44 protein-coding genes and 1 tRNA gene (2 of these 45 only partly in view) are annotated in these 57,671 nt (G+C 75.3%); 28 read left to right on the forward strand and 17 right to left on the reverse strand.

Annotated features, from left to right (window positions below):
- Both malQ and RM572_RS02420 read right to left on the reverse strand, forming a co-directional pair.
- On the reverse strand, positions 1–1,122 hold the 5' portion of the coding sequence (malQ, locus tag RM572_RS02415; protein WP_311671572.1) for a 4-alpha-glucanotransferase. Its footprint begins 1,071 nt before the window's first position; the window shows 1,122 of its 2,193 coding nt (coding positions 1–1,122); its start codon is at positions 1,120–1,122; the stop codon falls past the left edge of the window.
- Positions 1,122–1,382, reverse strand: a complete 261-nt coding sequence (locus RM572_RS02420) for a hypothetical protein (RefSeq protein ID WP_311671819.1) — start codon at positions 1,380–1,382, stop codon at positions 1,122–1,124. Before RM572_RS02420 ends, malQ begins: the two co-directional genes overlap by 1 nt.
- Before the next feature lie 481 nt (positions 1,383–1,863).
- Here RM572_RS02420 and RM572_RS02425 point away from each other — a divergent pair, with 481 nt between their 5' ends.
- Positions 1,864–5,130, forward strand: coding sequence for a beta-N-acetylglucosaminidase domain-containing protein (locus RM572_RS02425; RefSeq protein ID WP_311671573.1), 3,267 nt, complete (start codon positions 1,864–1,866; stop codon positions 5,128–5,130).
- A 59-nt stretch (positions 5,131–5,189) separates the two neighbouring features.
- Here the strand turns inward: RM572_RS02425 and RM572_RS02430 are convergent, their stop codons facing one another.
- Positions 5,190–5,729: an HNH endonuclease gene (locus RM572_RS02430; protein WP_027763668.1), complete on the reverse strand. Its 540-nt coding sequence runs from the start codon at positions 5,727–5,729 to the stop codon at positions 5,190–5,192.
- 307 nt (positions 5,730–6,036) lie between these two features.
- Between RM572_RS02430 and RM572_RS02435 the strand changes: the two genes are divergently transcribed.
- The 9 genes from RM572_RS02435 (at position 6,037) to RM572_RS02475 (ending at position 19,942) form a co-directional block, all read left to right on the forward strand.
- Positions 6,037–7,017: a mechanosensitive ion channel family protein gene (locus RM572_RS02435; RefSeq protein ID WP_311671574.1), complete on the forward strand. Its 981-nt coding sequence runs from the start codon at positions 6,037–6,039 to the stop codon at positions 7,015–7,017.
- Between the two features lie 180 nt (positions 7,018–7,197).
- On the forward strand, positions 7,198–8,481 hold the full coding sequence (locus RM572_RS02440) for a 6-phospho-beta-glucosidase (RefSeq protein WP_311671575.1): 1,284 nt from the start codon (positions 7,198–7,200) through the stop codon (positions 8,479–8,481).
- Positions 8,472–9,464, forward strand: a complete 993-nt coding sequence (locus RM572_RS02445; protein WP_311671576.1) for an N-acetylglucosamine kinase — start codon at positions 8,472–8,474, stop codon at positions 9,462–9,464. The genes RM572_RS02440 and RM572_RS02445 overlap by 10 nt, the downstream gene beginning before the upstream one ends.
- Positions 9,465–9,942: 478 nt before the next feature.
- Entirely contained in the window at positions 9,943–11,436 is a 1,494-nt protein-coding gene (locus tag RM572_RS02450; RefSeq protein ID WP_311671577.1) for a hypothetical protein, read from the forward strand.
- The gene (locus RM572_RS02455) at positions 11,433–12,446 is read left to right on the forward strand and encodes a glutamate ABC transporter substrate-binding protein (protein WP_311671578.1); all 1,014 of its coding nucleotides are present in this window, start codon (positions 11,433–11,435) and stop codon (positions 12,444–12,446) included. The genes RM572_RS02450 and RM572_RS02455 overlap by 4 nt, the downstream gene beginning before the upstream one ends.
- A 90-nt stretch (positions 12,447–12,536) precedes the next feature.
- Positions 12,537–13,880, forward strand: coding sequence for a hypothetical protein (locus RM572_RS02460; protein WP_311671579.1), 1,344 nt, complete (start codon positions 12,537–12,539; stop codon positions 13,878–13,880).
- Between the two features lie 41 nt (positions 13,881–13,921).
- Positions 13,922–16,801, forward strand: coding sequence for a serine/threonine-protein kinase (locus RM572_RS02465; protein WP_311671820.1), 2,880 nt, complete (start codon positions 13,922–13,924; stop codon positions 16,799–16,801).
- 2 nt (positions 16,802–16,803) lie between these two features.
- A complete protein-coding gene (locus RM572_RS02470; RefSeq protein WP_311671580.1) occupies positions 16,804–18,342 on the forward strand; it encodes a protein phosphatase 2C domain-containing protein in 1,539 nt (512 codons plus the stop codon).
- Positions 18,343–18,532: 190 nt separating this feature from the next.
- Complete coding sequence (locus tag RM572_RS02475) at positions 18,533–19,942, forward strand: FHA domain-containing protein (protein ID WP_311671581.1); 1,410 nt, start codon at positions 18,533–18,535, stop codon at positions 19,940–19,942.
- Between the two features lie 76 nt (positions 19,943–20,018).
- Here RM572_RS02475 and RM572_RS02480 read toward each other — a convergent pair whose 3' ends face one another.
- Complete coding sequence (locus tag RM572_RS02480; RefSeq protein WP_311671582.1) at positions 20,019–21,509, reverse strand: PucR family transcriptional regulator; 1,491 nt, start codon at positions 21,507–21,509, stop codon at positions 20,019–20,021.
- Positions 21,510–21,669: 160 nt separating this feature from the next.
- On the opposite strand from RM572_RS02480, the gene RM572_RS02485 reads away from it, so the two are divergent.
- From RM572_RS02485 to RM572_RS02510, 6 genes are all read left to right on the forward strand, one after another.
- Complete coding sequence (locus tag RM572_RS02485) at positions 21,670–23,190, forward strand: sodium:solute symporter (protein ID WP_311671583.1); 1,521 nt, start codon at positions 21,670–21,672, stop codon at positions 23,188–23,190.
- Between the two features lie 68 nt (positions 23,191–23,258).
- Positions 23,259–24,908, forward strand: a complete 1,650-nt coding sequence (locus tag RM572_RS02490; RefSeq protein WP_311671584.1) for a thiamine pyrophosphate-binding protein — start codon at positions 23,259–23,261, stop codon at positions 24,906–24,908.
- Between the two features lie 30 nt (positions 24,909–24,938).
- On the forward strand, positions 24,939–25,343 hold the full coding sequence (locus tag RM572_RS02495; RefSeq protein ID WP_027763679.1) for a globin: 405 nt from the start codon (positions 24,939–24,941) through the stop codon (positions 25,341–25,343).
- A 76-nt stretch (positions 25,344–25,419) separates the two neighbouring features.
- The gene (locus RM572_RS02500) at positions 25,420–28,812 is read left to right on the forward strand and encodes an ABC transporter permease (protein WP_311671585.1); all 3,393 of its coding nucleotides are present in this window, start codon (positions 25,420–25,422) and stop codon (positions 28,810–28,812) included.
- Between the two features lie 4 nt (positions 28,813–28,816).
- Complete coding sequence (locus RM572_RS02505) at positions 28,817–31,636, forward strand: FtsX-like permease family protein (protein ID WP_311671586.1); 2,820 nt, start codon at positions 28,817–28,819, stop codon at positions 31,634–31,636.
- A complete protein-coding gene (locus RM572_RS02510; RefSeq protein ID WP_311671587.1) occupies positions 31,633–32,643 on the forward strand; it encodes an ATP-binding cassette domain-containing protein in 1,011 nt (336 codons plus the stop codon). Before RM572_RS02505 ends, RM572_RS02510 begins: the two co-directional genes overlap by 4 nt.
- A 19-nt stretch (positions 32,644–32,662) precedes the next feature.
- Here RM572_RS02510 and RM572_RS02515 read toward each other — a convergent pair whose 3' ends face one another.
- The 7 genes from RM572_RS02515 to RM572_RS02545 all read right to left on the reverse strand — a co-directional run bounded on the left by RM572_RS02515 (position 32,663) and on the right by RM572_RS02545 (position 42,094).
- Positions 32,663–33,340 carry a hypothetical protein gene (locus RM572_RS02515; protein ID WP_311671588.1) on the reverse strand — a complete coding sequence of 226 codons (678 nt, stop codon included), beginning with the start codon at positions 33,338–33,340 and terminating at the stop codon, positions 32,663–32,665.
- Positions 33,303–33,737: an acyl-CoA thioesterase gene (locus RM572_RS02520; protein WP_311671589.1), complete on the reverse strand. Its 435-nt coding sequence runs from the start codon at positions 33,735–33,737 to the stop codon at positions 33,303–33,305. The genes RM572_RS02515 and RM572_RS02520 overlap by 38 nt, the downstream gene beginning before the upstream one ends.
- Before the next feature lie 30 nt (positions 33,738–33,767).
- A complete protein-coding gene (gene ettA / locus RM572_RS02525) occupies positions 33,768–35,432 on the reverse strand; it encodes an energy-dependent translational throttle protein EttA (protein WP_136184119.1) in 1,665 nt (554 codons plus the stop codon).
- Between the two features lie 246 nt (positions 35,433–35,678).
- A complete protein-coding gene (locus tag RM572_RS02530) occupies positions 35,679–37,094 on the reverse strand; it encodes a Cys-Gln thioester bond-forming surface protein (RefSeq protein ID WP_311671590.1) in 1,416 nt (471 codons plus the stop codon).
- Between the two features lie 190 nt (positions 37,095–37,284).
- On the reverse strand, positions 37,285–37,737 hold the full coding sequence (locus RM572_RS02535; protein ID WP_394813494.1) for a single-stranded DNA-binding protein: 453 nt from the start codon (positions 37,735–37,737) through the stop codon (positions 37,285–37,287).
- A 193-nt stretch (positions 37,738–37,930) separates the two neighbouring features.
- Positions 37,931–40,378, reverse strand: a complete 2,448-nt coding sequence (locus RM572_RS02540; RefSeq protein WP_311671591.1) for a GTPase — start codon at positions 40,376–40,378, stop codon at positions 37,931–37,933.
- A gap of 27 nt (positions 40,379–40,405) precedes the next feature.
- Positions 40,406–42,094 (reverse strand): dynamin family protein, encoded by a 1,689-nt coding sequence (locus RM572_RS02545; RefSeq protein ID WP_311671821.1) that lies wholly within the window; start codon positions 42,092–42,094, stop codon positions 40,406–40,408.
- Between the two features lie 330 nt (positions 42,095–42,424).
- Here RM572_RS02545 and RM572_RS02550 point away from each other — a divergent pair.
- Positions 42,425–42,497: transfer RNA gene (locus tag RM572_RS02550), tRNA-Arg, on the forward strand.
- Between the two features lie 309 nt (positions 42,498–42,806).
- Here RM572_RS02550 and RM572_RS02555 read toward each other — a convergent pair.
- The gene (locus RM572_RS02555; protein ID WP_311671592.1) at positions 42,807–43,427 is read right to left on the reverse strand and encodes a dihydrofolate reductase family protein; all 621 of its coding nucleotides are present in this window, start codon (positions 43,425–43,427) and stop codon (positions 42,807–42,809) included.
- Between the two features lie 398 nt (positions 43,428–43,825).
- Between RM572_RS02555 and RM572_RS02560 the strand changes: the two genes are divergently transcribed.
- Positions 43,826–44,452: an LAETG motif-containing sortase-dependent surface protein gene (locus tag RM572_RS02560; protein WP_027763688.1), complete on the forward strand. Its 627-nt coding sequence runs from the start codon at positions 43,826–43,828 to the stop codon at positions 44,450–44,452.
- A gap of 95 nt (positions 44,453–44,547) precedes the next feature.
- Here the strand turns inward: RM572_RS02560 and RM572_RS02565 are convergent, their stop codons facing one another.
- Together RM572_RS02565 and RM572_RS02570 are read right to left on the reverse strand one after the other, a co-directional pair.
- Complete coding sequence (locus tag RM572_RS02565) at positions 44,548–45,162, reverse strand: glyoxalase (protein ID WP_311671593.1); 615 nt, start codon at positions 45,160–45,162, stop codon at positions 44,548–44,550.
- Positions 45,163–45,261: 99 nt separating this feature from the next.
- Complete coding sequence (locus tag RM572_RS02570; protein ID WP_311671594.1) at positions 45,262–45,843, reverse strand: GNAT family N-acetyltransferase; 582 nt, start codon at positions 45,841–45,843, stop codon at positions 45,262–45,264.
- 132 nt (positions 45,844–45,975) lie between these two features.
- Between RM572_RS02570 and RM572_RS02575 the strand changes: the two genes are divergently transcribed.
- From RM572_RS02575 to RM572_RS02590, 4 genes are all read left to right on the forward strand, one after another.
- On the forward strand, positions 45,976–46,386 hold the full coding sequence (locus RM572_RS02575; RefSeq protein ID WP_311671595.1) for a hypothetical protein: 411 nt from the start codon (positions 45,976–45,978) through the stop codon (positions 46,384–46,386).
- Positions 46,383–46,928, forward strand: a complete 546-nt coding sequence (locus tag RM572_RS02580) for a thiol-disulfide oxidoreductase DCC family protein (RefSeq protein ID WP_311671596.1) — start codon at positions 46,383–46,385, stop codon at positions 46,926–46,928. Before RM572_RS02575 ends, RM572_RS02580 begins: the two co-directional genes overlap by 4 nt.
- 137 nt (positions 46,929–47,065) lie before the next feature.
- Complete coding sequence (locus RM572_RS02585) at positions 47,066–47,746, forward strand: TetR/AcrR family transcriptional regulator (RefSeq protein ID WP_037789922.1); 681 nt, start codon at positions 47,066–47,068, stop codon at positions 47,744–47,746.
- A gap of 94 nt (positions 47,747–47,840) precedes the next feature.
- Complete coding sequence (locus tag RM572_RS02590) at positions 47,841–48,398, forward strand: Uma2 family endonuclease (RefSeq protein WP_311671597.1); 558 nt, start codon at positions 47,841–47,843, stop codon at positions 48,396–48,398.
- Positions 48,399–48,444: 46 nt separating this feature from the next.
- On the opposite strand, the gene RM572_RS02595 is transcribed toward RM572_RS02590, so the two are convergent.
- Positions 48,445–49,464, reverse strand: a complete 1,020-nt coding sequence (locus tag RM572_RS02595) for a hypothetical protein (protein ID WP_311671598.1) — start codon at positions 49,462–49,464, stop codon at positions 48,445–48,447.
- Positions 49,465–49,582: 118 nt separating this feature from the next.
- Between RM572_RS02595 and RM572_RS02600 the strand changes: the two genes are divergently transcribed.
- From RM572_RS02600 to RM572_RS02610, 3 genes are read left to right on the forward strand one after another with little or no spacing between them, the layout of a single operon-like run.
- Positions 49,583–50,395, forward strand: a complete 813-nt coding sequence (locus RM572_RS02600) for an SDR family NAD(P)-dependent oxidoreductase (protein ID WP_311671599.1) — start codon at positions 49,583–49,585, stop codon at positions 50,393–50,395.
- On the forward strand, positions 50,392–51,699 hold the full coding sequence (locus RM572_RS02605) for a glycosyltransferase (protein ID WP_311671600.1): 1,308 nt from the start codon (positions 50,392–50,394) through the stop codon (positions 51,697–51,699). Before RM572_RS02600 ends, RM572_RS02605 begins: the two co-directional genes overlap by 4 nt.
- Entirely contained in the window at positions 51,693–52,574 is an 882-nt protein-coding gene (locus RM572_RS02610) for a DMT family transporter (protein WP_311671601.1), read from the forward strand. The genes RM572_RS02605 and RM572_RS02610 overlap by 7 nt, the downstream gene beginning before the upstream one ends.
- A gap of 64 nt (positions 52,575–52,638) precedes the next feature.
- Here the strand turns inward: RM572_RS02610 and RM572_RS02615 are convergent, their stop codons facing one another.
- Positions 52,639–53,973 carry a 3-deoxy-7-phosphoheptulonate synthase gene (locus RM572_RS02615; protein WP_311671602.1) on the reverse strand — a complete coding sequence of 445 codons (1,335 nt, stop codon included), beginning with the start codon at positions 53,971–53,973 and terminating at the stop codon, positions 52,639–52,641.
- Between the two features lie 290 nt (positions 53,974–54,263).
- Between RM572_RS02615 and RM572_RS02620 the strand changes: the two genes are divergently transcribed.
- Positions 54,264–54,701, forward strand: coding sequence for a cold-shock protein (locus tag RM572_RS02620; protein ID WP_027763693.1), 438 nt, complete (start codon positions 54,264–54,266; stop codon positions 54,699–54,701).
- 15 nt (positions 54,702–54,716) lie between these two features.
- Here RM572_RS02620 and RM572_RS02625 read toward each other — a convergent pair whose 3' ends face one another.
- The gene (locus RM572_RS02625) at positions 54,717–55,508 is read right to left on the reverse strand and encodes a helix-turn-helix transcriptional regulator (protein WP_311671603.1); all 792 of its coding nucleotides are present in this window, start codon (positions 55,506–55,508) and stop codon (positions 54,717–54,719) included.
- A 770-nt stretch (positions 55,509–56,278) separates the two neighbouring features.
- Here RM572_RS02625 and RM572_RS02630 point away from each other — a divergent pair.
- Both RM572_RS02630 and RM572_RS02635 read left to right on the forward strand, forming a co-directional pair.
- Positions 56,279–57,139, forward strand: a complete 861-nt coding sequence (locus tag RM572_RS02630; RefSeq protein WP_311671604.1) for a 1,4-dihydroxy-6-naphthoate synthase — start codon at positions 56,279–56,281, stop codon at positions 57,137–57,139.
- Between the two features lie 104 nt (positions 57,140–57,243).
- Positions 57,244–57,671 carry the 5' end (the start) of an NAD(P)/FAD-dependent oxidoreductase gene (locus tag RM572_RS02635; RefSeq protein ID WP_311671605.1) on the forward strand. 793 nt of this gene lie beyond the right edge of the window, so 428 of the gene's 1,221 nt are visible here — the first part of the coding sequence; its start codon is at positions 57,244–57,246; its stop codon lies beyond the right edge, outside the window.

A 57,671-nucleotide genomic window follows, 5' to 3' on the forward strand; every position in this document is an offset into this window, starting at 1 on the left:
GCCGACGGCCATCCCGGCGTCGCGTGCGGCGCGCTGGGCGTCGGCGAGCTGGGTGTCGGTGAGCCAGGCGAGCCAGCGGTGGAGGTCGACACGGTCGCGGTGCTCGGCGCGGGCCTGCGCGGTGCGCGCGGAACGCGGGTCGTCGAGGCCGGAGGGCCAGGCGCGCCAGTCGGGGCCGTGCAGTTCGGCGAGCGCGCACCAGGTGGCGTGGTCCTCCAGCGCGCGGCCCTGCGCGGCGAGGAAGTCGTCGTAGGCGGCGCGGCGGCCGGGCCCGAGCGGCACCTGCCGCATCAGGCGGAGGGCTTCCAGCTTGAGGTCCCAGGAGGCGTCGCGGTCGAGGAACGCGCCCTTGTCGAGGACGGCTTCGCGGAGGGCGGCGGCGCGGGCGAGGAGGGTGCCGGCGCGGTCCCGGGCGGGGCCGTCGAGCTGGGTGAACTCGGGCACGGCCTCCACGCGCAGGTGCACCGGGTCGGGGAAGCGGCGGGAGGAGGGCCGGTACGGGGAGGGGTCGGTGGGCGCGCCGGGGACGGCGGCGTGCAGGGGGCCGAGCTGGAGGAAGCCGGCGCCGAGGGTGCGTCCGGCCCAGGAGGCGAGGTCGGCGAGGTCGCCGAGGTCTCCGATGCCCCAGGAGCGGGCGGAGAGCAGTGCGGGGAGGAGGGTGAGCAGGCCGACGTGGCGTCCTCCGGCGCCGGGAGCGCCGGAGCAGCCGGCGGGAGCCGGGACCCGGTCCGGCACGACGAGAAGGGTGGCGTGGGCCGCCCGCCCGTCCGGGGCCTGGGCGCGCAGGGTGTGGACGCCGAGGGGGAGGACGGTACCGCGCCCCCAGTCCAGCGACCGCCCGGTGTCGGTGTCGACGCGTAACGCCGTGCCGTCGGGCAGGTCGGGGAGGCTGCCGCCTCCGGACGGGGTGCGCAGCACCACGGTGGGCGGGAGCAGGCGGCGTGCTTCCTGCTCGTGGAGCGCGAGGGCCTCGCGTACGGCTCGGGGCGTGGTGGCGTCGACGCCGAGTGCCGCCAGTACGGCGACGACGGTGTCCTCGGACACGTCGACCACGGTGCCCGGCGCGGGCTCGTAGGAGGTGGCGACGCCGTGCGCCGCCGCGAGCCGCGCGAGGCGCTCCATCAGATGTCCGTGGACTCCGTGCCGAAGCCGGTGCCGGTGGGCTCGCTGGTGAGCGGCAGTTCGGCGGCGATGGGGGGCTCGCTGGTCAGCGGTGCGACGTCGGCGAGCGGCGGTTCACTGGTGAGCGGCGCCTCGGGGTAGCCGCTGGAGCACGAGCCGTCCAGGCCGGAGTCGATGTCGGACACGCCGGCCGGTTCTACCGACTCGTGCACCTGTTTGGGAATCAGGACGGTCATCAGGGCTTCAGCGGACGCGGCCACGGTGGGCCTCCCGTTCATGGACGTCGATGGTCAAGTGCGCGCCTACCCAGCCTGCGGGAGGACAGACGCGTTCCGCGAAGGAACGTGTCCCACCTCACGTGGCTCGCTCCGCCGATTTGCCGGTGGGACACCCGACGGAGCGAAGGGGTATCGGACATTCTGGGCATCGCACTCCACATTTTACGCCATACCACCGGGATGTGATCATCCGGCGACGGTGCGTCACCGGGTGTGGCGTCCGTACTGCTCGGCCCGGCCCCGGCTGACCGGGACCCGGCAGTGCGGCGCCAGGGGTGCGGGACGGGGAGGAGACCGCGCGGCTACGGACCGCTACCTTGGGTGCGGCACCACGGAACGCGGCGCCGCGTACACGCGTCGGCGCCGGAACGCCGTCAGGGAGGGAGCCGCCGTGCCGTCACCGGACCGTGACGCCCGCCGCGAGGCGAGGCCGCACGTCCCCGCGTCCCGCCGTCCTCGCCGCATGGCCCGCAGCGCGGGCGCGGCGGCGCTGGTGGCGGGGGTGGTGTCGGGACTGCTCGGTGGCGGCCCGGCGACCGTGCACGCGGCTCCGGGCGGCCCCGGCGACGGAACGAACAGCCGCGGCGAGGACCGTACGCGGGAGGGCGGGGCGCCGCAGGTGTGGCCGCGCCCGCAGCAGATCACGGCCGACCGGGAGGCGTTCGCCCCGCTGGGCGCCGAGGTGACGCTGGTCGCCGACGAGGACGCGGACCCGTACGCGCTCCGCGTGGTGCGGGAGACGCTGCGCCGTGCGGGCGCGCGGACCGTGCACGAGAGCGCGCCCGGCGAGGGGCCCGCGCCGCGCGGCACGGCGGTCCGGGTGGGGACGGTCGCCGCCGGCGAGGCGCTGCGGTCGCTGAAGGCGCGGGAGCGGGGCGACCTGCCGGCCGGCGGCTACCGTCTCGCCGCGGGCCGCGTCGACGGCCGGGACACGGTGGCCCTGTCGGGCGTGGGCGGGGCGGGGCTCTTCCACGCCGCGCAGACGCTGCGGCAGCTGGTCACCGAACGGGACGGCGCGACCGGCGTGCCGGGCGTAGTGATCCGCGACTGGCCGACCGCCGGGGTCCGCGGCGTCACGGAGGGCTTCTACGGCGAGCCCTGGAGCCACGCCGAACGTCTGGAACAGCTGGACTTCCTCGGCCGCACCAAGCAGAACCGCTACCTGTACGCGCCCGGCGGCGACCCGTTCCGGCAGTCCGCCCGCTGGCGCGACCCCTACCCGGCCGCGCAGCGCGCCGCGTTCCGCGAGCTGGCGCGGCGCGCGGAGGAGAACCACGTGGTGCTGGGCTGGGCGGTGGCGCCCGGCCAGGGCCTGTGCTTCTCCTCCGGGGGCGACCGCCGCGCGCTGCTGCGCAAGGTGGACGCCATGCGGGCGCTGGGCGTCCGCGCCTTCCAGCTGCAGTTCGACGACGTGTCCTACGAGGAGTGGCACTGCGAGGAGGACGCCGACACCTACGGGACCGGCCCCGAGGCGGCGGCCCGGGCGCAGGCCGAGGTGGCCGGCGCGGTGGCCGCGCATCTCGCACAGCGGCGGAAGGAGGGCGACCGCGACCTGGAGCCGCTGTCCGTGCTGCCGACCGAGTTCTACCAGGAGGGCCGCACCGCGTACCGGACGGCGCTGGCCCGCGCGCTGGACGACTCCGTGCAGGTGGCGTGGACGGGCGTGGGCGTCGTACCACGCACCATCACCGGCGGCGAGCTCGCGGGCGTCCGGAAGGCGTACCCGCAGCAGCCGGTGGTCACGATGGACAACTACCCCGTCAACGACTACGCGCCCGAACGGTTGTTCCTCGGCCCGTACCGGGGGCGGCAGCCGGCCGTGGCCTCCGGCTCGTCGGCACTGCTGGCCAACGCCATGGAACAGCCCGTCGCCTCCCGCATCCCCCTCTTCACGGTGGCGGACTTCGCCTGGAACCCGCGCGACTACGCCCCCGGCGCCTCCTGGGAGGCGGCGGTCGGCACCCTGGCCGGCGAGGAGCCGGGCGCCCGTGCCGCCGTGCGCGCGCTGGCCGGGAACGACGCGTCGTCGATGCTGGGCGGTGAGGAGTCGGCGTACCTGGCGCCGCTCCTCGACGCCTTCTGGAAGGCGCACGCCGCCGACGACCGTGCCGGGCTGAGGACCGCGGCGGACCGGCTGCGGGAGGCGTTCCGCACCATGCGGCGCGCCCCGGAGCAGGTGCCCCGCCCGCTGGCGCGGGACGCCGAGCCGTGGCTCGACCAGCTCGCGCTGCTGGGCCGGGCCGGCGACGCGGCGGTGCGGCTGCTGTCGGCGCAGGCGCGCGGGGACGGCGCGGCGGCCTGGGAGGCGCAGCTGGAGGTGCAGCGACTGCGCGGCGAGGCGAAGGCCGCGCAGGTGGTCGTGGGCGAGGGCGTGCTTCCCGCGTTCCTGGACCGTGCGCTGAAGACCGCCGGGGACTGGACCGGCGTGCGCGCCGACGGCGGAGCGGAGCGGAGGGCCGACGGCGGGCCGCCCGGCCGGAGGGGCGCTTCGGTGGCGAAGGCGGTGGACGGCGACCCGGGCACCGCCTACCGGGCCCGCACGACGCCCACGACTCACCTGCCGCCGACCCTGCCGGAGGAGCGGAGCCCGTCCGGATCGGCGGACGCGGCCGGGCAGGCCCTCACCGTGGAGCTTGACCGGCCCCGGCCGCTGACGGCGGTGACGGTGCTGACCGGGCCCGGCTCCGGTACCCGCGCGGAGGTCGAGGTCCGCGGGCCGGGCGAGGGCTGGCGGCGGATCGGGCGGCTGTCCGGCAGCGGCTGGACGCAGTCCGACGCGTCAGGCATCACCGCGGACGCCGTACGGCTGCGCTGGGAGGACGGCACCCGCGCCCCGGTCGTGCACGAGATCACCCCCTGGTACGCCGACACCCCCGGCACCTCGCTGGAGCTGTCCCGGCAGGACGTGTACGCGGCCACCGGCGGCGAGGGGGCACAGGTCACCGCGCGGCTCACCGGCCGCCGCCCGCAGGACGTCCGCGGCGAACTGGAGGTGGACGCGCCCGACGGCTTCACCGTCCGCGCGCCGGACGAGGTCACCGTGCAGCGCGGCGGCTCGACCCGGGTGCCGCTGGAGGTCGTGGCGGGGAAGGACGTACGGCCGGGCGTGTACCGGGTCGGCGTGGCGTTCGGGGAGCAGCGCCGCACGCTGACCGTGCGGGCGTTCCCGGCGACGGGCGGGCCCGATCTCGCGCGCGGCGCGGCGGCGGTCTCCTCCGGGGACGAGACGCCCGACTTCCCGGCGTCCGCCGTCACGGACGGCGAGGCGGAGACCCGCTGGTCCTCGCCGGCCGAGGACGACGCGTGGGTGCGGATCGAGCTGGACCGGCCCGCCCGGGTCGGCGAGGTGGTGCTGCACTGGCAGGAGGCGTACGGCGAGCGGTACCGGATCGAGGTGTCACCGGACGGCCGTGACTGGCGCACGGCGGCGTCCGTGAGCGACGGCCGCGGCGGCCGGGAGAGCGTGCGGATGGACGCCCCGGAGGACACGCGGTTCGTCCGGGTGCGGGGCGAGGAGCGCGGGACGCGCTTCGGCTACTCGCTGTGGTCGGTCGAGGCGTACGCCGTCCGCGAGGACGACCGGGACGGCGGGGACGGCGGGGACGGCGGGGACGGCGGGGACGGCGAAGACGCTCCGGTCACCGAGGGCGGCCGGGACGCTCCGGGCCCGGAGGGGCGGCCGGACCCGGAGGGGCGCCCGGGCGGGGAGGACGGCGGCGGTCGCGACTGATCGTGCCGTGGCGCCGTCCCCGCGCGGGGTCGGCGCCGCGACACGGTGATGGCCCGGTCTCAGGCAGGAACTCTGCCCTCGATCCGGGCCATGGCGTCGTCCGCGCCGTACGGTTGGAGATACGGCAACCAGCGTGGGTCGCGATGACCGGTGCCGATGATCCGCCAGGCCAGGCCGGTGGGCGGCGCGGGCTGGTGCCGCAACCGCCACCCGATCTCGGCGACGTGGCGGTCGGCCTTCACGTGGTTGCAGCGGCGGCAGGCCGCCACCACGTTCTCCCAGGTGTGCTGCCCGCCGCGGCTGCGCGGGATGACGTGGTCGACGCTGGTTGCGACGCCACCGCAGTACGCGCAGCGGCCCCCGTCCCGCGCGAACAGGGCGCGGCGGGTGAGGGGAACGGGGCCGCGAAAGGGCACCCGCACGAAACGCTTCAGGCGTACGACGCTGGGGGCGGGTATGACACGGGTCGCGCTGTGCATCAGGGCGCCGGAGTCCTCGAGGCTGACTGCCTTGTCGTTGAGTACGAGGATGAGCGCGCGGCGAAGCGGTACGACGCCGAGCGGCTCGTACGACGCGTTGAGGACCAGGACATGCGGCACGGTGCCTCCAGTTCCGTCGGCGGCGCGTGGCTCGCGCCGGGACGATCTCCCCTCAGTGTGTCGTCTGCCCCACCACCTGCGCCACCACGGCCCGGTAACGCGGTGTCCGTGTTTTCCACCACACGGCGTTCCGCCGAACCGCCGGTCAGTGGCAGGGGGTGACCGGGGCGTGACCGGAACCTCACGTCCGTCGCGCGGGCGGCGGGCGAGGCGCCGCTAGTGTGGGGAGGCGTCCGCTTCCCGCACAGAGCCCCCGCGAGGCCCCGTTCACGGCCGCGCGGACGCGTCCCGCACGGAAGGTTGCGCAGTGCCCCTGTTGACCGGAGCCACCCCGCCGCCCGCGGTCCCCTCGATCGAGGAGGCCCGCCGGACGGCCGACACCGCCGCGGGCTGGATAGAGCGGAACTGGGAGTCCTGGCTGGCGGGCGGCATCCGGATCGGGCTGATCCTGGTCGTGGCCTTCGTGCTGAACTTCGTGGTCCGGCGGGCGATCACCAAGTTCGTCCGGCGGATGAACCGGAACGCCGAGGCCGAGGCCAGCGGGAACGCGCTGCGCGGCCTGCTGGTCAACGCCGAGCGCAGGCGGCAGCGCTCGGAAGCCATCGGGTCCGTGCTGCGCAGCGTCTCGTCTCTGCTGATCATGGGCACCGCCGTACTGATCGTGCTGTCGACGCTGGGCATCAACCTCGCGCCGCTGCTGGCCAGCGCGGGCGTCGCGGGCGTCGCCCTGGGCTTCGGCGCCCGCAACCTGGTGACCGACGTGCTGACCGGCATGTTCATGCTTCTGGAGGACCAGTACGGCGTGGGCGACCGGGTGGACGCGGGCGAGGCGACCGGGACGGTGCTGGAGATCGGCCTGCGCGTGACGAAGCTGCGCGGCGACGACGGAGAGATCTGGTACGTCCGCAACGGCGAGATCAAGCGGGTCGGCAACCTCAGCCAGGGCTGGGCCACGGCCTCCGTGGACGTGCAGGTGCGCGCCACCGAGAACCTCGACATGGTCCGCGCCGCGGTCGCCGCGGCCGGCGAGGAGCTGGCGAAGTCCGAGCCCTGGGACGAGCACCTGTGGGGCGGTGTCGAGGTGCTGGGCCTGGACTCGGTCACGCTGGAGTCGATGACCGTGCGGGTCGCGGTCAAGACGATGCCCGGCAAGGCGCTGGGCGTGGAGCGCGAGCTGCGCTGGCGCATCAAGCGCGCGCTGGACGCCGAGGGCGTGCAGCTCGTCGACGACGAGTCGCTGGCGCTCGAGGCGGGCCGTGTCTCGCTGCGCAAGGACTCCCGGGACTGACGCCGGACGCCCCGGCCCTCGGACGCTCCCGGACCTCGGACGCTTCCGCCCGTCCGGAGGCGCCCGGCCACCCGGCGGCGCGCCCTCCCGGGGTGCCGGCGCGCCGCCCCCTCTCCCTCTCCGACCTCGCGCCGGATATTGTCTAGACCACTTGTCGAGTCTTCGTCGGAGAGGCACCGCATGAACGTCACCCTCGCCGTGGTCGGCGGCGGCTCCACCTACACGCCCGAACTCGTCGACGGCCTCGCCCGGTTGCGCGACACGCTGCCGGTGGACGAGCTGATCCTCGTCGACCCGGCCGCCGAACGCCTCACCCCGGTCGGCGCCTTCGCCCGGCGACTCCTGCGGGCGCAGGACCACCCGGCGAAGGTCACCACCACCGCGGACCTGGACGGGGCGGTCGAGCGGGCCGACGCGGTGCTGCTCCAGCTCCGCGTGGGCGGCCAGGCGGCCCGCGCGCAGGACGAGGCGTGGCCGCTGGAGTGCGGCTGCGTGGGCCAGGAGACCACGGGCGCGGGCGGGCTGGCGAAGGCGCTGCGCACCGTCCCCGTCGTGCTGGACATCGCCGAACGCGTACGCCGCCGCAACCCGGACGCGTGGATCATCGACTTCACCAACCCGGTGGGCATCGTGACGAGGGCGCTGCTCCGGGCCGGCCACAAGGCCCTCGGCCTGTGCAACGTGGCGATCCACCTCCAGCGCACCTTCGCCGAACTGCTGGGCACCCGGCCGGACGAACTGCACCTGGACCACTACGGGCTCAACCACCTCACCTGGGAGCTGGCCGTCCGCCAGGGCGGCCCCGACGGGCCCGACCTGCTGCCCGGGCTGCTCGACGCGCACGCGGCGCGGCTCGCCGAGCATCTGCGGCTGCCCCAGCCGGTACTGGAACGGCTCGGCGTCGTCCCCTCCTACTACCTCCGGTACTTCTACTCCCACGACCAGGTCGTCGACGAGATGCGGAACAAGCCCTCCCGGGCGAGCGAAGTCGCCGCCCTGGAGGAGCAGTTGCTCGCCATGTACGAGGACCCGGCGCTGACGCGGAAGCCGGAGCTGCTGGCGAAGCGGGGCGGGGCGTTCTACTCGGAGGCGGCGGTCGCGCTCGCCGCCGCGCTGCTCGGCGGCGGACCGGAGACCGGCACGGGGTCCGTGCAGGTGGTCAACGTGCGCAACGACGGCACGCTGCCGTTCCTGCCGGACGACGCGGTGGTGGAGGTGCCCGCACGGATCACCGCCGCCGGGGCACGGCCGCTGCCCGCACCGCCCGTGGACCCGCTGTACGCGGGGCTGATCGCGCACGTCGCCGCGTACGAGGACCTGGCCCTGGACGCCGCCGTGCGCGGCGGCCGGGACCGCGTGGCTCGGGCACTGCTGGCCCACCCGCTGGTCGGCCAGTACGACCGCGCCGAGGCCCTGACGGACCGGCTGCTCGCCCACAACACCGCACACCTGGCATGGCTGTGACCGCGGCCTGCCTCGCCGTCGACGCCGGCAACAGCAAGACCGACGTCGCCGTCGTCGGCGGGGACGGAACGGTGCTGGGCCGGGCGCGGGGCGGCGGCTTCCAGCCGCCCGCGGTGGGCGTCGGCGCGGCGCTGGACGCGCTGGCCGCGACCGTCGCCCGGGCCGCGCGGGCCGCCGGATGCGACAGCGGTTCCGGCGCGCCGTTCGCCGACGACGTCACCGCCTGTCTCGCCAACGCCGACCTGCCCCGCGAGGAGCGGGAGTTGGCGGACGCCGTCCGTGCGCGGGGCTGGGGCCGCGAGACGCACGTGCTCAACGACACGTTCGCGCTGCTGCGCGCCGGGCTCCCCGACGACGCGGCGGACGGGCACGGGGTGGCCGTGGTGTGCGGCGCGGGCATCAACTGCGTGGGACGGGACGGCGGCGGCCGTACGCACCGTTTCCCCGCCGTCGGGCGGCTGTCCGGCGACTGGGGCGGCGGGGGCGGCCTGGCCGACGAGGCCGTCTGGCACGCGGCGCGCGCGGCCGACGGCCGCGGGGACCGTACGGCACTCGCCGAGGCGCTGCCCGCGCACTTCGGACTGCGGTCGATGGGCGCGCTGATCGAGGCGTTCCACCTCGGCGACCTGCCCCCCGCGCGGCGGCTGGAGGCGGCCCCGCTGCTGTTCGCCGTGGCGGCGGACGGCGACCCGGTGGCCCGGTCGCTGGTGCGGCGGCAGGCGGACGAGGTGGTGGCACTCGCCGGAGTGACCCTGGAGGCGCTCGCGTTGACGGACCGGCCCACGCCGGTCGTGCTGGGCGGGGGCATCCTGACGGCCGGCCACGCGCTGCTGGACGGCTGGGTGCGGGACGGGCTCGCGGCGCGCGCCCCGCACGCCGTCCCGCACGTGGTGACGGCACCGCCGGTGCTGGGTGCCGCCCTCCTGGGCCTGGACCGCGCGGGCGCTCCCCGGGCGGCCTACGCCCGCCTCCGCGCGGCCTGACCGGCGACGCCTCGCCCGGTCGGGACGCACGACGACGCCCCCGTGACCCGCACGCCTGCCCCCGCCGTACGCGCGCCGTCACGCCGGGCCGGACAGCCGTGCGGAGGGTGGCGGACGCGTGCCGCCGGGCCGGTGAGGGGCTCGCATCCCGCGTTCCGCACCGGTCCGTACCGGCTGAGGCGTCGCCCCGCGCGAGCGGGCCGCGTGCGCGAGGGCCGGGGCCGTAGGTCGCGGGGCGCGTTCGCGGGTGCCCTGGCCGGTGTCGCGTTCGCTGTCACGAGGCGTTCGGCGGTTCCGGCCCGAAGCGCGCCCTGCGAGCGCCGCATGCCGGGCGGCGACCGCGGGCGCCGGGGCGGGCGCGGGAACAATGCCCCGGGGCCGTCCGGACTCCTGCAGTGGGGTACCGCATGTGGGCGGCGGCACCGGCCGTCATACTGCTGGGCAACGGGGAGAACGCCAGGGGGAGGACCGACCAGCCGTGACACAGCCGCCCGCCGCATGGCCGCCGGCACCACCGACCACCGCACCGGCGCCGCCCGGCCACAGCACCCCGGCCCGGCCCGGTCCGACCCGGACCGCGCGGCCGCCCGGTCCGGCACCGGCCCCGGGGGAGCCCGGTGCCGGACCGCCGCGCACACCACGCGCTCTCTGGGCGCAGACGGTTCGCCGCGTCCGCGAGGCCGCGACGACCGAGCCCGGCAGGCTGCGCGGCATCGCCGCGCTCCTCGCCGCCCTGCTTCTGCTGTTCGGCGCTCTCACCGCCTGGCAGGTCGGTGCGCGCGCCGCCGCGGCCGACGCGGTGGTCGAGCACAGCCAGCCGCTGAGCGAGGACGCGGCCAGCATCTACCGGTCGCTGGCCGACGCCGACACCACCGCCTCCGGCGGCTTCCTCGCCGGAGGCGGTGGCGTCGGCGAACCGCGCTCCCTCCGCGAACGGTACGAGCGCGACATCCGGCGCGCCTCCGAACTGCTGGCCAAGGCCGCAGCCAACTCGGAGGGCTCGTCGCAGACCCAGCGCCGGATCGCGGAGCTCAACCGTGAACTCCCCCGCTACACGGGCCTCGTGGAGGCGGCGCGGGCCAACGACCGCCAGGGGCTGCCACTGGGCGGGGCGTACCTGCGGTACGCCAACGAGCGGATGCAGGAGAAGCTGCTGCCCGCCGCCCGCGACCTGTACGAGGCGGAGAACGCGCGGCTGCGCGCGGACTACACCGAAGCCCGGTCCTGGCCGTGGGCGGCCACGCTCGCCGGTCTGGCCGCGCTCGGCGCGCTCGGCTGGGCTCAGCGCCGCGACTACCTGCGCACCAACCGCATGCTCAGCCCGGGCCTGGTGGGCGCGGCGGCGGCGACCCTGGTGGCGCTGCTGTGGCTGACCGCCGGCTCCGCGCTCGCGCGTTCCTGGCTCGGCAACTCGGACGAACACGGGGCCCGTTCGCTGCACGCGCTCAACGAGGCGTGGATCGGCTCGCTGCAGGCGCGCAGTGCGGAGAACATGTGGCTGGTCGCGCGCGGCGCGGGCGGCACGTACGAGCAGGACTCCGTACGGCACCTGGCACGGGTGGCCGGACCGACGCCCGAGCCGGACGCGGAGGACCGGGGCGGCCTGGTCGACGAGGCGTACCGGCTGGCCGACGACGAGGCGGGGCGCGGCCCGGTGGCGGACGCGCAGCACGGCCTGCACGTGTGGCACAAGCGGCACGCGAAGGCCCGTGCCGCCGAGGACGGCGGCGACTACGAGCGCGCCGTGGAGCTGGTGATCGGCCGCGAGAGCGGCACGACCGGCGACGCCTTCGACGTCGTGGACACGGGGCTGCGGAAGGCGAGCGCGCACGAGAAGGCCGAGTTCGAGGAGGAGGCCGGTGACGGGCGGGCGGCGCTGACCGGGCTGGCCGCCGGCGGGGCGCTGCTCGCCCTGCTGGGCGCCGGGGGCGCGACGGTCGGCATCGGACGCCGGCTGTCGGAGTACCGATGAGGGGGGACGACGTGGACGTGCACGACGGCGGACGGCGGCGGAGGGCCCGCCTCGCGACGGCGGTGGCGGCCGCCGCGACGGCTGCGGCGCTGGCCGTACCCTTCCTGGCGGGCGGCCGCACGCAGGCAGTGCCCGCCGGCCCGGTGGACACCGTCCGGTCCGCTGCGTTCGCGGAGGCGGAGACCTGCGCCGACGGCGGGGACCCGACGGCGAGCCTCAGCCCGTCGTCCGCCGCAGGACCTGCCGTCGCCCGCATCCAGGAGCGGGGGCGGCTGGTCGTGGGCGTGGACCAGAACAGCTACCTGTGGGGCTACCGCGACCCGGCCACCGGGGAGTTGGCCGGCTTCGACATCGACCTGGTGCGGGCCGTGGCGGAGGATCTGCTCGGCCCGGACCCGCAGATCGTGTTCCGGACGATCCCCACCGCGCGCCGCATCCCGGCGATCCGGGAGGGTGAGGTGGACATGGTGGTGCGCACCATGACGATCGACTGCGACCGGGTGGAGAAGGTGGCGTTCTCCACCGCCTACTTCCTCAGCGGGCAGCAGCTCGTCGTGCCGGAGGGGAGCGACATCACCGGGCTGGACGACTCGGTGCGCGGCAGACGCGTGTGCAACGCCCGCGGTTCGACGGCGGAGAAGCTGCTGGAGACCGAGGAGTACGCGGCGCTGGACGTCCGCCAGGTCAAGGTGGCGAACCAGCTCGACTGCCTCGTGCGGCTGCAGCTCGGCGAGGCCGACGCGGTGCTGACCGACAACGCGCTGGGTGCCGGGCAGGTGGCGCAGGACCCGTCCGTGAAGCTGGTCGGCGAGCCCGCCACGGTCGAGCCGTACGGGATCGCGATGAACCTGGAGGACGACGATCTGGTGCGCCGGGTCAACAGGGTGCTGGAAAAGTACCGCGCAGGGGGCGACGGGAGTCGGTGGAGGGTCTCGTACGACCGCTGGCTGGCCGACATGATGGACCCGGGCACGGAACCCGCACCGCCGGAACCGGTGTACCGGGACTGAACGCCGCGCGTGCACCCTCCCGGCGGGGCGGGTGCACGCGCGCCGGACGACCGACCGCACAGCCACGGACTTGGATCAGCGAGGTGATCGATGGGCCCGCCGCGACCCGCCGTACCGGCGATGAGCCGGGAGGAGGCGGACCGTGAGCTGTCGCGCCTGTACACGGAGCGCGAGACGGTCGAGTCGACACTCCTCGCGCTGCACGAGCACGCGGGCCGCCGCCTGCTGGAAGGCGCGGACCTCACCGGCGTCACCGCCCGGCGCTGGGCGCACGCGGAGACGACGATCACCCTGCTGTGGACCTGCTTCGACCTCTACACCGACACCCTGCGCGCGGCACGCGACCTGCGCAAGCGGCACCGCTGGCCGACCCGCGACGACCTGACGGAGCTGACCGGGCTGCTGCACGGCACCCTGACCGTGCCGGCCGAGCGGCCCGCCGACGGCGCGTCCGGGCTCTCCCAGGGCGGGCACTCCGGCGGCGGGGACACCGGGGGCGGGGACGCCGTGGAGGAGCTGACGCTCCCGCAGCTGGTGCGGCGGATGAACGCCTGGTACGCCCGTGCCCTGGACGTGGTCGTCGCGGCCGAGGCCGTGTGGTCCGCGCTGCCCGCCCGGATCGACCTGCTCGCCGAGGAGCTGGGACGGGTGCGGTCGCTGGCGCGCTCGGTCGGCGTACGGCCGGGTGAACACCCCTCGGGCGACGGGCTGGAGAGGATCACCGGCGAACTCGCCGCGCTGCGCGCCGAGGTGCTGCGCGACCCGCTGGCGTTCTGGAACGCGGACGGCGGCAGCTCCGCCCCCGGCGGCGGCCGTCCGGACACCACCCGCTACGACGCGGCCGCCCGCGCGATCGAGGACGTCCGGCGGGACATCGAGGCGGTGCTGACGGTGCGGCAGGACGCCGAGCAGCGGCTGCTGCGCCTGCGGGACATGCTGTCGCGCGCGGACCGCACCCTCGCCGAGGCACGCACGGCCCGCGTCGAGGTGCTGGCGAAGATAGCGGCCTCCGAGGTGCCGGCGGTCAGCGGACCGCCGACGGCGCTCCAGGAGCAGCTCTCCCGCGCCGCCGAGTACCGGCGCTACGCGCAGTGGAACCGGCTGTCGCCGCTGCTGGAGTCGCTGGAGGAGGAGGCCGAGGACGAACTCGACCGGGCCAGGGCGTCGTTGTCCGCGGTGACGGCCCCGCTCGCGGTGCGCGCGGAACTGCGCGGCAGGCTGGACGCCTACCGTGCGGAGGTCGCCCGGTGCGGCGCGGGTCAGGACCGGCTGCTGAGGGAGCGCTACGACGCGGCGCGGCGCATTCTGTGGAGCGCGCCGTGCGACCTGGGCGCGGCGGAGACCGCCGTGCGCCGCTACGTGGACGCGGCGAGAGAAGTCTTCGTACCACGGCAGGGCGACGGTTCCCCTGCCGAGCACAGGGGGGAAAGGTGAACGTGGCACCGCAGGCGGGAACGTCCGCACCGGGCGGCGGCATGGCGGGGCGGACCTGCCAGCGGCCGGGCTGTTCGGGGCGTTACGAGGGCGCGGACGGCGGCGAGTTGTACTGCGGCGCCTGCGGCCTGGCGCCGGTCGTCTCCGCCGTCGGCGTGATCGGCGCGACCGCGACCGGTCTCACCCCGCCCGCGCGCCAGGACCCGGCGCCCGCCTCGAGCGGCTCCGGACAGGCGTCCGGCCGGGACTCCTCCCGTTCGCAGGCGTCCCGCCGGTCGGTGTCCGGGCGGCTGTCCCGTTCGGTCTCCGGCAGCGGCGTGCGGTCGGTGTCCGTGCGCAGTTCGGGCACGACGGCGGGAACGTCGGCGCGCAACCGGCTGGGCGCGGGGCTGGTCACCGTGCCGGAGGTGCCGAAGGCGGACCCGGCGTCGGTGGTGCTGGACGACCCGCGGGTGCCGGAGCGTAAACGCTTCTGCAGCAACGGCGCGTGCGGGGCGAAGGTCGGGCGTTCGCGCGGCGGCCGCCCGGGCCGTACGGAAGGGTTCTGCACGCAGTGCGGGCGGCCCTACTCGTACCTGCCCAAGCTCCGGGCCGGCGACGTGGTGCACGGGCAGTACGAGATCGCCGGCTGCCTCGCGCACGGCGGGCTGGGCTGGATCTACCTGGCTGTCGACCACGCGGTCTCCAACCGCTGGGTGGTGCTCAAGGGGCTGCTGGACACCGGCGACGAGGACGCGATGGCGGTCGCGATCTCGGAGCGCCGCTTCCTCGCGGAGATCGAGCACGCCAACATCGTGCGGATCTACAACTTCGTCGAGCACCTGGACCGGCGCACCGGCAGCCTCGACGGCTACATCGTCATGGAGTACGTCGGCGGCCGCTCCCTCAAGGACATCGCCAACTCCCGTCGCACGGAGGCCGGCCGTCGCGACCCGCTGCCCGTCGAGCAGGCGTGCGCGTACGGCATCGAGGCGCTGGAGGCGCTGGGCCACCTGCACAGCCGGAACCTGCTCTACTGCGACTTCAAGGTCGACAACGCCATACAGCAGGCCGACCAGCTCAAGCTGATCGACATGGGCGCGGTGCGGCGGATGGACGACCTGGAGAGCCCCATCTACGGCACCGTCGGCTACCAGGCGCCGGAGGTCCCCGAGACCGGGCCGTCCGTCGCCTCCGACCTGTACACGGTGGCTCGCACGCTGGCGGTGCTGACCTTCGACTTCAAGGGCTACACCGGCGACTACGCCGACCGGCTCCCGGACCCGGAGAGCGTGGAGATCTTCCGCCGGTACGAGTCGTTCTACCGCTTCCTGGTCCGCGCGACGGACCCGGACCCGCAGCGCCGGTTCGCCTCCGCACAGGAGATGGCGGATCAGCTGACCGGCGTGCTGCGGGAGATCGTCGCACTGCGCACGGAACGTCCGCGACCGGCCCTGTCCACCCTCTTCGGGCCCGAACTGCGCGTGGTGGACACGGCGTTGCTGCCGCACCTGACGGGCGACGCGTCCGCGCTCGGCGCGCGGGCCGCCGTACCGGCGGGCGGCGGACGGTTCGGGCGGCTCCTGCGCCGCCGCGCCGCCGCGGGCGCAGGCGGTGCCGGCAGTGCGCACGCGCCGGGGCCCACGCAGGGGTGGGCCGGCCCGGCCGCCCCGCACCCGGCGGCCGGGCCCGGGGCCTCCGGGGGCGGCCGGCCGTCTCCGCCGCCCGCGGGGTACACCGCCGCGCACCCCGCCGAAGGGACCTCGACCGGTCCTGACGGGGACGGGGACCTCGACACGGCGGGCACACTGTCGCTCGTCGCGCAGTCCCGCCGTGCGGCGACGGCACCGGAGCATCCCCGGGGCGGTCCGCCGTCCCACGGCGTCCCGGGCCCTCCCCCGGGCCTGCCGCCCGGGTACGCCCCGGGAGCGGGAGCGGGAGCGGGTGCGGGGCGGGGCGCCGCCGCCTGGCGGGCCGGCGGTCCGGCCTCGGCGGCCCACGGCCCGGCGCTCGTCCCGTTGGAGACCCGGGCGACCGCGCTGGCGCTGCCCGTGCCCCGGGTCGACCTCTCCGACCCGTGCGCCGGATTCCTCGCCGGGCTGGCCGGTTCCGCGCCGGCCGAGGTCGCCGCCGCACTCGCCCACGCCCCCGCCGACTCGATCGAACGCCGGCTGCGCGAGCTGCGCGCCCTGCTGGAGCTGGCCGGACCTCAGGACCGGCACGGCGCCGCCCGCCTGCTGGCCGAACTGGAGGCACGGCACCCGGAGGACTGGCGGGTGGTGTGGTTCCGCGGCCTCACCGCGCTGGCCGACGGCGACCGCGAGACCGCGGCGCTCTCCTTCGACGCCCTCTACGACGCGTTCCCCGGCGAGATCGCGCCCAAGCTGGCCCTCGGGGTGTGCGCCGAGACGCTGGGCCAGCTCGACAACGCCGCCGAGTACTACCGGCTCGTCTGGACCACCGACCCCTCCTACGTCAGCGCCGCGTTCGGGCTGGCGCGGGTGCGGCTGGCGACCGGCGACCGGCAGGGCTCGGTGCAGGCGCTGGAGTCCGTACCGGAGACCTCCAGCCACCACACCGCCGCCCGCGTGGCGGCCGTACGGGCCCGGCTGCGCGGGCGCGACCCGCGCACGCTGCCGTTCGACGACCTGTGTGCCGCGGCCCGCCAGGTCGAGCAGCTGCGTGAGGCGGGCCTCGACGCCCTGCGGTACGAACGGCTCACGACGGAGGTGCTGGGCGTGGCGCTGGACTGGGTGCTCGCCACCCGCCCGGCCTTCAACGGCCACGTGCTGCCGCTGCTGAACGCGATGCCGGAGGAGGCGCGGGTCCGGGAGGCCCTGGAGCGTTCCTACCGCCGGCTCGCGAGGCTGGCGCAGTCCGGCTCTGAGAGGATCGAACTGGTGGAACGGGCCAACCGCTTCCGCCCCAGAACGTGGGTGTGACGATGTCAGAGAACGACCGACCGGCGGCCTGCCCCGAGTGCACCGAGCCGGCCGAGGACGGCGACCTGTTCTGCGGGGCCTGCGGCACGGACCTGCGGCCCCGGCGTTCCACCGCCCCGGGCGGCGACTTCGACCCGCGCCCGCCGCGCGGCGGCACCCACGTCACCGTCCGGCAGCCCCCGCCCGGCGCGTCCCGGACGGGCTCCGCCCCGGGGAGTGCTCCGCTCGGCGCCTCGGCGTCCGGGGGCGCCGAGGCAGCGGCGGCGGTGGGCTCCGGCGCCGGGCACGGCCCGTCGGGGCCGAGCGCGTCGGCTGCCGGCGGGACGGCGGGACGAGGAGACGCGCCCGCCGCCCCCGCCGCTTCCCCCGCCCCGGCGGCGGAGGCAGCCGTGCAGGACGCCGGGGCCTGGCCGGCACCGGCACCGGCACCGGCCCCCGCGCCGTCGCCGCACGCGGGCACCGCGCGGACGGAGGGTGCGCCGGCCGCCGCGCAGAGCCCGGCGCACGAGGCCGCCGGGCACGAGGCCGCGCCCGCGGCTGGGGCGGACCGCGCGGCGCAGCCCGCGCCCGCCGCCGACGCGGAGACGCGGGACGACTCCCCGGAGCGGGAGAAACCGGAGCAGGACACCCCGGGCTGCGTCGGCTGCGGCACGGGGTCCGTCGGTCCGGACGGCCACTGCACCCACTGCGGCCACAAGCAGCCCGTCGCGCGCGACCACTGGGAGCGCGAGGTGGCGGGGGTCGCGGCCGCGAGCGACCGCGGCCTGAGGCACCGCCGGAACGAGGACTTCTTCACGGTCTCCGCGGTGACCACGCCGTCCGGAGGGCCGTCGCAGATCGCCGTGGTGTGCGACGGGGTCTCCTCCGCCTCGCGGTCGGACCAGGCGTCGGAGGCCGCTGCCGAGGCGGCGGCCGCGTCGATGCGGGAGTCGATCCCGCGCGGAGCACACCCGCAGCACGCGATGCACGACGCCCTGCTGGCGGCGGCGGAGGCCGTGGACGTGCTCGCGACGCCGGAGGAGCGCGAGGCTCAGCAGAACGCGCCCGCCTGCACGATCGTCGGCGCGGTGACCGCCGACGGCATCCTCACGGTCGGCTGGGTCGGCGACAGCCGCGCCTACTGGGTGCCCGACGACCGTACGCAGCCGCCGTCGCGGCTCACCCAGGACGACTCGTGGGCCGCGCAGATGATCGGCGCGGGGCTGATGACCGAGGCGCAGGCGTACGCGGACGCGCGCGCTCACGCGATCACCGGCTGGCTCGGGGCCGACGCGTACGAACTCGACCCGCACACCGCGTCGTTCAAGCCGGACCGGTCCGGGGTGGTGGTCGTGTGCAGCGACGGGCTGTGGAACTACGCCGACGCGTCGAAGGACATGGCGGCGGCGTTGCCGGCGGACGCGGCGACCCGTCCGATGGCGGCGGTCCGACACCTGGTCGGCTTCGCGCTCGACGGCGGGGGCCACGACAACGTGACCGTCGCGCTGGTACCGGTCGCCGTCCCGGCGGACGGCCCCGCCGCGTCGCCTGCGGGGTCCTGACGCCGAACGTCCCGATCGCCCGCCTCTGTCCGCATCCGTGTTCGAAGGTGGTGGACGTGGTGGACGCGGTGCCGGGTACTGTTCGACGGAGGAGGAGCGTCGGCCGGACCGCCCGGAACGACCCCTTCCGCCGCGGACCGGTGAACGGCCCGCACGAGGCAGCGAACGTCACGATGGGGGAGGCAGGACCATGCCGACTTGCCCGAACGGCCACCAGTCGGCGGCCGACGACTGGTGCGAGGTGTGCGGTCACCGCATGGCCGCACCGTCCGGTCCGCCCGGTGGCGGGATCCCGGGTCCGCCCGGCCCGGGCACGCCTCCCGGCCCGCCCCCGGGCTCCACGCCTCCCCCGGGACCACCTGGTCAGGGGGGCTACGGCTACCCGCAACAGCCCCAGTACCCCCAGCAGCCCGGCCCCCCGCAGGCACCGCAGCCGCCGCACGGCGGACCGCAGCCCGGCGGCTTCCCCGGAGGCCCGGGCAGCATGCCGGGGCCCGAGCACCCGCAGGCCGGGCCGGAGCGCTGCCCCCAGTGCGGTACGCCGCGCGCCCCGCAGGCGTCCTTCTGCGAGCAGTGCCACTTCGGCTTCCAGGGCGGACCGGGCGGCCCACCCCCCTTCGCCGCGCCGCCGCAGCAGCCCGGCCCTGGCAGGGGCGCACCACCCCCGGCCCCCCAGGCACCGGGCGGCTACGGCTACCCACAACAGCCCCAGCACCCCCAGCAGCCCGGCCCCCCGCAGGCACCGCAGCCGTCCGGCCACCCGGGCATGGGTGCCCCCCCGGGCCCCCCGGGGCAGGGCGGCTACGGCTACCCCCAGCAGCCCGGCCCACCGCAGCAACCCCAGCACCCGCAGCCCGGCCCCGGCACGGGCGCACCACCCCCGGCCCCCCAGGCACCGGGCGGCTACGGCTACCCACAACAGCCCCAGCACCCCCAGCAGCCCGGCCCCCCGCAGGCGGCCGCCCCCGGCGCACCGCCGCAGGCACCCCCGCAGGGCGTGCCCCCGCAGGGCGGTCCGCAGCAGGGTCCGCCGAGCGGCGACTGGCAGATGGCGCCGCCCGGCGCTCCCGCCCCGCACGGCGCGCCTCCGGGACAACAGCCGGGACACCAGCCGGGCCATCAGCCGGGCCCCGGCGAGCCGTACCAGCCCCCGGCGCACGCTCAGCAGGGCCCGCCCGCCGGCCAGGATCCGTCCGGCCCCTGGACCGCCGTGATCGCCCCCGACCGGGAGTACTTCGCCGCGATGATGCAGCGGAGCGGGCCGGAGGCGTCGGCGCTCAACCTGCCGGCGTACTCCGCGGAGCACGAGATGCCGCTCACCGGCCATCAGGTCTCGATCGGGCGGCGCCGCAACTCCACCGGTGAGGCGCCGGACATCGACCTGGGCCGGCCCCCGGAGGACCCGGGGGTGTCGCACCAGCACGCCCTGCTGATCGCCCAGCCGGACGGCAGCTGGTCCGTCGTCGACCAGAACTCCACGAACGGCACCACGGTCAACGGCGGCGAGGACCCGATCCAGCCGTACGTGCCCGTCCCGTTGCGGGAGGGCGACCAGGTGCACGTCGGCGCCTGGACGACGATCACCCTGCGCCGGGGCTGACCAACCGGAACCGGAGGGGAGCGGCGGGCCGCCCGCCGCTCCCCTCCGGCACGTCCGCGCCGCCTCCCGGGTCAGGTCAGACCCAGCGCAGCGCGAGCCACAGCTCCGCACGCTCGTCGGGGTCGCCCAGGTCGGCGTCGAGGAGTTGGCCCGTGCGGGCGATGCGCTGGCGCACGGTGTTGCGGTGGACGCCGAGCGCCGCCGCGCTGCGGTCCCAGCTGCCGTGCACGGACAGCCAGGCGCGCAGGGTCTCGACCAGTGCCGGCCGGTCGGCCAACGGCCGCAGCCGGGCACGGGCCCGTGCGCGCGCCTCGCCGGGAGCCAGCAGCGCGCCGAGGTCGTGGGAGTGCGTCCGGCGCTGCCGTACCACCGGGCGGTGCTCGGCGACCGCCCGCCCGAGAGACTCGGCGGCCCCGGCGTCCCCGAGCGGGAGGTCGTCGGCGGCCACGGGGCGGGACGCCCCGAGTGTCCATCCGGGCTGCGCCGCAACCGGCCCGTCGCCGGGCACCAGGGCCCGGAGGGTGTCGCCGTCGACGTCCACCAGGTCGGTCCGCAGGCCCGCCGCCAAACCGGCCCTCGCCGGCAACCCGTGGTCGGGAGTGCCCGGCCTGCGCCGCCCGTGCACCACCGTCCAGAGGCCGGCGACGCCCAGCGCCGGGAGGACGTCGGCGACCGGGAAGCCGAGGAGCAGCCGGACCAGGGCGGCCGACGGGCGGGCGTTCGTCGCGGCCACCCGGTGGCTGGTGAGCAGGGACAGCAGCGCCACGGCCGACCGCACGAGCGCGTCGTCGGCCCCCTCCGGGCCGGGGGCGCACACCCCGAGCGCCAGGCGCTCCCCGTCGTCCGCTCCCCCGGCCGCCCCGGTGAGGGCGAACGCACTCAGCCGCCAGGCTCCCGACGCGTCGGCCGCGGAGGACGGCGCGGCCCGCAGCCTGCCGGTGAGCGCCGCGAGGGCGCAGCGCTCGTCCGGCGGCGGTTCGGCGCCCGCGACGGCCACCTCCCGGCCGCCGCGTCCGAACAGCGCGGCCCAGCCGTCGGTCTGTTCGGCGAGCCGGGCCAGCACGGCGGGGACCGGGTGGGGGCGGGTGGCCGCGGTGGTCAGGGCCTGCTGGGCGGCGCTCAGCCGTTGCAGGTCGCGGTGCCGCCGCTCCGCGACCAGCTGCCAGAGGGTCCGCGCCACCGCCGTGAAGGGCGTCTCCTCCGGGACCCGGAGAAGCGGGAGGCCGTGCCGGTCGCAGGCCCCCGCCAGCGCCGGCGGCACCTCGTCGTAGAGGGGTGCGATGCCGAAACCGAGGGCCGTCGCCCCCGCCCGTACGGTCCGGGTGACGTACTGAGCCCAGTGACGTTCGGCGCCGTCCTCCGGCGCCGGGCCGTGCACGCCCGCGGTCAGCAGCAGCTCGCCGCCGAGCAGGTACGGCACGGGGTCGCCCATCTCGCTGGTGTGCACGGCGTAGACCTGGTCGCCTGGACCCGCGGGCGGGCCCGCGACCTGGTGCAGCGCGAGCTGCTCGTCGCGGAGCAGTTCGGTGAGGGCCACGGGGACGGTGGGGGGCAGTACCTCCTGCATGGCGTCCTCCGCTCGCGCCGCGGGTGGACGGTTTGCACAGGTCCACCCGCCCGGGGAGAGGAAACGTACACTTCCTTCCTCCCGTACGGCTACCTACGTTGTGACGCACCCTGCCGACGGGGTGCCCCGGGCACCCCTCATTCCGGACCGAGGAGCGTTCATGGCCGTCGACTACGCAGTGATCGTGACGTACCTGGCGGGCATGATCGGCGTCGGCTGGTGGGGGATGCGCCGGGCCCGGACGAAGAGCGACTACCTGGTGGCGGGCCGCCGTCTCGGCCCGCTCATGTACTCCGGGACGATGGCGGCGATCGTGCTGGGCGGTGCGTCGACCATCGGCGGCGTGGGGCTCGGCTACCGGTACGGGCTGTCCGGCGCGTGGCTCGTCTTCACGATCGGCATCGGCCTGCTCGTGCTGAGCCTGGTCTTCTCGGCGCGCATCTCCCGGCTGCGCGTGTACACCGTCAGCCAGATGCTCGAACTCCGTTACGGAGGCGCGTCGACGCTGGTGTCGGGCGTGGTGATGTGGGCGTACACGCTCATGCTCTCCGTCACCTCGACCATCGCGTACGCCACGATCTTCGACGTGATCTTCGGCCTGGACCGGGTGGCCGCGATCCTGCTCGGCGGCGCGGTGGTGGTCTGCTACTCGGCGCTCGGCGGCATGTGGTCGATCACGCTGACGGACATGGTGCAGTTCGTGGTGCAGACCGTCGGCATCCTCCTGCTGCTGCTCCCCCTCGCGGTGTGGAAGGCCGGCGGATGGTCGGCGATGGCCGCCGAGCTGCCGGACGACTACTTCTCACCGATGAGCATCGGGGCCGAGACGGTGATCACATACGTGCTGATCTACTCGTTCGGCATGCTCATCGGCCAGGACATCTGGCAGCGCGTCTTCACCGCCCGCAACGACCGGGTGGCGCGCACCGGCGGCACGGTGGCCGGCACCTACTGCCTGCTCTACGCGCTCGCCGGCGCGGCGATCGGCACCGCCGCCAAGGCGCTCTACCCGGACCTGGCCCGCGCCGACAACGCCTTCGCCGTGATCGTCGGCGACGCCCTGCCCGTCGGGGTCAAGGGGCTCGTGCTCGCCGCCGCGCTCGCCGCCGTCATGTCGACGTCCTCCGGCACCCTGATCGCCTGCGCGACCGTCGCCCACAACGACATCTGGACGCGACTGCGGAGGCGTTCGGCCGCGTCGACGGGCCCGGACGGCTCCGGCCGGGCGGAGGACGAGGTCCGGGACAACCGGGCGTTCGTGGTGCTGATGGGCTTGGCGGTGATCGCCATCTCGGTGGCCATCGACGACGTGGTCGGCGCGCTGACCGTCGCGTACAACCTGCTGGTCGGCGGGCTGCTGGTGCCGATCCTGGGCGGCCTGCTGTGGAAGCGGGGCACCGCCGGCGGAGCACTCGCCGCGATGGGCGCGGGCGGGGTGACGGTCGTGGTGACGATGATGGTCGAGGGCATGCTCGCCACCGAACCGATCTACTTCGGCCTGCTGGCCGCGCTCGCCGCCTACGTGCTGGTCAGCCTGGCCGGCAGGCCGACGGACCCGGTGCGGCTCGCGGCCTGGCGGCAGCGGCTGGCCGGCCACGGAGGCGCGGGGCCCGGTGACGGCGGCGCGCCGCCGTCACCGAGGGAGGCGGCGGGAACGTCCTCCGCCCCGCGCACCGACTGACCCCCCACCACCCGCGATACCACTCGCCACCCGCGATGCCACCCGTACAGAAGGGCCACGACGCAACGATGACCACCCCGGTCCGCACCGGCGGCGACCTCGTCACCGAATCCCTGACCGCACTCGGCGCGACCACGGTGTTCGGCCTGCCGGGCCAGCACGCGCTGGGGCTCTTCGACGCGGTGCGCCGCTCACCGCTGGAGTCGGTGGGGCTGCGGGTGGAGAACAACGCGGGCTTCGCCGCCGACGCCCACGCCCGGATCACCGGCACGGTCACCCCGCTCCTGGTGTCCACCGGGCCCGGGGCCCTGATGACGCTGGCGGCGCTGCAGGAGTCGGCTGCGGCCTGCGTGCCCGTGCTCGGCATCGGCAGCCAGGTTCCGGTGGCCGGGCTCGGCGGGGCGCGCAGGGGATACCTGCACGAACTCGCCGACCAGGCGGCCGTGATGCGGGGCGTGGTCAAGTCGGCGCGCACCGTGCGGGCGGCGTCCCAGATCCCCTCCGCGCTCGCCGCCGCCTGGGCGGACGCGCTGGAGGCCCCGTGCGGCCCGGTGTGGGTGGAGATCCCGGAGGACGTACTGCTCGCCCCCGCCGCAGTGCCGCCGGTGCGCACCCTGTCGGCACGGCCCCGGCCGCTTCCGGCCCGTCCGGAGACCGTGGCGGCGGCGGCCGAGGCGTTGAGCGGCGCCCGCCGCCCCGCCGTGCTGGCCGGCGGCGGCGTGGTCCGCGCCGGGGCGCAGGCGGAGCTGCTGGCGCTGGCCGAGCTGCTGGACGCGCCCGTCGCGTGCACCTTCGGGGGCAAAGGAGCCTTCCCCTGGGACCACCCGCTCTCCCTCCAGTCCTGGCTGGAGGACCGGCACACGACGGAGTTCCTGCAGGACGCCGACGTGCTCCTCGTGGCGGGCTCCGGGCTCGGTGAACTGTCGTCGAACTACCACACCTTCGCCCCCCGCGGCCGCGTCGTGCAGATCGAGGCCGACCCCGGCAAGCTGGAGGCGAACCACCCCGCCCTGGGCCTGCACGCCGACGCCCGCGCCGCGCTCGCGGCACTCGCCGAGTCCGTGACGCCGCGGCCGGCCGGGGACGGCCGCGCGCGGGCCGCAGGGCTGCTCGCCCGGGTCCGGGAGCGGCTGGACGCCCAGGACCTCGCCCGTGAACGGCGCGTGCTGCGGGACGTCCGGGCCGCGCTGCCCGACGACGCGGCCAGCTTCTGGGACATGACGATCCTCGGTTACTGGGCGTGGTCCGCCTTCGACCCCCGGTCCGGGCCGCTGCACACCGCGCAGGGCGCCGGCGGACTGGGCTACGCCTTCCCCGCCGCGCTGGGAGCGGCGGCCGCGGACCGGAGCCGTCCGGTGCTGGCGGTCTCCGGCGACGGGGGCGCGATGTACTCGCTGGCCGAACTCGCCACCGCCCGGCAGCACGACCTGCCCGTGACCTGGCTCGTCGTCGACGACGGCGGCTACGGCATTCTGCGCGCGTACATGACGGACGCGTTCGGCGCCGCCGCCGGCACGGAACTCGCCCGTCCCGACTTCGCCGCCCTCGCCGCGTCGTTCGGCGTGCCCGCGATGCACACCACCCTCGACGGGCTGCGCGACGACCTCGGGGCCGCACTGTCCTCCCCGGGCCCCTCGGTGGTGGTGCTGCGCACGACGCTGCGGATGTTCGCGCCCACACACGACCCCGGTCCGGCGACGGGCCCTCGCCCCTCCTGACCCCGGCCGGGCATCTGCGACCATGGGGGCGTGATGGAGATCCCGCGCGGCAGTGTGCAGAGCCAGACCTTCTACGAGCAGGTCGGCGGCGAGGAGACGTTCCGGCGGCTCGTCCACCGCTTCTACCAGGGCGTCGCCGAAGACCCGCTGCTCCGGCCGATGTACCCGGAGGAGGACCTCGGCCCGGCCGAGGAGCGGCTGGCGCTGTTCCTCATGCAGTACTGGGGCGGCCCGCGGACCTACAGCGACAACCGCGGCCACCCGCGCCTGCGGATGCGGCACGCCCCGTTCACCGTGAACCGGGCTGCGCACGACGCGTGGCTGCGGCACATGCGCGACGCCGTGGACAGCCTCGACCTCGCCCCCGAGCACGAACGGCAGCTGTGGGACTACCTCGTGTACGCCGCAGCGTCTATGGTCAACTCTGCGGACTAGGTCCTGTCCGGGCATCGCCCGTGGCAGGCGGGGGCCAACGGGGGCGGTAAACGGGGGGCGGTAAGTGCCGGGGTTGATGCTCGCCCGTCTCCGGGCGCACCTGCTGCTGCCCGCCGCCGCCGCGCTCACCGTGCTGTTGACAGCCTCGGTGCTCGCCGCCCTGACCGCCTTCGGCGCGACCCTCGGGGACAGCGGCCTGCGGCACCGGCTGGAGCGTCAGGCCGCGGACGACGCGGTGATCGACGTGCACGCCGCCGTCACCGCCGGGGAGCGGGCCGACGCGGACGCCTCGGTGCGGTCCGCTCTGCGCCGCGCCTACGGTGGGCTGCCCACCGAGGTCTTCTCGGCCACCCGGTCCGCTTCGTACGCGCTGCCCCGGCCGGACGACGCGCCGCCCGCGCGCGAGGAGAACCCGGACCTGACCCTCTTCACCTCGCTGGACCGCGAACGGGTCCGGATGACCGACGGCGTGTGGCCCTCCGGCGCCGGACGCCCGGGCCCCGGAGGCACGTTCCGCGTACCGGTGGCCGTGCCCGCGCTCGCCGCGGAACGCCTCGGCCTGGAGCCCGGCGACGCGCTGCGGGTGGCGAGCCGGCTGGACGGCCCGCCGCCGGTGCGTGCCGAGATCACCGGCGTCTACGTGCCGAAGGACCGCTCCGACCCGTACTGGCGGCTGGATCCGCTGGGCGGGGAGGCCGTCCGCACCCTCTCCTACACCACATACGGACCGCTCGCCGTCTCCGACGCCGCCTTCGGCGCGGAGCGGCTGACGCCCGACGCGACCCACTGGCAGGCGGACGCCGACTTCTCCGCCCTCACCACGGACCGGGTCGATGAGCTGCGCACACGGGTCGCCGCGACGGCCGCCGATTTCGACGCGGCCTCCGGCGTGGACGGTGCCGTGGCGAGCAGCGATCTGCCGCAGGTGCTCACCGGTCTCCAGCGCAGCCTGCTCGTCGGCCGCTCGACGCTGCTGGTCGCCGGGCTCCAACTGGCCGCCCTGGCCGGGCTGACGCTGCTGCTGGTGACCCGGCTGCTGGCCACCGACCGGCGGGAGGAGACCACGCTGCTGCGCGCCCGGGGCGGCTCGCGGGGGCGGGTCGCGGCCGGTGCGCTGCTCGAAGGACTGCTGGTGGCGCTGCCCGGTCTGGTGCTGGGGCCGCTCCTGGCCGGGCCGTTGGCCCGTACGCTCGCCGCCGGGAGCGGCAGCGGGCCCGGCGGGTCCGGGGACGCGCTGCGCCTGCCCGGCACGGTCTGGTGGGTGTCCGCGGCGGTGGCGCTGGGGTGCGCGCTGACCGCGGCGGCCCCCGGCTTCCTGGGCTCGGCCGACGTGCACCTCGCCTCCCGGCGTCCGCGGGCCGCCGCGCTGCTGCGGGGCGGCGCCGACGTCGCCCTGCTGGTGGTGGCCGGCGTGGCGCTCTGGCAGCTCGCCCGCCGCTCGGCCGGCGCCGGTGTCCTCGCCGGCGGCGGTCCGGACGGAGGACCGGCCACGGCCGACGGAGGCGCGGTGGCCGGGAGTTCGGCTGCCGCGGGCATCGACCCGGTGCTCGTCACGGCCCCGGCACTGGCGCTGGTCGCCGTGACCGTTCCCGCGCTGCGCGTCCTGCCGCTCGTCGTCCGGCTCGGCGAGAGGGCCGCCGCCCGGGGGCGCGGACTGACCGCCGCCCTCGCCGGCTGGCAGCTCGGACGACGGCCGGCCCGCGGTGCCGGGCCGGCACTGCTGCTGGTCCTGGCCGTGGCCATGGGGGTGTTCGCGGTGGGGCAGGGAGCGAGCTGGGACCGGTCGCAGGCCGACCAGGCCGCCTTCCGAGTCGGCGCCGACGTCTCCGTCTCCGGGTCGGGCACCCCGGCCTTCGGCCAGGGCGGGCTGTTCGACGATGTGGACGGCATCGCCGCGGTGGCTCCGGTGAACCGGACGACGTTCGGCGTGGGCGGAGACCTGGACGCCGAGATCGTCGCCACCGACGCCGGGGAAGCCGGCCGGCTGCTGCACCTGCGCGGAGACCTCGCCGACCGGCAGCCGGAGGACCTGGCGGCCCTGCTCGACGGCCCCGGGCGGAGGAGCGGCGGCCTCGAACTGCCCGCCGACGCCACCGCGCTCCGCCTGGAACTGCGGCTGCGCGCGCCGGGGCCCGAACCGGTCGACGCCACTGTCGCGTTGGCCGTGGAGGACCGATTCGGGGTGCCGTACCGCTTCCGCGTCGGCGACCTCCCGGCCGACGGCCGGACGCACACGCTGACCGCCGCGTTCGACGAGGCGGCCGGCGACCGCGGTGTGCCCGCCGGTCCGCTGCGGCTCACCGGGCTGACGGCGGCGCACGTCGCACCCACGCGGTCAGGCGAACAGCGCCTGACGGTCGAGGAGTTGCGCGCGGAGACCCCCGGCGGCACCCGTGCGGTCGAGGCTGCGGGCGGTGCCGGGTGGTCGGCCCGTGCGACCGCAGGGGACACCGGGGAACGCCTCGGCGTCCCGATGCCCGACCGGCCTCAGCTGCGCTCGCTGCGGACGGGCGACGACACGGGCGGCGGCACGGTGACCGTCGCCTACACCACCGGTGCCGCCGAGGAACCGCCGTCCTTCGCGTACCCGGCGGTGCCCGTCGACGTCGTGCTGACGCTCCCGGGGGCCGCGCCGCCGAAGGGGCCGCTGCCCGCGGTCGCCACGGACGCGTTCCTGCGCGCCGCCGGAGCCGAGGTGGGCGACGAGGTGCTGGTCCAGATCTCCCAGCAGGACGTCCCGGTCCGGGTCACCGGTGCCCTGCGCGCCCTCCCCACGACGGGAGCCGACGGCGGAACGGCGAGCGCCGCCGGCGGAGACGCGGCCGGTGAGGGGGGCGGAGGGGCGTTGCTGGTCGACCTCGCGGCGCTCGACGCACGGCTGCTGGCAGCCGGCACGGCCCCGCTGGAGCCGGAGGGCTGGTGGGTGGACGCGACTCCCGGCGCGAGCCCGCGGATCGCGGACGCGCTGCGCGCGCACACGCCGTTCGACGCGGTCGACACCCGCGAGGAGCTGACCGAGCGGCTGCGGGACGATCCGCTGGGTTCCGGTCCGCGTGCCGCGCTCACCGGCATCGCCGTCGCCGCCGCGCTGCTGGCCGCGACCGGCTTCGCCGTGAGCACCGCCGCCACGGCACGCGAGCGGCGCGACGAGTTCGCGGTGCTCCGGGCCCTCGGCGCTCCCCGGTCGCGTCTCGCGCGGGCGCTGGCGGCGGAGCAGGGAGTGCTGGTCCTGCTGTCGCTGACGGTCGGTGTGGTGCTGGGGGTCGTGGTGACGCGGCTGGTCGTCCCGCTGATCGTGCTGACGGAGCGCGCGACCACCCCGGTGCCGCCGCTGCTGGTACGGATTCCGCCGGAACAGGTCGCGTTGCTCGTCGGCGCGCTCGTCCTCGTCTGCCTGCTGGTGATCGCCGTGAGCGCGGCGCGCGGCGCGGAACCGGCCCGGGCGCTCCGCGCGGAGAGGGGCGACTGAGCACATGTACCTTCCCTCCCGGCTCCGGTCGGCCCCGCTGTCGGTGTTCGCCTTCGCGGTGCTCTGCTTCGTCACGACGTGCGTGACCGCGGTCCTGCCGCGCGCCGTCGACGCCTACGGGGACGCCGCGCTGCGCGACGTGCTGACCGGCGCACCGGCGGAAGCAACACTGTTGAGCGGCACGCTGCCGGTCCAGCCCGGGGTGGACTCCGACGGCGACCTCGTCGCGCCCGCGCTGCGTCCGGAACGTGTCGACGCGGTCGGAGGCGTCTTCGCCCGGGCCGCCGCACGCACCCTGCCCGTGGGCACGGGGCCCGCCGTGGCGGGCGTCCGCAACCCCGTGCCGGTTCCGGTGGGCGACCCGGACCTGCCCCGGCTCACCGAGAGCCGGCCGCCCGAGCTGACCCTGACCGCCCCACGCGCCCTGGCCGCGCACAGCCGTCCGGTCGAGGGCGAACTCCCCGGCCCCGAGGTCCGTGTCGAGCCGCCCGGGAGGTCCGGAAACGACGTCCACGGCGGCTCCCAGCGCGTCGACGCGGTGGTGACCGCACGCACCGCGCACCGGATGGGTCTGGAGCCGGGCGACTCCGTCGCCTTCGGCGCGCCGACCACCCCCGGGGAGCCGGGCTTCCGCACCGTGCTGACGCTCACCGGCGTCGTCGAACCCCGCGACCCGGACCACCTGTTCTGGACGGCGGACCCGGTGACGGCGCAGCCCCGCCGGGCGTCCGCGGCGTCGGGGGTGCCCGGCAACCCTCCGGACCGCTTCTGGCGGTTCGGCGCCCTCGTCCACCGGGACGCGGCGAAGGCGCTGCTCGGCAGCGAGAGCGGGGCCGAGGCGTACTGGCACTTCTCCCTGCCCACCGACGACCTGCACGCCGCTCAGGTCCCGGAGCTGGCCGACGGGCTGACGTCGCTCGCGCGCGGCCCGGAGGCCACCGCCCTGGCCCGCGAGGCCGGTGCGCCCGTGACGGTCGACGAGAGCCTGGGCACGCTGCTCGGCGGGTTCGCACGCGACCGGTCGGCCGTCGCCCCGCTGCTGGCCATGGCGGCAGCCGGCGTGCTCACCACGGCACTCGTCGTGGTCCTGCTGTGGAGCGTGCTCGCCGCCGGACAACGCCGCGACGAGCTGGTCCTGCTGCGCGCCCGCGGCGGTTCGCTGCACGGCCTGGTCCGCTGGTCGCTGGCGGAGACCGTCGCCTGCGGACTCCCCGCCGCCGTCGCCGGGTACGGGGCGGCGGTGTGGCTCGTCCCCGACGCCCGGACGGCCGCTTCGCTGCTCGCGGCCGCCACGACGGCCGCCGTGGCGCTGCTCGCGACGCCGCTCAGCACGGCCTGGCTGCACCGGAGGCCCCTCGGCGCGGCCTCCGAAGGCGACCGTACCGGTCGCGGGCGGGGGCGCCTGGTCGCCGAGGCGACCGTGCTGACCCTCACCACCGGCGCGGTGGTGGCCCTGCGGCAGCGCGGAGTGGACGAGGGGGCGACCGACACGGATCCCTTCACCGCCGCAGCGCCCGTACTGCTCGCGCTCACGGCGGCGTTGCTGCTGCTGCGCTGCTGCCCCCGGGCGCTGCGGCTGCTGTCGCGGGCCGCCGCCCGCCGTCCGGGCGCGGTCGGCTTCCTGGGGCTCGCCCGTGCCGGGCGGCCCGCCTCCGCAGTGGTGGCGGGGTTGCCGCTGCTCGGTCTGCTTTCCGCGCTCACCATGGCGTCCTTCGGCGGCACCGTGCTCGCCGGTGTGGCCGACGCCCGGGACCGGGCGGCGCTCGCCGCGGTGGGCGCGGACGCGCGCATCGCCTCGCCCGGCACGCTGGCGCCAGAGCTGGCCGAACGGGTGCGGAAAGCCGACGGCGTACGGGACGTCAGCCCCGTCCGCACCTTCGAGAACGCCTCCCTCCTGTCGGGCCTGGAGCAGCCGACGCTGGTCATCGTCGACCCCGCCTCGTACGCCCGGCTGGCCGCGCACACCGGCCTCGGCGCCTACCCCGCCGGCGCTCTCGACGACGGCGGGACCGGCGACGGCGGGACCGGCGACGGCGGGACCGGCGACGGAGCGGTTCCGGCACTGGTGTCCGCGGAGGTGTACGCCGAACGGGTGGGCGGGCCGATGCGGCTCGTGGCCCCCGGCCTCCGGGTCTCCGTCCGGCCCGAGGTGGTGCGGGAGGCGACGCCCGCCGCGCCGCAGGGGTCCTTCGTGGTCGTCTCCCGGAAAGCGCTGGAGAAGGCCCAGCCGGACCTGGCCGGCTCCGCCCTGGCCGAGCCCGACACGCTGCTGGTCGACACGGAGGACGGCGGCGCGGCCGGTATTGAGGCGCTCCGCGCACTCACCGAACGGGCCGATGCCGCACTGTCGTTGAACCTCGCCGCGGAGGAACGCGCGGCCTACGGCGGCTCCGCACTGCGCTCCGGCGCCGAACGCCTCTACCGCGCCGCGGTACTGGTCGCCGCGGTGCTGAGCGCGGTGGCCGTACTGCTGTCCCTGGCGCAGTCCGCGCCGGAACGGGCAGCGGTCCTCGCCCGGTTGCGGGCGCTGGGCATGCCGCGCCGGCAGGGCAGTCGGCTGGTGCTGGTGGAGGCGCTCCCGCTGTACGTGCTGACGGCGGCCGCCGGAGTGCTGCTCGCGCTGGTCTCGGTGCCGCTGCTGCGCCCCGGCATCGACCTCGTCGCGCTCGCCGGCACCCCGGAGGGCACGCCCGCGCCTCTCTCCACGGCTGTCCTGCCCCTGCTTCTGCCCGCCCTCTGCCTGCTGCTCCTCACCGTGCTCGCGCTCCTGGTCCAGGGGCGCGTCGCCGCGCGGAGGACCGACGCCCGCCTGGAGTCGACATGAGCACCGAGCATGACGCGTCCCGCGCCGACGGCCGTACCGCCGCGGAGTCCCCCTCGCTGGAGGAGCTGGAGCGGCGGGCGACCGCGACCGGTCCGGCGTACGGCGAGGACGCGCTGATCGTCTGCGACCGCCTGGTGCGGGTGTTCCAGGCGGACGGCGTGGAGGTCCAGGCGCTGCAGGGCCTGGACCTGCTCGTCCGTCCCGGCGAACTGACGGCGCTCGTGGGAGCCTCCGGCAGCGGAAAGTCCACGCTGCTGAACATCCTCGCGGGCCTGGACACCCCGACCGCGGGCCGGGCGACGGTGGCGGGATGCGAGCTGCTCGGCATGGATGCCCGTGCGCGGCTGCGCTACCGGCGCGACACCGTCGGCTTCGTCTGGCAGCGGACCTCGCGCAACCTGCTGCCCTATCTGACCGCCGAGCAGAACGTGCTGCTGCCGATGCGGTTGCGCGGCGGCGGACCACGCGGCCGGCGGGCGCGGGCGACGCGTACCGCGCGGGCGCACGCACTGCTGGACCTGCTCGGCGTGGCGGATCGCGCGGCGCTGCGTCCGGCGCAGCTCTCCGGCGGCGAGCAGCAGCGGGTGGCGATCGCGGTGGCGCTGGCCAACGGCCCGTCGGTGGTGTTCGCGGACGAGCCGACCGGCGAACTCGACTCCGCGACCGCCGCGCAGGTGTTCGCCGCACTGCGCCGGGCGAACGAGGAACTGGGCACCACCGTGGTGGTGGTCACCCACGACCGCGCTGTGTCCTCGGAGGTGAACCGCACGGTCTCCATCCGCGACGGACGCACCAGCACGGAGACGCTGCGGCACACCCGCACCGGGGAGGACGGTGCGGCCTCGACGGTGACGCGCGAGTACACCACCATCGACCGGGCGGGACGGCTCCAGCTCCCGCAGGAGTTCACGGAACCGCTGGCGATCCGTGACCGCGTCCTGCTCGAGCTCCGGCCCGACCACATCGAGATCCGCCCCGACGCGCCGGGCCCCGGGAAGGCCGGCTGACACCACCGGGGCGGGTGCCTCAGACAGGGGTGACGGTGAGGCCGGTGCCGGGACGGGGGACGGCCGCGCCGCTGCGGGCGATCACGGAACCGTAGGCCGTCCGCAGGCGCAGCCACGGGCCCGTGTCGTAGAGCCCCAGGTGCTCGCCGCCGCGAAGGAAGCCGAGGGCGTGCGCAGCGTGCACCGCGCGCAGCGGCAGCGCGGTGCCGGTCAGCGGCCGGTTCCAGATCTCCTCGGCGAGCGCGTCCACCCGGTCGCGCGTGCGTTCGGACTCCGGCAGCCGCTCGGTGCGCTGCCGGAACTCCGCCACCACGCCCGCCGCCCGGTCCCGGACGCCGGACGCCGGGAGGTCGGCGACGCGGCGCCAGCCGCCGCGCGGCGGCAGCAGGCCGGCCCAGGACGGGCCGGTGACCTCGCCGGGGAGGGTGACCGTCTCGGCCGTCTCGTCGATCCCCTCCAGGAGTTCACCCGCGGAGACGGTGACGTCCGTCTCCGCCCGCTCCAGCAGCCGCGCGGTGAGCACGGCGAACACCTCGAAGCGGGCGGGGCGGGCGAAGACGCCGAGCACGCCCCCGCCGGCCCGGAGGCGCACCGCGGCCGCCTTCTCCCAGCGCAGCAGACGCCCCAGGAAGGCGGCCAGCGCGGCCGCCTCCCCGGGGTCAGCGAAGACCAGGAGCGGCGGGACCGGCACTGTCATCGAAGTACTCCTCCAGGAAGGACTTCTCCTCGGACGACAGGCGGCGCGGCCGCTCCCGTTCGAGGTCGTACGGGACCACGACCGTGCTCGCACGGACGAAGACCGTCGCGTCGTCCTTGATCTCGTACGCGAGGGTGGCCGACGCGGCGCCGACCTTGGTCACCCAGGTCTCGACCGTCACCGGCTCGTGCCGGTGGACGAGCGGACGCAGGTAGTCGATCTCGTGCCGCGCGACGACCGAGCCGCCGGTGAACGCGCCGGAGTCGGCCTTCCGCGCCAGCCGGAACATGAAGTCGATCCGCGCCTCCTCCAGATAGCGGAGGAAGACGACGTTGTTGACGTGCCCGAAGGCGTCCATGTCCGACCAGCGCAGAGTGCACGCGAAGGTGTGCCGCACGGTGTGATCTTCTCCCGAACTCCCGCGGCCTCAGCCGCGGGTGAGCTTCTTGTACGTCGCGCGATGCGGGCGGGCGGCATCCGGGCCCAGCCGCTCGATCTTGTTCTTCTCGTACGACTCGAAGTTGCCCTCGAACCAGAACCACCGGCTCTCGCCCTCGTAGGCGAGGATGTGGGTGGCGATGCGGTCCAGGAACCAGCGGTCGTGGGAGACGACCACGGCGCAGCCGGGGAAGTCGAGCAGCGCGTTCTCCAGCGAGGACAGCGTCTCCACGTCGAGGTCGTTGGTCGGCTCGTCGAGGAGCAGCAGGTTGCCGCCCTGCTTGAGGGTGAGCGCGAGGTTGAGGCGGTTGCGCTCACCACCGGAGAGCACGCCGGCCGGCTTCTGCTGGTCCGGGCCCTTGAAGCCGAACGCGGACACGTAGGCCCGGGACGGCATCTCGACCTGGCCGACGTTGATGTAGTCCAGCTCGTCGGAGACGACGGCCCACAGCGTCTTCTTCGGGTCGATGTTGGCGCGCGACTGGTCGACGTAGGAGATCTTGACCGTGTCGCCGACCTTGATCTTGCCGGAGTCCGGCTCCTCCAGGCCCTGGATCATCTTGAACAGGGTGGTCTTGCCGGCGCCGTTCGGGCCGATGACGCCGACGATGCCGTTGCGCGGGAGGGTGAAGGACAGGTCGTCGATGAGGACCTTGTCGCCGAACGCCTTGTTGAGGTTCTCCACCTCGACGACCACGTTGCCCAGGCGCGGGCCCGGCGGGATCTGGATCTCCTCGAAGTCCAGCTTCCGGGTCTTCTCGGCCTCGGCGGCCATCTCCTCGTAACGGGTCAGGCGCGCCTTGGACTTGGCCTGCCGCCCCTTGGCGTTGGAGCGGACCCACTCCAGCTCCTCCTTGAGGCGCTTGGAGCGCTTGGCGTCCTTCTGGCCCTCGACCTTGAGGCGCGCCTGCTTCTTCTCCAGGTAGGTGGAGTAGTTGCCCTCGTAACCGACGGCGCGGCCGCGGTCGAGCTCCATGATCCACTCGGCCACGTTGTCCAGGAAGTACCGGTCGTGGGTGATGGCGATGACGGTGCCCGGGTACTTGGCGAGGTGCTGCTCCAGCCACTGCACGGACTCGGCGTCCAGGTGGTTGGTGGGCTCGTCGAGCAGCAGCAGGTCGGGCTGCTCCAGCAGCAGCTTGCACAGCGCGACGCGGCGCTTCTCACCGCCGGAGAGGTTGGTGACGGGCCAGTCGCCGGCCGGGCAGCCGAGGGCGTCCATGGCCTGCTCCAGCTGCGCGTCCAGGTCCCACGCGCCTGCGTGGTCCAGGTCCTCCTGGAGCTTGCCCATCTCCTCCATCAGCGCGTCGGAGTAGTCGGTCGCCATCTGCTCGGCGATCTCGTTGAAACGGTCGAGCTTGCCCTTGATGGCGGCCACGCCGTCCTCGACGTTCTCCAGCACGGTCTTGGACTCGTCCAGCGGCGGCTCCTGGAGGAGGATGCCGACGCTGTAGCCCGGTGAGAGGAACGCGTCGCCGTTGGAGGGCTGCTCGAGGCCCGCCATGATCTTCAGCACGGTGGACTTGCCGGCGCCGTTGGGGCCGACGACGCCGATCTTCGCCCCCGGCAGGAAGCTCAGGGTGACGTCGTCGAGGATCACCTTGTCGCCGTGCGCCTTGCGCGCCTTGCGCATGGTGTAGATGAACTCAGCCAAGAGAAACCGTCCGCCAGTGTGGAGTGTCATGCGGCTCGCGCCGCGCAGGTCTGGGCGCGCGGCGAGGGCGCCGCGCCCGCGAAGTGCCGGGCGCGACAGAGCCGCGCGTAAGGCATACGCACCCCATCTTGCCGCACAAGGGCGTGTACACCGAAACGGGGCGGCCCACCAGGGGCCGCCCCGTTGCTTTCGGTCACCGCTCGGTCACGCCGTGGCGCGATCCGGCAGGTGAGCCGGGAGGGGTGTTCAGTCCTCGCTGCCGGAACCGGCCGCGGACGGCTTGCGCTTGCGGACGAGGAGCATCGCGACGCCGCCGACGACGACCAGCGCCACGGCCACGCCGATGATCAGCGGGGTGTTGCTGTTGCTGCCGGTGGCGGCCAGGTCGGTGCCGCCCTCGTCGGCCGTGTCGCCGGCGGGGGTGTCGTCGCCGGTCTGCGGGGTGGTGCCCTCGTCACCGCCGGTGGTGTCGGTCTCGCAGTCCAGCACGCCGGTGAAGTTCTTCTCGAACCCGTCGGGGCCGGTGATGGTGATGTCGTAGGCCTGGTCCTCCTGGACGGGGACCGTGATGGTCTGCGAACCGCCCGCGGCGATCTCGTGGCTCTCGCCGGCCAGGGAGAAGGCGAACGGCTTGTCGCCCTCGTTGGCCACGGTGACGTCCACGCCGCCCTCGGCGCAGTTCTTCTCCGCGGTCACGGCCGGGATCGGGCCGGCGTCGGCCCAGCGGGCTGTGGCGGTCGCGGTCACCGTGGACTCGCTGGAGCCGGCGAGGATCTGGGTCTGGCTCTTGACGCCGACGCTGGTGAAGGCGCGGCCGACCGGCACGGTGGTGCGGGCCTGTACCGACACCGACGCCTCACCGGGCTCGGTGCCCGCGGGGACGTCGAAGTACAGCTCGCTGCCGTCGGCGGCCGAGGTCACCGGCTTGCCGCTTCCGTCGACGACCTTCACGTCGCCGGCGGTCACACCCGCAGGGGTGCTGATGGAGACGGCCTGGGCGTTGGTGTCGACGGTGACCGGGCCCAGGCGGTCGCCGGCCTTGCCGGAGACGGCCGCCGGTGTCAGGTGCAGGGACGCCTTCGGCTCGGGGACGTTCTGAGCGGCCTTCTCCAGGTAGTCGGCGAGCTGCTCGGCCGCCGGGTCCTTGGCGGTGACGTCCGCGTCGTCGGAGAAGCGCCAGATCGCGACCTGCGTGCCGGCGGCGGCGGTCTCGTTCGTCAGACCGCCGGCGACGCCGGCGGCCTGGCCGAGCTTGGCGAGGTCGTTGACCTGCGGGTAGGAGTTCTGCAGGATCCAGAGGATCTTGCCCGCGTCGGCGTTGTCGTTGAGCGACGACGCGTCCCAGCCGACCTCCTTGTAGCGGGACTTGCTGACGGTCGGGTTGGCGATGTCGATGCAGTAGGTCTGCAGCGCGCCGCCGCCGTCGACGGTCATCTCGAAGAGACCGGCGCCGATCTCCTTCTTCTCCCCGTCCGGCTCGACGAGCAGGGCCTGGCTGTACGTCTTGAGGCCGTCGAGGGTGGCGGAGGCGCCGCCCGGCTGCGCCGCGTTCTCGTCTGCGGCGGCGGTGCCCGCACCGGTCAGCGCACCGGCCGCTATCAGGCCGGGAGCCAGAACGGCGGCGGTGAGACGGGAGACGACCCGTCTGCGAACAGAAGTCATGCTCTTCCCCTCTGGGCGAGACAGCCGGGACGTCGGGCAGTTGACGTGCGTCTCGCCGAACAAAGCTCCGAACCCCCGTGAGTACCCGAGGGATCGTAAGGAGACGGGCGCATCACCGTCCCCGGGAACCCCACCGCTCAAGCGTTCCGCATCGGAATCGTTATCGAGGGAACCCGGCGTAACGGGACGTTCACCGCAGACCGAACTCCGGGGCCGACGCGCCGGTTGGGCCAGGCACGACCTGTGGCGTACCGGCTTCGGGCGGGCCGCCTCCGGCACGAGCCGGGGAGACGCGCCGGAAGGCGGCGGTGCCGCGGTTGAGGTCGTGTCCGATCGAGGATGCCAGCAGTTCGGCGGTGACGTAGCGGCGTCCCTCCTTCTCCTCCTCCTTGACGCGCAACCGGCCCTGCACGATGACCGGTTCGCCGAGGGTCACCGAAGTGGCCACGTTGGTGGCCAGGGTGCGCCACGCCCAGACGGTGAAGAAGCTGGTCCAGGCGTCCTCCCACGCCTCGCGGGCCCGGTCGAACCGGCGGACCGTGCCGGCCAGCCGGAACCGCACGGCCGGCTCACCGGAGCGGGTGGTGCGGTGATCCAGCTCCGTGGCCACGTTTCCGACCACCGTCACCTGCGGCTCGTTCATGCGCGACGCCTCCCTGCGGGACTGCCGGGCTCGTTCCCGGTCGTCCCACCGTGCCCGGCCCCGGAGGGTCCTGCTCGCGGCTGTGGATGAACCGGGGGGTGTGGACAACCCGGTCCCCCTCAGGCACCCCCGGAGCCCCAGCGGCCCGCCGGGTCCCCCCGGTCCGGGCCACGCCGCTCCGGGCGCCCCGGGGTCACGCCGGGCCCGTGTCTCCCGCGGCCACCACGTACTGCTCCCGCACCTCGCGGTAGCGCATCAGCTCCGCCGCCACCGGCTCCAGCACGCGTGTCCGCCCGCAGCCGGCGGAGAGCTGCCGCAGCCGGCGTTCCTCTTCCTGCCCGAACGCGCGCGCCGGCCCACGGGCGGCGGCACGGCAGGCGGCCGCCAGTCCGGGCGCCGCGACGGCACCGCCCAGCACCAGGACGACCGGTGGCCACAGGGCGCCCCGGTACCCGCCGAAGACCGCGCCCACCAGCAGGAGGACCCCGACCACCTGAAGCGCCAGCAGCAGCCCCTGCCCGAGCATCGCGACCGTCCACCACGGCGGCCGCTCCAGGCGCGGAAGCCCGTGCGGGCGCTGTGCACCGCGGGCCGGCCCACGGTCGGACGGGTGTGCGTCGCCCGGCGGAGCGAGGGCTTCCCCGATCAGCGTGTCGAGCGCCTCGGGCAGTCCTTCCGCACCACGCCAGGCGGCGTCCCGCACGGTCCGCCGCCACGCGTCGGGCAGGCCGACGGCTGCCTGTTCGGCGACCTGGCGCACCGCCTGGGTGAGCACCGGCCTCGCGGCCCGGTGCCTTTCCGGCGCCGGGCCGCGAGGCGCGGGCTCCGACTGCCCGGCGGCCTCCGCGCTGCCGGACGACGCGCGCCGACGGGCATCGCGCGCGCGCACCAGCTGCGACCACGGGGTGCCGCAGGACCGTTCGGCGTGCCGCAGCCAGGCCCGTTCCGCGGCCTGCCCGGCCGCACGGGCGCCGACGGCCGAGGCGAGCAGGTCCTCGAACTCCTCACGGTCCGCCTCGGTCAGCCCGGTCGGCGCGGGCCGGGCCGGGTCGGCGTACACCCGGCGCAGCCGCTCCGCAGCCCCGTCCAGGTCTGCGGTCAGTCGACGGGCCGGTGCCTCCCGGGTCGCGGCGAACGCGCCCAGCTCCTCGCGCAGTTCGTGCAGCCCCGCCCCGGTGAGCGCCGAGGTCGCCAGGACCCGCGCGCCCGGCTCGCCGTAGTCGCCGAGCGCCATGCCGTCCTCGTCCAGCAGACGGCGCAGGTCGTGCAGCACGGCGTCCGCAGCCTCGCCCGGCAGCCGGTCGACCTGGTTGAGGACGACGAAGGTGACCTCCGCGTAGCCCGCGAGCGGCCGCAGGTAGCGCTCGTGCAGCAGTGCGTCCGCGTACTTCTCCGGGTCGACCACCCACACCACCGCATCGACCAGTTCCAGCAGCCGGTCGACGTGTTCGCGGTGGCCGGCGGCGACGGAGTCGTGGTCGGGCAGGTCGATCAGCACCAGGCCGTGCAGCGAGGGGTCCTTCACCCGCCGGCGCAGACCGGGGGCGATGCCGAGCCGGTCGAGCAACCCGTCGGCGCCGCCCTCACGTTCGGCCTCCCAGGTGCAGGCGACGGGCTGGGCCGTGGTCGGGCGGCGCAGCCCGGTCTCCGAGAGGGTGCGGCCGGAGAGGGCGTTGAGGAGCGAGGACTTGCCGCTGCCGGTCGCGCCCGCGATGGCGACCGTGGTGTAGGCGGCGGACAGTTGGGCCCGTGCCCCGGCCTCGTCGAGCACTCTGCCGGCCTCGGCCAGCACCCTGCCCTCCAGCCGGGTCCGGGACAGGCCGATCAGCTCCCGCAACGCCCCCAGGCGGTGGCGCAGGGCGCCGCCGACCGCTCCCCCACCGATGCCGTCCGGGGACGGCAGCCCTCCGGTCCCGGTCGGCCTGGATCCCCCTTCCCACGCGGCGCCCTCCCGGGTCTCGGGAGCCACGTCCTCGGGGGCGGGCGGCTCGTCCGGGGACGGTGTCCCGGGGGCGGGGGGTCCGGACGACGCGGCGCCACCGTGCGCGCGCCCACGGTGACCGTGCTCGGCCTCGCGGGCGCCGTACCCGCAGGCCGGGCCGTCCGCGGACTCCCCCGCGCCCTGCGGGAAGGATTCGGGTGCGCGACGCGCGATCAGTCCGTCGTTCCAGCCGTGGCGCGGCGGCACCGACGGCCGGGGCGGCACGTGCGGCCTGGGAGGCGCGGCGGGTCTCGGCGGCGTGCGCGGCGCGGCCCCGGGCGCGCCGGGCGCGCCGTCTGCGCCGTCTGCGCCGTCCTCAGCCGGCCGGGGAACGGTCTCCGGTGCGCCCGCCGCCGGAGTCTCCTCCCCCTCGGCCCGGAAGACCTGTGCCGGTGCCCCGGCGCCGTCCTCCGCCGCGTCGGGCCACGCGTGCGCCGACGGCTCGTCAGCCGAGCGGCCCGGCGTGGGAAGCGGCGCGGCAGGCGCCTGCACCGGAGCGGCGGACGCCCGTGTTTCCGGCCGCTCGTCCGTCCCCTCGCGGACCTCGTCCGGCGCGTCCGGTACGCCCCGCCCGTGCACCCCTTCCGGCTCGGCCCCTCCGGGCGCCCCGATCGCCCCGGACGCCGTTCCGTCGTCGTGCCTCCCCGCAGCCGTCACCACGTCACCTCTCCCTGTCGCTCGTCGCGGCTACGACGTCCGCCGCGCCGTCTCGGTCCTGCGCAGCACGGAGAACGCCGCGATCAGCTCCACCTGCGGGTCCGGCGTGGCGCCCAGTGCGTCCAGCGGCCGCAGCCACTGCTCGCGTTCGGCGCAGAGCACCCGCTCCACGCACGTGCCGAGGATGCGTCCGGCCCGCTCGCGCAGCCGTGCGGCACTCTCCGTGCCGAGCAGGCGCCGCAGTTCCTCCTCCGCGTCGGCTGCCGCGTCCGCACCGCCCAGCAGGGCGACGGCCAGCCGTGCGGCGGTCTCCTCCGCGTCCGTCTGCGAGGCGCCCTCGGAGCCGCGCACCGCCTCGTCGGCCAGTTCCTCCAGGCAGCGCCTCCAGCGCCGGGCCAGCAGACCGATCCGTCCGCGTGCCTCCTCGTCGGCGGCGTCCTCCGGGGCCGCGGCGGTCCCCGTACGTCTTTCGGGGGCGCCGGGTTCACCGCGCCAGGCTGCGGCGATCCGCTCGTCCGCCGCGGCGGCGGCGCCGGCGAGCAGGGCGGTCAGGCCCTCGGTGAACGCGTCCAGCACCTCGTCGCCACCGGAGTCCAGCGGGAAGCCCCGCCACCGCGCCGCCGCGTCCCCGGCGAGGAGTCCTCCGGCGTCGGTCAGCTGCCGGACGCGGGCCGCCGCCTCCTCGAACGCCTCGTCCACGTGGCGGCCGAGCCGCAGCGCCGTCGCGTGCTGTGCCGCGGCGGCGCCGGCGAGGGCGCCCACCCGGGACCGGAGCGAGGCGAGTACCCCGGCTGTCGTACGGGCCGCCGCGCGGCTGCGGGCGTGCGGGTCGCGGACGCACTGTGCCAGCCAGTCGCGCAGACCGGCCACCGCGGTGGTCGGCAGCAGGCCGGAGCCGCCCGCCGACTCGGGGAGTTCGGGAACGGTGAAGCGCCGTACGCCGCCCAGCCCTTCGCGGGCGAGCATGGCGGCGTAGCGCTGGGAGACCTCGTCGGCGATCTGGTGCGGGACCCGGTCGAGCACGGTGGCGAGCACCACGTCGTACTCCCGCGCGGAGCGCAGCAGATGCCACGGCACCGCGTCCCCGTACCGCGCGGCCGTCGTCACCAGCACCCACACGTCCGCCGCGCAGAGCAGACGGGCCGCCAGATCCCGGTTGCGCACGACGAGGGAGTCGATGTCGGGAGCGTCCAGCAGGGCGAGCCCGACGGGCACACCGGGGTCGGTCTCGATCCGCACCTCGAGCTGGGCGTCCTCCGGTCCGCCGGACAGTCCGTCCAGGCGGGTGGCGCCCGGCCCCTCCGGCAGTCCGTCCGGGCGGTCCTCCGCGTCGGCGAGGCTCTCCTGACGGGGCATCCAGGCCCGCCCCAGACCGGGCAGGACCCGCTCCCCGGCGAACCAGTGCTCGTCGTGCGGGTGACAGACCAGCACCGGCGTGCGGGTGGTGGGTCTCAGCACCCCCGCCTCGCTGACACGACGCCCCACCAGCGAGTTGACCAGGGTGGACTTCCCCGCTCCGGTCGAGCCTCCGACCACGGCGAGCAACGGGGCCTCGGGGGCGCGCAGCCGCGGCACCAGGTAGTCGTCGAGCTGGGCGAGCAGCTCGGACCGGGACCGCCGGGCCCGTTCCACGCCCGGGAGGGGCAGCGGAAAGCGTACGGCGGCGACGCGCTCCCGCAGCGCGGTGAGCGCGTCGAGCAGTTCGGGCTGTACCTCCAAGATCGCCACAGGGGAAGAATGACCGATTTTGGGAGCTTTTTGAAGCGTTTCCGCTTCTCATCCCCCGAAATCACTCCGCAACCACCCCGCGACCGCTCCCATCGGCCCAGCCGACCCCCGCCCGGCACACGGAGCCATAACGACTGCGCAACACCCCACGAACGAGCCGCCGAAAATGCTGCGGAGATCGCCTCGGCCTGCGAGTATCGGGACCGCTTCACCGAACCTTTACAACCGGTCGCGGACGTGAAGCAGCGAGGGTGCGTCGGCCCCTATCCTTGACCGAGCCATGGTCAACCGGGGGGTGAGTACCCGCCCGCGACCCCACAGGCCCCCGTAGCTCAGCGGATAGAGCAGGCGCCTTCTAAGCGCTTGGCCGCAGGTTCGAGTCCTGCCGGGGGCGCAACTGATCCGTCGTCATCGTGATGACGTTTACCCAGGTCAGAGCGCGCATCCGCGCACTCTCAACCGCCTCGTGGCCCTCTCCTTCGAGAGGGGTGCAGTCCGGTCGGCAAGCCAGAAGTCCGGGCCTCCACCGGAGCAGCACACGACCCGGCAGAAGAGCCGGGCCGAGGCAGCCCGGCGGTCACCTGCGAGGCAGCCTGCTCGCCACAGACGCTCGATCAGCAGCCTTCCTGTCATCACGTCGAGGCGCGACGCGTGACGCACTTCCCCTGCCGTCGAACGCTTCAGGGGATGTTCCGCAACGACCTCACTGTCGGAGGACGTCGTAGGTCAGTTGCGTCGCGGTCGATGTGGAGGTCACGCTTCGCTGCGCCAGCGTGCGCGGTGCTCCGCCGGTGAACAGTGGCGTCCCGGCACCCAGCACGACCGGTGCGAGGTGCAGGGTCAACGTGTCGACCAGTCCGGCTTCGAGTGCCGAGCCGATCGTGGCGCCGCCGCCCATGAGGATGACGTCGAGATCCCGGCCGGTGCGCGAGGACGCCTCCTCGGCGCGTTCGCGCGCGGCGTCGACGGCGTCGGGCAGACCGGTGGTGACGAACGTCCAGTCGAGGTCGGTGAGCCGCACCGACTGTGGCGGCGCGCTCGTCACGACGACGAACGCGGGCTTGCCGACCTCGCCGGCGCCGTAGCCGGTCGTGTCGTCCCAGCCGTTCGGCGCGTCGACCACGTCGAAGAGCCGACGCCCGAGGACGACGGCGCCGGAGCGGGCGGTCGCCTCGCGCAGAAGGCGGCGGTCCTCGGGGTCGTCGGAGAACGCCCAGGTGTGCAGGGCTTCGCCGCCGGCGCCCAGACCGCTGTCGGGACCGGGGTCGGGGCCGGTCACGAAGCCGTCGAGGGAGACCGAGATGTCAGCGATGATGCGTGTCATACCGGTGCAGACCCGATCCACGACCCGAACTCATCGCTCACGCGTGGGTCTGCTGCCGGGCGGCCGACGTAGGCGTTCATGAAGTGGTCGCGTACGCCGTCCGGGGCCGGGGCGGACACGGTGTTACCCCCGGGCGCGAACGGCGGGCCGCCCGGCGACGGGACCGGGCGGAACGTGCCCACGCTGCCCTCCCCGGCTTTCCCCCACGCCCCGTCCCGCCGTCGTTCGTCCGGATGGCCGTGACGAACGCCGGCTGCGCGGGCCGCTGCCGTACGCGTCCACGACCGGCAGGTAAGGGCAGTTGTGGGGGGCGGGTGAAGGGCCGACCGAGGGAGGCGGTAGCGTTCCGCTCTCGCACCACCCCTCTGTACACCCTTCTACCAGCCGGAGTGGGATAGTTGAGCACAAAGCAGCACAGACGCCGTAGCGGCATAGCACTCGGTGCGGCGGGCGTCGCGCTGGCGGGTTCGGTCTTCCTCGCCGCCCCCGCCTCCGCGCACACGCCGAACTGGACCGTCGACTGCGACTCGGTCTCCGTCGACCTCAAGTGGTACAGCACCCAGGCGCCCAACACGGTGACCATCACCGCGGGCGGCGAGGAGATCCTCAGCGAGGAGTTCGGCAAGAACTTCCACAAGCAGGACCTCGCGCTGCCGCAGCACAGCGAGCCGCTGGACGTCCGCCTCGTCGTCGTCGCGAGCGACCACGCGAAGTACAACGTGGACGAGACCAAGACCTCCCCGGTCTGCGAGGGCCAGGAGAGCGAGTCGCCGGAGCCGGAGCCCACGCCGTCGGAGACGACGCCCAGCGAGGAGCCCTCCGAGAGCGCCGAGCCGACCCCGTCGGAGAGCACCACCACTCCCCCGGTCGAGCCCGCCGACGACGAGAGCACGGCGCCGACCGACCTCGCCGAGACCGGTTCCTCGGACTCGACCCCGCTGATCGCGGGCATCGCCGCCGCCGTCGTCGCCGCCGGCGCCGGCCTGCTGGTCGTGGCGCGCAAGCGTCGTTCCGTCAAGGCGTGACCGGCGCGGCGGCCTGATCGGTCGCACGGCGTGCACGTCGCGAACCTCCCCGGCCCCGTCCCACGGGCCGGGGAGGTTCGTCGTTTCCGGCGGGGTCAGGGCGCGGACTCCTCCCAGGGGAAGCCGTCCGGGTCGGTGAAGGTGCCCGCGTCGCCGCTGAGCGTGAGGCGGTGGGATCCGGTGCCGTCGGGCGACACGCCGGCGGTCCTGGCGAGCCCCCGGCGCCCGTAGAGCGCCAGTTTCACGGGACTCGACGGCATGGCGAACTCGGCATACCTGCGGCCGAAGCTCTTCGCGACGGTGAGGCCGCGGTCGACGTAGAACTGCTTGCTCTCGGCCACGTCCGCGACGCCCAGCAGGAGCACGACGTCGTCGATCTGCCGGGTCGCAGGGCCCTTGTCCTTCTTCGCCGAGGTGGTGGCCTGCCAGATCGCCCCGTCCGGGGCGCGCACCACCCCGCCGTAGCCCCAGAAGGACTTCGCGGGAGCCTTCAGCGTGGTGGCGCCCGCGTCCAGGGCGCTGTCGACGAGGGAGTCGACGGTGGACGGCTGGGAGACGACCAGCGACAGCGTGTAGCCGCGGAAGCCGGTCGTCGGCGCCTCCGAGGCGCGCAGGCGCACCTGGGTGTCCAGGCCGAAGGCGGTCGTGTAGAAGCGTTCCGCGGCCGAGGGGTCCGCCGCGCCGAGGATGACGGAGTCGAGGGAAGTCATGTCTGCGACGCTAGGCCGGTCCGGGCGCCGGCGCTTCTCGAAACCTGACCGGTTGCTCCGGCTCTCCCGGGCCACGCCGGGCCGCGCCGGGAGAGGCGGTCACCAGAGGCAGTCGATGCGCCCCGGGTAGAGCTCGATGCGGGCGCCGGTGAAGTCGGAGCGCGCCCGCCGCGCCTCGGCGGAGAAGAAGGCGGCCATGGTGACCTTGACGAAGCCGGGGCGGTCGCTGGGGAACGGGGAGTCGGGGGTGCCCCCGATGAGCACGGTGCCGGGCAACTGCTCCCACCCGGCGCTCTCGTAGAACGGGCGGAGCCCGGGATCGCAGGTGAACAGCCCCACGTCGAGGGCCTGTTCGGCCATGTGCGCGCGCCCGGCCGCAGCCAGCCGGCGGCCGTGGCCCCGGCCCCGCACGTCCTGCCGGGTGACGACGGTGCTGAGACCCGCGGCCCGGTACGTACGCCCGGCGTGCCGCAGCTCCTTGGTCAGCACGTCCAGCGCGGCCAGCACCCTGCCGTCCTCGACGAGGAGCATCGACAGCGGGTGCAGGGCGGGGTCGTGGACGGTCGCGTCGCGCGGGGTCGGCCTGCCGTCCGACGAGGGCCAGGCCGTGTCCTGCAGTGCCCGTACCTGCGCGCGCAGGCCGGGCGGCGTGGACGCCTCGGGAAAAGTGAGGATCTGCACCCGCCGATTATGGCGACCCTCCCCGCACCCCTCCGACTTGAACGTGTTCAAAAACAGGTCTACAGTCGTCCCGACACAGCGTTTTGAACGCGTTCAAGAACCTTCGGGGAAGGTTCGGAAGAGGGGTGGGTCATGGATCTGACAGTGGTGTCCTACGTGGTGTACCTGCTGGTCAGCGTCGCGCTGACGGTGTGGGTGGCGCGCACGCTCAGCCGCAACGGACGGATCTTCCTGTCCGACGTCCTGCGCGGGAACGAGAAGCTGGCGGACGCGGTCAACCACCTGCTGGTGGTCGGCTTCTACCTGGTCAACCTCGGCTTCGTCGCCCTCTACCTGAGCAGCGACGAACCCGTCGCCAGCGTGCGCGCCGTCTTCGAGGCGCTCTCCACCAAGCTCGGCGTGGTGCTGCTGGTGCTGGGCGTGCTGCACCTGGGCAACGTGTGGGTACTGAACAAGATCCGGCGGCGCGGCGCGATGGAGCGCGAGCAGGTGCCGCCCGTCGAGCCGCAGAGCTGGACCCCCGCCCCCGGGCTCGCCAAGTGACCGCCGCGGCGACCCCCGCGGCACCCGCCGCAGGCGACCGGGACGCCGCGCGCGTCCCGGTCCGCCGGCTGACCGTGCTGTACGACGCCGAGTGCGGGCTGTGCACCTACGTCCGCGGCTGGCTCGCACGGCAACGGCAGCTCGTGCCGCTCGAGTTGGTGCCCGCAGGGTCCGCACGGGCCCGCGACCGCTTCCCTTACCTGGACCACGCGACGACGCTGGCGGAGATCACCGTCATCGGCGACGGCGGCCAGGTCTACCGCGGCCAGTCCGCGTGGATCGTGGTCCTGTGGGCGCTGGCGGAGCACCGGCCGACCGCGCACCGGCTGTGCACCACGGTGGGGGCGGGGCTGGCCCGCAGCGCGGTGCTCGCCGCCGCCAAGTGGCGAGGCTCCCAGCAGACGGGGAACGCCTCCGGCTGGAGCGGCGGCGTCTACCGCAGGACGGACGGCTGGACGTACCACCCGCAGAAGGGCTGGGGTCACACCGGCGCCGTCGAGGGCACCGCCGCCTGTGCGGACGGCACCTGCGGCACTGACTAGGCTCTTCTCCCGTGCCAGCAGCAGAACAGCCGTCGAAGCCCGAACGCGCGTCCGGCGCGGAGGACGGCGCCGCCCCGGCCGGTCACCGGCCCCCGGGCGGCGCCCGGCCCGCCGCCAAGAGCGAGCAGACCCGCACCCTGATCCTGGAGACCGCGCTGCGGCTCTTCCGGGAGAAGGGGTACGACCGGACCACCATGCGGGCCATCGCACGGGAGGCCGGGGTCTCCACCGGCAACGCGTACTACTACTTCGGCTCCAAGGAGCACCTGGTACAGGGCTTCTACGACCGCATCGCCGCGGAACACCAGGCCGCCGTACGCCCGGTGCTGGACCGGGAGCGGGAACTGGAGCCCCGCCTCGCCGGGGTGTTCCAGGCGTGGCTCGACGTCGCGGAGCCGTACCACGAGTTCGCGGCGCAGTTCTTCAAGAACGCCGCGGACCCCGACAGTCCGCTCAGCCCGTTCTCCCCCGAGTCGGAGCCGGCCCGGGAGGCGGCCATCGACGTCCACCGGGAGACGCTCGCCGGCTCGACGGCAAAGGTGGCACCCGAACTGCGGGGCCCCGTGCCGGAGATGATGTGGCTGTCGCAGATGGGACTCGTCCTCTACTGGGTCTTCGACCGCTCCGAGGGCCGCGTCCGCACCCGTCGCCTCGCGGACCGCAGCGCGCGCCTCACCGCCCGCGGCGTCTCCCTGTCCCGCTTCCGCCTCCTGCGTCCCCTGGTCCGCGACGTGCACGAGCTGTTCACCGACTTCCTCCCCGGCATGACGCACGGGAAGCCCGCCGCCACCGGCGACGCCGCTCCACCGAAAGAGTGACCCTGCGCTCAGGGTCACCCACGGTGAGCTACTCCTGGGCGGCCATCGGACGTCTCGGTACCCGTGGGACCACCCGTCCAGGGAGAAGGCGCAGGTGAGCGTGACCGACGCCGAGATCAGCCTCGCGGAGTTCGAGTCCCTCGAGAAGGCGGCGCCCGACAGCCTGCATGTCGAGTTCATCGGGGGAAGGATTCACGTGACACCGGCACCTGACGGTGACCACTCGGAAGCTTCTCGCACCGTGGCCTCGCAGATCATCTCCCGCCGCCCCGACCTCTGGCTGTACGAGAAACGCGGCCTCGCGGTCCCCGCTCACCGGGCGGGCCGTGCCCGGGTCGACGGCGCAGTGGCGCCCGTGGGGTATTTCCGCGGGCAGCCGTCCTGGGCGGACCCGACCGGCGTCCTGATGGTGGTGGAGACGACGTCGGGATGCGAGGCGGACGCCCGGGTCGACCGCGTCGACAAGCGGGACGCCTACGCGCAAGCGGGACTCCCCGTCTGCCTTCTCGTGGATCGCCACCGGGCCGGGGCCGTGGTGCACTGGTCCCCGGCGGCCGGGCGCTACCAGCACCAGTCGCGAGCAGCCTTCGGCACCACGCTGCGGCTCCCCGGCCCCTTCGACTTCGACCTCGACACGGCGGAGTTCGCCTGACCCGGAGCGCCGGCGACGCCTGCCGGTTCGGGGGCCGTCGAGTGGTTCAGCGTGTGCGCGGGCCGGAGCGGCGACGGTCGGCTTCGCGGGTGGCGCGATCGGCGCTGCGGCGGGCGGCGCGGGCGCCGCGGGAGGCGTCCTGGGCCCGGGTGTGGGCGTCGCGTTCGGCGTCGGCGGCGGCTTGCTGTTCGCGTTCGGCGTCGCGGAGTTCGTCACGGGCGGCGGTCAGGCGCCGGTCGGCCGCCGTGCTGCGCTCCTTCGCACGGGCCAGCGCGTCGTCGGCGGCGACGCGTTCCTCCTCGGCCCTGCGGGCCTCCTCGGCGGCTTCCCCGGCCGCTTGCTCCGCCGCACGACGGGCCTCGTCGGCCTCCTCCTCCCGCCGACGGCGCCGGTCGCGGGCGCGGTCGAGGTCGGCGACCTTCGCAGGGCGCTCCTTCGCAGAGCGCTCCTTGGTGGAACGCTCTTTCGCGGGACGCGTGGACGTCCGGGCCGGGGCACGGCCCGGCCCGGCGGCCGGGAGACCGGTGGAGGAGAAGTCGGTCGGCGGGGTCAGGGACGTGGCAAGGTGGCCGGCGGACCACTGGTCGGCGGCATCCGGGTCGGCGAGAACCGCCTGGAGCGTCTGCTCGACCTCGCGCCGGGCTCCTTCGCCGAGGGACTGGCCGGAGGCGGCGGCGGAGTCCAGGGCGCTGCGGGCGAGGGCCCGGATCAGCTCCCGCTGGGTACGGGCCAGTTCGCGGAGCCGGCCTCCGTCGAGGTCCTGGTAGGCGCGGCGCAGCTGCTCGCCGAGGGCCAGGAAGCGTGCCGTCTCCTCGGCGTGCTCGCGGACCAGCAGGTTCGCGGCCCAGGCGGCGAGGGTGGGCCGGCGGAGGGCGGAGATGCGGGTGGCGAGGTCGCGGTCGCCCGCGCGCCGGGCCTCGCGGGCGCGGGCGTCCCGGGTCGCGGTGAAGGCGGAGGGGCGGAGGGCGTAGAGCTCGTCCGCGACGGCTTCCAGGTTCACGGTCGGTCGTACCTCGCCGGTGGGGCGGTGTCGCGGGCCGTGCGGGCGGCGGCCGACGACGGGCATGCGCCGACGGTAGCCCGGCTCGGCGCGGCGCACATCTCGGCGGCACGCCGATGCCCGGGCGGGGCGACACGCGCGAGCACGCGGCGCGGACGGACGAAACGGGGCATACCGTGAACGCATGGCGGGCGTACCCAGCGGCGTGGCACTGATCACCGGCGGCTCCAGCGGAGTCGGCCTCGCGGCCGCCCGCGCCTTCGCCCGGCGCGGGCGCCCCACCGTCCTCGTCGCCCGGCGCTCGGGTCCCCTCGAAGCCGCCGCCGCGGAGCTCCGCACCCACGCCCCCTGCACACCGGTCGCCCTGGACCTGGCCGCCGACGACGGCACCGTCGAGAAGGAGCTCACCCGGCTGGCCGAGGAGTTCGGTCCCGTCGAGGTCCTGGTCAACTGCGCGGGCCACGGCATGTACGTGCCGTTCCTCGAACTGGACCCGGCCGAGGCCCGGCGGCTGTTCCAGGTGCACTGGTTCTCCCCCGCCGCCGCCGTGCGCGCCGTGCTGCCGGGCATGCTGGCGCGCGGGCGCGGCCACGTCGTGAACGTCGCCTCCGTGTCGGCGAAGTCCGGTCCGTGGGGCCACAGCGCGTACGCCGCCGCCAAGGCCGCCCTGACGACGCTGACGGAGTCGCTGGCCGCCGAGTACGGGGGCCGGGGCGTGCACTTCGGCGTGGTGCATCCCGGGCTGGTGGACACGCCGTTCTTCGGGGCGCCGGATCTGGCGCCGCTGCGGGCGCGCACCGCCCGTCGGATGATCCGGCCGGAACGCGTGGGCCTGGCGGTGGCCGACCTGGTGGAGCGCCCGCGCGCGGAGGTGTGCGTCCCGCGGCACTACCGGGTGCTGGACGTGCTGCGCGCCGTGAGTCCGGGTGCGCTCGGCCGCCTGGTCGCCCGGCAGAGCGCGCCGGGCCGGGCCGCGGCCCGCGGGCGCCGCCCGTGACCGCCCGGTACGCGCGGCCGTCGGTGGCGGTGCTGGTGGAGCTGGTGCGCGGGCCGGACGCCGGGGGCCACGTGAAGTGCTGGGAGCGCTTCGCCGAGGCGGCGGCCGGCATGGCGCCGCCGGACCTCCGTGCGGACCTGACCCTCTACGTGCTGGGCCCCCGGGAACGGGTCGAACGCCTCTCCCCCGCCGTGCGGTTCGTGTCGCTGCCGCCGGTGCTGAGCACCGCCCCGCTGATGCGGGTCAGCGGCGGCGCGGACGTCAGCGACCTGACGCCGTTCCACCCCCGGCTGGCGCGGCTGCTGCCCGGGCACGACGTCTGGCACCTCACGCACGTCTTCGGCTTCGCTGCCACGGCCGTACGTCTCGCACAGGCGCGCCGACGCTCGCACCGGCTCGGCCGTACGCCCGGGCGGGCCGCCCCGCCCGGCCTGGTGGGGTCCGTGCACACCGACGTGCCCGCGCTGGCCGCCGCCTACCTGCACGCCCTGACCGGCCCGTACCGGCTGCCCGGCACGGTGGCCGCCGGGCTGGTGCGGCACCGCCGGGACAGGCTGCTGCACGCCTGCGACCGGGTGCTGGTCGCCACGCCCGAGCAGCGCGGCGAGATCGCGGCGGCCGTGCCGGGCCACCGCGTCGGGCTGCTGGACCGGGGCGTGGACCACGAACGGTTCCGGCCCGACCCGGAGGCGCGCCGGGCGCTGGCCGAGCGGTACGGCGTCCCGGAGGACCGGCCCGCGGTGCTGTTCTCCGGCCGCGTGGATGCCTCCAAGCGGGTGCTGGTACTGGCGGACGCGCTGCGGCGACTGCGCGCGGACGGCACGCCCGCGCACCTGGTGGTGGCGGGCACCGGGCCCGACGAGGCCGTGCTGCGCGACCTGCTCGGACCGGACGTGAGCCTGCTCGGACCGGTGGCACAGCGGGAACTCGCCCGGGTGTACGGAGGGTGCGACGTGTTCGCCTTCCCCTCCCGGTCGGAGACCGTCGGGAACGCGGTGGGCGAGGCGATGGCCAGTCACCTGCCGGTGCTGCTGCCCGCCGGGGCACGGACCACGCGGTGGCTGGCGCGACCGGGTGAGGACGGCCTGGTGGTGGCGGCGGACGACGCCCCGGGATGGGCGGAGGCACTGCGCCCGCTGCTGGAGCGGCCGGAGCTGCGGGCGGCGCTGGGCGAGGCGGCCGGTGCGACGGCGCGCGGCCGGCACCGCTCCTGGCGTCGGGTGCTGGCCGAGGACCTGCTGCCGGTCTGGCACGCGGTCGCGCCCCACGACGCGTACGAGGCGGGCGGGACCGGCCGATGCTGATCGCGATCCTCGGTTCGCTGTGCGCGGCCGCCTTGTTCGCCGTCGCCGGGGTCCTCCAGCAGCGTGCGGCGACCGGCGAACCGGACCACGAGGCGATGTCGTACCGGCTGCTGACCCACCTGGCCCGCAGGCCGCTGTGGCTGGCGGGCATCGGCTGCGCGATCGGTGCCTACGGCTTCCAGTCCGTGGCCCTCGCCCACGGCCCGCTGGCCCTCGTGCAGCCGCTGATCGTGACCGAACTGCTCTTCGCCATCCCGCTGTCGGTCCGGCTGTACGGCACCCGGCTGCGGGGCCGGGAGTGGCTGGGCGCGGTGGCGGTGGCGGCGGGGCTGGCCGTCGCGATGGCGGCAGCCGCGCCGCAGCGGTCGGAGCCGGTGGCCGGGCCGCAGGAGTGGACGCTGGCCATGACGGCGGCGGCCGCCGCGACGACGCTGGTGCTGTTCCTCAGCCGCCGCATGAGCGGCCCGGCCCGCGCCTCGGTGATGGCGGCCGCGGCGGGCATCGTGATGGGCACCCAGTCGGTGCTGCTCGCCACGACGGTGTCCAAGTTCCAGGTGGGCGTGGACGAGGTGGTGACGTCGTGGCAGACGTACCTGCTGGTCGTGGCGAGCATCCTGGGACTGCTGCTGATCCAGAGTGCGTTCCAGGCGGGGCCGCTGTCGGCGAGCATGCCGGTCATCGACACCGTCGAACCGGTGGTCGCGGTCGCCTGCGGCGTGACGCTGTTCGACGAGTCGGTGCGCGGCGACCCGCTCGCGGTCGCGGTCGCGCTGCTGGGCGGGGCGCTGCTGCTGACCGGCATCTGGCTGCTGGACACCTCGCCGATGCTGCGGGCGCTGCACGAGCGCGCGCACCGGGAGCAGACCGCCCGTTGAGCCGGCCCGGGCCGCGCCCGACGGGCCGGGGTGCCCGACTCCGGCCGGCATGAGGCGTCGGGCGTCAGCGGCAGCCGTCGCGGTAGGCCTGGGCCACCAGGAAGGCGAGGTCCAGCGCACCGGCCCGGGTGAGGCAGGGGGTCGGCGGAAGGCTCATCACCCGGTCGGGCGCGGGGTGGCGCTGCAGGCCGCGGTCCTCCGGACCGCCGATCTCCCGGCCGGTCAGCTCGACGTGGAGTCCGCCCGGGTGGGTGCCCAGTGCGCGGTGCACCTCGAAGAAGGCGGTCACCTCGTCCAGCACGTCGTCGAAGGTGCGGGGTCCGGGCGGGCCGCCGTCGGCGCCGAGGGGGACGCCGGGGTGCATGGCGTCGCAGATCCAGGCGGCCCGGTGCCCCTGCGCGGTGACCTTCTCGATGACGGCCGGCAGGGTGTCGCGCACCGCGTCCGCGCCCATCCGGACCACGAAGGTGAGGCGGCCCGGTTCTCTTTCCGGGTCGAACCGGTCCAGGTGGGCCGACGCCTCGTCCGGTCCGCAGCCGGGGCCGAGCGCGATGCCGATCGGGTTGCGGATGCGGGCGAGGTGGTCGACGAACGCGCCGTCCAGCTCACCCGTCCGCTCCCCGATCCACACGAAGTGGCTCGCCGTGCTGTACGGCTCGCCGGCCCGCGAGTCGATGCGGGTGAGCTCCTTCTCGTAGACGGGCTGCCGCGCCTCGTGGGAGGCGAAGAACTCGACGTCGGCCGGGCCCGCGGAGCCGGGACCGCAGGCGTCCATGAAGTCCAGCGCGCGGCCCAGCTGCGCGCTGAGGGGCTCGTATCCGGCCCGGGAGGGCGAGGCGGCGACGAACTCCCGGTTCCACGCGTGCACCTGGCGCAGTCCGGCGTAGCCGCCGGAGGCGAAGGCGCGGACGAGGTTCAGCGCGGCGGCGGCGGTCTGGTAGCGCGCCACCAGCCGCCGCGGGTCGGTGAAGTGCGCGATGCGGCTGACCTTCACCACCGGCACGGACGTGGCGTAGGTGAGCAGTGCCGACATCTGCATCATCGTGCGCAGGGTGTCCCGGATGGCGTCGGCGGTCTCCCGCCCGTACGTCTTCGCGTGCAGGCCGCCCTGGAGGACGAAGGCCTCGCCGCGGGCGACCCGGGCCAGACGCTCCCTCAGGAGGTCGCACTCCCCGGCGAACACCAGGGGCGGCAGTGCACGCAGCTCCGCGGCGTCCGCGTGCGCCGCGCCGCCGGGAGCCGGGCCGCCGTGCGGAGCGTCAGCGGACGGCGCGTCGTCGTGTGGCGCGTCGTGGTGCGGTGTGCGGGCTCGTGGCACGTCGGCGAGGGGCCGCGCGGTTCCGGGCCCGCCGGAGCGTTGCCGGACCGGACGTTCCCGCCGCGTCTCGATGTCGGTCATATCCATCCATCAGCTACATGGCCTGTACGCGTCCGGCCACCGGGTCTCCCGCGTCCCGGGGGAGTCCGACGGTAGGGCGTGCCGGGCCGGGCGGTCCCCACCGCACCGGGTCACTAAGAGAACTGCCAGAGGCGCCGTGCGCGCTGCGGCAACCCGGCCGTGCGCGGAGGTCGGCCGGTTGCCCGGTGGCCCGACCTGCGGCTACGTTGCGGGCTCCCGCGGCGACCGTGCACGTCGTTCGCGCGGGGCAGTGACGTGGTGACGGGTTTTCGGTCTTCGGGGAGCGGGGCATGGCGCAGGGCATCGTGGTGCGTTTCGACGACGCCAAGGGGTACGGCTTCATCACGCCGGACGGCGGCGGCGAGGACGTCTTCGTCCACGTCAACGAGCTGAGCCCGCCCGGGGCCTCGGTCTCCTGCGGAACCCGCGTGGAGTTCGCCGTGGTGGACGGCGAGCGCGGGCTCAAGGCGTTCGACGTCCACGTGGTCGGCGCGCCGCCCGCCGGTGCCGCCCCACCCGCCGCTCCTGCCGCCGGCCGGGGCGTACCGGCCGGCGGCAGGAGCGTGGAGGGCGGCGAGGAGACCTGCGAGGTGTTCGGCCGCGAGGAGTTCACCCGGATCGCCACGGAGATGCTGCTCTCCGCCGGCCCGGACCTGACCGCCAGGCAGGTCCTGGAGGTGCGCCGGGCGCTGGTCCGGTTCGCGGAGGAACACGGCTGGGTCGACTGACCCCGGTCGTCCGGGTCAGGAGGTCGCGCGGCGGCGCTCGGCGGCCGGCTGGCGCGTGCGCTCGGAGCCGTTGCGGTCGGTGCGGATGTAGTCCGGGAGCACCTTGGGCGGCCAGCAGCCGATGCTGAACATGCCCATGGAATATGCCTTCGCTGCCAGGGCGGTGCGGTTGGGCACCTTGAACTGCCGCAGCAGAATGCTGACGTGGTATTCGATTCCCTGCCGGCTCAGGAAGAGTTTCGCGGCGAGGCGCACGGTCGGATCGCCGGCGGCGACGCCTTCCAGGACCTTCGCGGTGAGCGGCGTCAGCTTCCGCTGCGACCCCACCGGCGGGGCCGGCGGCTCCTCGGTCTTCTCCGGGGTGAACTGCACCAGGATCATGGTGCCGCGGCCGTTGTCGTCGTCCACCGGAAAGGCGGTCAGCTTTCCGGCGACGGCCGTGTCGTTGAACCACATCGCGATCGACCGGCCCACGAGCCGGGCGTGGTGGCCCTGCACCAGGCGGCCGAACTGGCGCATCAGGTGCTGGCGCACGCTGGGGTGCAGGAAGTCGGCGAAGCTGCGCTCCGCGATGTCGTCCCGGCCGCGGCCGCACTGGGTGAGGAACGCGCTGTTCACGGCACGCACCCGCAGCGTCGGGTCGAGGACCGCGAGGCCGATGCCGGAGCGCTCGAAGAGGGAGAGCACCGCGTCGCCGTACTCGTCGCTGCGGAGCTCGGCGTCGGTGACGGCGGACGCCGCCGGGCGGGCGGCGGGCGGGGCGTCGTCCACCGGGCCGGCCTGCCGGGGAATGAACGGCTTTCGCACGGCCGTGGCATTCTGCTGGGCGAAACCGTTCACACTGAATTCAGATTCCGGAACGGCAATCACCTCACCGGCGTACTGAAGTTCTCTGCCTGCGCCATCCTTGGTCAACGCCATGTGAGTCGCACCTTCCCCGATCAGGTTCCTCAATGAACGCCGGGGAGTCTAAGGAGACCCCTCAGGAGGGTCAACGGACGTCGAGGGCGACCGCAGCGCCGTGACCTGCGGCTAGGGGTGCCGGAATCCCGGTGCGACCTGCCGGGGTTCATCTTCTCCCCGGACCGCTGTCCACTTTTCCCGCAGAACGCGGAGGGGTTTTCTAGGGGACCCCTGTCCGGGGCACCCCTATACGGGGGCGACCTAGGGGGACCCCCGGGACGGGTGTGGCGGGATGTGCGTCCACCCGTACCCCGCGGCGGGAGCCGCATGCATCCTCGCGACCAGACTCACAGCCCCGGCACAGGGCCCCGACCTGGACCTCAGCACGGGCGGAGCCGCCGGCGCCCCCGCCCCGACCCACGCCCGGGCACGCGCCCTCAGATGCGTGCCGCGGTATCCCCCCTCCGCCACGGCGTGCACGCCGTCCTCGGGCTACCGCTCAGTACGCCAGGATGCCAGCGGCACGGACGGCCAGGCCCCTTTTCGCGGTCTCCCCGGTGGAGTCTGAGGAATTCATCAGTGCATTCGTGCACGTTTTTCCGTGCCTCTCACGCGGTGTGCGAGTCGTGCTCGACTGCTGCGACACCTCAGCCGACGGAGAGGGAGATGCCGCCGTGAGCGGAGACGGCTCGGTTTCACTGGCCTACTCGCCGTGCCCGAACGACACGTTCGTCTTCCACGCCTGGACGGCGGGGCTGCTACCGGACGCACCACGGCCCGACGTCACCATCGCCGACATCGACGTCACCAACAGGCTGGCCGCCGAGGGCGGGCTGGACGTACTGAAGATCTCCTACGCGGCACTGCCCCACGTGCTCGACGAGTACGCCCTGCTGCCGTGCGGCGGCGCGCTCGGTCACGGGTGCGGGCCGCTGCTGCTCACGCGCGACGCGTGCGACCCGGCGGCGCTGGCCGGGAAGACCGTGGCGATCCCCACCGAGCGGTCCACCGCCTACCTGCTGTTCCGCCTCTGGGCGGAACAGGCCCTGCCGGGCCACGAGGTGCGGACGGTGGTGATGCCGTTCCACGCGATCATGCCGGCCGTACGGGACGGCGAGGTGGACGCCGGACTGGTCATCCACGAGGCGCGGTTCACCTTCCACGAGTTCGGGCTGCACCGGCTGGTGGATCTCGGCGAAGCATGGGAGGCGCGCAGCGGCCTGCCCATCCCGCTGGGGGCGATCGTCGCCCGGCGCGCCCTGGGTGCGGAGCGGATCGCGGCCGTGACGGAGGCGGTGCGGGCGTCGGTACGGCACGCGTGGGCGGACCCGGAGGCGTCGCGCGCATACGTGCAGCAGCACGCGCAGGAGATGAAGCCCGAGGTGCAGGAACAGCACATCGGGCTGTACGTCAACGCCTACACGGAGGACCTGGGCCCGAAGGGCTTCGAGGCGGTGCGCGAACTACTCGGACGCGCCGCGGAGTTCGGGGCGGTGCCCCGCTTCGACCCCGCCGCGCTGATCCGGGGGGCCTGAGCAGCCCCCACCCCCCAAGTGTGACGCGCGTCACATGCTGCTCCTGTCAGCAATCGGTCCGCCGCCCCGTTCAAGGGGCACGCGAACGAGACAGGAGCCACGCCATGAAGCACCGCATCGTCGTTCTCGGCGCCGGATACGCCGGGGCCTTCGCCGCCGGGAACCTGGCACGCCGGCTCTCTCCGGCGGACACCGAGATCACCGTCGTCAACGCCGCGCCCGAGTTCGTCGAGCGGATGCGGCTCCACCAGTACGCGAGCGGCCAGGACCTCGCCTTCCGGGCGCTCGCGGACGTCTTCGCGGGGACCGGGGTGCGATTGCGTCTGGCGCGCGTCATCGGCGTCGACCCGGAGCGCCGCACGGTCGCCGTCGCAGCGGAGGACGGTCCCGACGGCTCGCACGGCTCGGATGCCCCGGACGGCGCCCTGTCCTACGACACGCTGCTCTACGCGCTCGGCAGCTCCGTGGCCCACCACGACGTCCCCGGCGTGGCCGAGCACGCCTTCGACGTGACCGGCCTGTCCTCGGCGCG

Source organism: Streptomyces hazeniae, from assembly GCF_031845485.1.
Classification (GTDB): domain Bacteria; phylum Actinomycetota; class Actinomycetes; order Streptomycetales; family Streptomycetaceae; genus Streptomyces; species Streptomyces hazeniae.

What these genes read in the sequence shown, in the direction of transcription:
- RM572_RS02425 (WP_311671573.1), top strand. Translation starts at nt 1,864, where the DNA reads ATGGCCCGCAGCGCGGGCGCGGCGGCGCTGGTGGCGGGGGTGGTGTCG.
- RM572_RS02440 (WP_311671575.1), top strand. Translation starts at nt 7,198, where the DNA reads ATGAACGTCACCCTCGCCGTGGTCGGCGGCGGCTCCACCTACACGCCC.
- RM572_RS02445 (WP_311671576.1), top strand. Translation starts at nt 8,472, where the DNA reads ATGGCTGTGACCGCGGCCTGCCTCGCCGTCGACGCCGGCAACAGCAAG.
- RM572_RS02455 (WP_311671578.1), top strand. Translation starts at nt 11,433, where the DNA reads ATGAGGGGGGACGACGTGGACGTGCACGACGGCGGACGGCGGCGGAGG.
- RM572_RS02460 (WP_311671579.1), top strand. Translation starts at nt 12,537, where the DNA reads ATGGGCCCGCCGCGACCCGCCGTACCGGCGATGAGCCGGGAGGAGGCG.
- RM572_RS02465 (WP_311671820.1), top strand. Translation starts at nt 13,922, where the DNA reads ATGGCGGGGCGGACCTGCCAGCGGCCGGGCTGTTCGGGGCGTTACGAG.
- RM572_RS02470 (WP_311671580.1), top strand. Translation starts at nt 16,804, where the DNA reads ATGTCAGAGAACGACCGACCGGCGGCCTGCCCCGAGTGCACCGAGCCG.
- RM572_RS02475 (WP_311671581.1), top strand. Translation starts at nt 18,533, where the DNA reads ATGCCGACTTGCCCGAACGGCCACCAGTCGGCGGCCGACGACTGGTGC.
- RM572_RS02480 (WP_311671582.1), bottom strand. Translation starts at nt 21,509, where the DNA reads ATGCAGGAGGTACTGCCCCCCACCGTCCCCGTGGCCCTCACCGAACTG.
- RM572_RS02485 (WP_311671583.1), top strand. Translation starts at nt 21,670, where the DNA reads ATGGCCGTCGACTACGCAGTGATCGTGACGTACCTGGCGGGCATGATC.
- RM572_RS02490 (WP_311671584.1), top strand. Translation starts at nt 23,259, where the DNA reads ATGACCACCCCGGTCCGCACCGGCGGCGACCTCGTCACCGAATCCCTG.
- RM572_RS02500 (WP_311671585.1), top strand. Translation starts at nt 25,420, where the DNA reads ATGCTCGCCCGTCTCCGGGCGCACCTGCTGCTGCCCGCCGCCGCCGCG.
- RM572_RS02505 (WP_311671586.1), top strand. Translation starts at nt 28,817, where the DNA reads ATGTACCTTCCCTCCCGGCTCCGGTCGGCCCCGCTGTCGGTGTTCGCC.
- RM572_RS02510 (WP_311671587.1), top strand. Translation starts at nt 31,633, where the DNA reads ATGAGCACCGAGCATGACGCGTCCCGCGCCGACGGCCGTACCGCCGCG.
- RM572_RS02515 (WP_311671588.1), bottom strand. Translation starts at nt 33,340, where the DNA reads ATGACAGTGCCGGTCCCGCCGCTCCTGGTCTTCGCTGACCCCGGGGAG.
- RM572_RS02530 (WP_311671590.1), bottom strand. Translation starts at nt 37,094, where the DNA reads ATGACTTCTGTTCGCAGACGGGTCGTCTCCCGTCTCACCGCCGCCGTT.
- RM572_RS02535 (WP_394813494.1), bottom strand. Translation starts at nt 37,737, where the DNA reads ATGAACGAGCCGCAGGTGACGGTGGTCGGAAACGTGGCCACGGAGCTG.
- RM572_RS02555 (WP_311671592.1), bottom strand. Translation starts at nt 43,427, where the DNA reads ATGACACGCATCATCGCTGACATCTCGGTCTCCCTCGACGGCTTCGTG.
- RM572_RS02565 (WP_311671593.1), bottom strand. Translation starts at nt 45,162, where the DNA reads ATGACTTCCCTCGACTCCGTCATCCTCGGCGCGGCGGACCCCTCGGCC.
- RM572_RS02575 (WP_311671595.1), top strand. Translation starts at nt 45,976, where the DNA reads ATGGATCTGACAGTGGTGTCCTACGTGGTGTACCTGCTGGTCAGCGTC.
- RM572_RS02595 (WP_311671598.1), bottom strand. Translation starts at nt 49,464, where the DNA reads ATGCCCGTCGTCGGCCGCCGCCCGCACGGCCCGCGACACCGCCCCACC.
- RM572_RS02600 (WP_311671599.1), top strand. Translation starts at nt 49,583, where the DNA reads ATGGCGGGCGTACCCAGCGGCGTGGCACTGATCACCGGCGGCTCCAGC.
- RM572_RS02610 (WP_311671601.1), top strand. Translation starts at nt 51,693, where the DNA reads ATGCTGATCGCGATCCTCGGTTCGCTGTGCGCGGCCGCCTTGTTCGCC.
- RM572_RS02615 (WP_311671602.1), bottom strand. Translation starts at nt 53,973, where the DNA reads ATGACCGACATCGAGACGCGGCGGGAACGTCCGGTCCGGCAACGCTCC.
- RM572_RS02620 (WP_027763693.1), top strand. Translation starts at nt 54,264, where the DNA reads ATGGCGCAGGGCATCGTGGTGCGTTTCGACGACGCCAAGGGGTACGGC.